We start from the raw sequence: 57,427 nt of genomic DNA on the forward strand, positions 1-57,427 counted from the left end.
TACAAATGCTGCTAGTAACACACTAAATAATTTTTTCATTATTCTCCCCCTACAATAGTTTTATTTTTAGGAAACTAACATTTTAATATTATATACTAGTAATCTAAAACTCTACCAACGAATGTTAAAAATCCAACAAAAGTAGCGTGTTTTCCCATAACATAACTTACTTCTCTACCACTCCAAGCAATTATCTAAAGATGGTTCACTATGTACTATTGATTGTGGAAGGCAGGTTGTGGAGAAGAAAAAGCAAAAAAAGAATCAGGAGAAAAGGAAAAACCAGTTACTAAGATATCAAAAGAGGATGCCACAAAATAAGAAACGTCAGTACAAGTTACTAAAGAAGATGGTAAATTAACTGAAGAAAAATTTAAACAAATTAAAGAAGGGCATGACGTTTGAAGAAGTATTTAATATTGTCGGGTCAAAAGGAACAAATTGTGATTCGAATCATACTGTTATAGATGAATTTGAAACAGCTGGAGCTTTCTCAACTGCTAATATGACATTTCAAGGTAATAAAAACTCAAATAGGTTTAAGTTCACAGCTTTAGGTTTCAATGCATCGTTAATGTTCAAGGTGGTAAATTAATAAATATCACGAAACGTTGATTTAACAACAATTGTGGCTTTTAAGGTAGTTCCTATCTTTCATTTGGGAACGTTATTAGGTTTATTTATGATACGTTATAAACCCTTATTGTTAAATCCCAGTTTGTGAAATTGCACTTTACTAAAAAGCCTGAGTTATATGCTTATTGATTTGAAATTCAAGCTCTCTAATGTTTATATTTGTTTCGGCATCGAGAATTTTTATTTCTATTGTAGTCTTGTTCCATTCTTTTAAATAAGTATGCTTTACACACTTTTGAAAACCTCTAACTACAGAAAACTTCTCCAAATATTGAGGGTTTTCATGAGATAAATTATAAATGCTATCATCAATTTTCCATTGACCAAATTGAATATTTATATTTCGGTTAAGTCTATTTTGTGTATCAAAACTAAAAAACATTTCTTCTGTTGCTTCGTCAAAGTAAATATCCATTATTTTTAAATAAAAATGGGTATCATTTATCAGCAATATTTGTATGCCAACATGATCCTTTTCTTCTCCAACCCATTCCTGCCACTGCTCTTTAGTCCACGAGTCCATTTTAGTTGTATCATATGTTTTCATTGGTAAAACAACATTAATAATTTCATTTGTCATTTCCTACACTCCTCTTAATTAACTTAAAATGGTTACCCCTTTCAACAATCCTGCGCCATTAGATGAAGGAAAAATGTCCCCAAAGCGTATTTTGGAAGACTTTTCACTCAACGTTGTAATCCGCATTTTTCTATTGCTATCCCATACCCATCAAGTTAAGATAGCACCCCAAAACGAAAATTTCTTCGTTTTGGGGAACTACCAATTTCTTAAGTTGATGGGCATATATAGTGACCCCATATAAAGAAATTTTAAACATCTTAATCTGCCTTTCCTTTATATAAATATGGGAATAATGAAATTACCCCAAGGATAGCTAAACAAGCTCCAATCCATAGCGGAGATACAAAACCATATCCTTTACTGATCCCAAGACCACCTAGTGACGAACCAATAACAATACCTAGCGTAATAAAAGAACTATGAACGGTATTTATCATTATTCCATTACTAGCTGTTTTCATCACCCTCGCAACCATAGCTGGATTCAATGCTACACCAGTTAAACCAATAAAAATCGTAGAAATAACTGCAATGTATTTATTCTCTGCACTTAAAGCAAATAAAGACAACGCCATGATTAATATAATTAATCCACCCATAAGTATTTTCATTGTAAATTTATCAGCGAACTTGCCAATTATTATATTCCCAATTACCGTCGCACTACCATAGAGAGCAAGTAAATATGGAATACTTGCACTTGAAAAGCCTGTGACATTTGTAAAGATAGGAGTGAAATAACTAAATGCTGCAAACGTACCACCAATAATGAACATACTTGTTACGTACGCTGCCCAAAGATGAATATTCTTAAATCGCAGAAGTTCGTCCTTCCAATTTAATTGCTCTTTATTTGAAGATGATGGTAACAACCGTTGAATCATAATCCCTGATACTAGCACAAGAACAGAAACAGCCCCAAAACTAATACGCCAGCCAAAATATTGAGAAATAACGGTTGTTATAGGTAAACCTAATACAGTTGCGAACATTAAACCTGCAAGTACAATTGATGCAGCTTTTCCCCTTGAATCAGAGTGAACCAATGTCGCAGAAAAGGAAATCGCAACTCCAAAAGCCGAAGCTGAAGCAATACCAGTTATAATTCGTGAAATCATCATAATATCATAGTTCCAAGCAATAGCTCCGAGCGATTGACCAATTAAAAATACGAACATTAAAAACAATAATGCTTGTTTGCTGCGCATTCGTAAGAGGATTGCAGTTAAAATGGGGCCTCCTATTACCATTGCTCCTGCATAAGCTGAAATTAAATACCCAATAGATGATACAGAAACCTGGAATGCAAGAGCAAGTTCATTCATCATACCTGCAACCATAAATTCTGATGTAGTCATACAAAAGATTGCTAAAGCTAATAAATAAATAATCGATGGCATAAAAAACTCCTTATTCATTATTGTAATAATCGGTACAAAAATGGTGCAAAAAAAGAGCGCACTAAGCGCCAAAAATAGACTCCATTGTTCCTTTGATAACTTGTTCAGCTAACATCCGATTTTGCATCGATACATTAAGAACACGGAATCCGTAATAACTGCTTAAAAGCAGACTAGCTAATTCCTCAGCTGATTGCTTCTTTGAAATTTCACCTGTTTGCAATCCTTCCTCCATCACTGTTTCAATAGCTTGTTTAAGAAGTTCAACATGCTTCGAGAAAATTTCTTGTACCATTAAATCGTTTTTAGCACGTTCTACACTGGCATTAATCAATAAACATCCTTTTTGATCAATATTCTCAAAGTCTTCTTTCAATGCCCATTCAAAAAAATTACTTAATCGTTCTTTAACTGGAATTGGAGTCTCTAACAATTTCTTTTGTTCCCTAATCCCAATTTCATGGTAGCGTTCTAATACTTGTTTATACAGTTCATGTTTACTACCGAAAGTATTGTATAAACTTCCTTTTCCAAGTCCTGTATCACTGCATAAATCTTGTGTAGAACACCCCTCATACCCTCTTAACCAAAATGTTTTCATTGCAACATCTACAATTGAGGAATAATCAAACTCTCGGGGTCTGCCGCGTTTATTCAAGCGTATCCTCCTCTTATGTTAAAGATAACATTAGTAGAATACTCTTTTTGTACCGTATAGTCAATAATTTTGTTTTATTGTTACTGTACAATAAAATTTGATTATTTTAGATTACGAATAATTAAAAATAGCTCCCTTATTCTGCCATACCTGAACGTATTGGTAATTCATTTACACTCATTTTTCATGGAAAAAAGATTTTTTATAGGTTGGTTTGAAATCTTTTAAATCATATGTAATCTGTTTTGCTTCTAACGTAATGATGTAACTACCACAGTATTCACAATTATTTTGTTAGGTTAAATACTTCAGCACAGTTGGGACAATTCAAAGTTTTAACCTCGCTTCCACTACTCCTAATATTTACCACCACTTAGTATGCGTTGAATTGTTAAATACATTAATAAAATATAAAAAATCCCAGGCTCAAAAAAGTTGAGTAACTGGGATTTTTTAAGAGAATCAACATTTATAAATTAACACTTCAACCTATACAACTTCTTAACAAATGTACCATACTGATTTCGATTACTTTTTATCATTTCTTCGCTATTGAATCGTAATATGTAACCCAGTTTAAACGATCAGTGGTCATTGTACCAATCTGCAAATCCAGATGGTTTCGGGAATAATGACGTTATTAATCGCCTGTACAATAAAATTCTCTATTTCATATTTCAAGGCAGGCGAACCTGGTTCCTCAAAAAACGGTAAGTAAAATGATAATGCCTATTTATTGCCACCCATCAAGGTGTGGTCTTTTATGGTTTATTCAGCTAAGACCAAGACATCGATAAAGATCGTATCTGCATGTCAACAAGAGGGCTTAATATAATGCCTAATCAATCACTTATCTCCAACTGCTTTTAATAAATTCACTGGAAGCAAAACACTCTAACGTTACGCTCTTGATAGTGTATCTTTATTTTTAATTTTTTTTCTTAGACCGTCCTAAGATAAATATCGCAATTCCTTTCTACAACTATGCATATTATAGTCATAGAAAGGAGGGAAAAATTATGTCTCAATATTGTGGTAGTGGTAGCGGTAGTGGTTATGGTTCCTCATTTGCTCTAATTGTTGTTCTATTCATTCTTCTAATTATTGTTGGCGTTAGTTTCATCAGTTATTAATATTGAATACCACCGCTTCTATGCTCATAACTATTAGAAACTTATACTATGCACCTTCAAATCTTTAGTAAGGGTCACTATCCTCCGTGTGACCCTTTTTATATTGCCTTTCTCAAAGTCTTTAGATTGTTCATTAGTTCGCTGTAGCATGTGACGACGCTGCGGCTTTTTTTATCTATTGTTCAGGCTATGAACTATACAAACTTTGCTATCACGTCATATTAATAGTAATGTAAGCTAATTTAGTCTTACACCTCCGAATTTCGTTACTGAGGGTCACTCTATCCCAAGTGACCCTTTTAATATTTTTCCTTTTTCAATTTTGCACTGAACCTCTCAAGGCATAATAAAAGCCACAACTCATTTAGAGTGTGACTTAATACATGGATTAATCAAATTCTACAATATTTTGCACTACTGATACTTTATAAACATCTTTCGTATTTATTAAAATTGTTTTAAAATTTTCTGTTTCAGTAAATGAATACCATGACTTCTCATTCAAGCCATTAGAAATTTCTTCTGCGAATGTTTCTTGTCCAATATTAGTCTTAATTTTATATTCTTCTTCGCGACTTTCGTCAAAATAAAACTTTACTTTATATTCATAATCCATTAACCAACACCCCCCATCTACCTATATCATGGGACAAATGGGATTGAAGTAATCAATAAAAATAGGAAGCATTATAAAAAGCCACACCTAGTTAAGCATGACCTTCATTTCTCTTAATGACCTGTTTAGTCTTCCAATGTACAACAAAGCTTATAATCGACACTACGATAGGTACTACATATAATATTGAGGTTAAATAATGTACTTATTTTATTCCTTTACTTAGGATAAGCTTTATAAAAAAGATAGTTGATACTAACATAGATATTACTAACCACATTTGAGTATTTTCCTTTATTTTCCATATTTATTTATTTCACCGCCTTCAATATCAAAAGCACACCTAGTTAGTTGTGACCTTAATTAGTTTTATTAACATTATAAAAAGAGACTACCAATATAGTAGTCTTCATTATTTGTTTGGGACATACACGTACAAGCGAAAGTGCTCATTACTGTAAGACGTTCCATACGCTTTTGAATAAAACTTGATAATATCTAATTATTATGTTTTTTAGAGAACTTTGCTAGTGTTAGGAAGTTCACTATATTGAATACTAGGAATTTCTATCTTCTACACAAACACAAAAAAAACAAAATATACGAATGCTGTAGGAACTGCGTAAGAAGATACCCCCCTTAAACTCCATTTGTCTTCATCAGTTGACCAAAGAAAAATCAACAATGTTATCATCGTAATCCCGAAAGCATTCATAATAATATCTAATAATCCAATAACCCCCAACCCCTTTTCTACCCTTTCCATTTACATTAATATATTCTCCATATATTAAGCCCATGCTAACCGCTTGGCTGTTTCATCCATTAATGCATTGCGTTTACATAGCACCTTATTACAATCGATCTATAATGTTTTCCCATTCAAAACAGTTCCTTTCAGCATCCCCATACCGCATGTCCACAATAGTTTTTAAATCTTGGTCTAACGATGAATAGATTTCTTCAACCGTTTTAACAATATTTTTTCGCTTTTGATAAAGCTTGTCTTCAGAAAGTATACTGCTTTATTGGAAATATTATTAGAGTTCCCTTGGCTTCATGTTGAGCCAACGCTTTATTAGGATGTTTAAAGCTTCATTCCTTTACATGGATAAGAATGCTTGTCCAAAATAAGACATGACTGCGCTATTTGGCGCAATCTTTTTTATAAACTGTAATGCCTCCTACCGTTAGATCCTTTAAAGTCACCTTTCTTCCGTATTCCCTTGATAGAATACTTTCAACGATTGGTAATAGTTTTCGAACCTTTTCTTCTGTCATTTTTACTGCTTTCATCACTCACACTCCTTTTTTATCAGAATATGTCGATTGGGCTTGTCACTTTCATACGTGAAATATTAATCTAGTTCATTTCTGACATCGTTCATTAATTGTGCGCAATCTTCACACCAAAGAGTACTGGCTTCGTACAGATAAGGGTGAAATGTTTGTTCAACCCGAAGCTTTTTCACTGGATGAATACGCAAAAAAAGCAACCTCACAGAATTGGAGATTGCCATCATGAAGGGCTTTATGGATCATGATTTAGATGTATTAGAAACATTACTTAACCATATGAAGGTATTATTAAAAACTGCTCCGAAATAGCGGCAACCGTTGAAATAAAATGGATGCTGAATTCGACAGCTATCACCAAAAATTTGAGGCTGAGCAAAAAGCAGGCACATTATCGGCTTCCTAAGGGAAGAAATAGTAAAGCAAAAATTATTGGAATGATATGCAATTTTAGCGCTATATATAAATTAAAGAGCAAGGCTCCTTTGTCTCGCTCTTTTCTTATTATTAGGAGTGAATACCTGATGAAATGCGTCATCTATGTTCGAGTGAGTACAGATGAACAGGCCAAGTATGGGTTTTCAATAGGTGCCCAGATTGAGAAATTAGAAGCCTATTGTGTTTCACAAGGATGGGAAATTGTTGAGAGACCCTATATCGATGATGGTTATTCTGCTAAAGATTTAAACAGACCTCATTTCCAAAATATGCTCAATCGAATTAAGCAAGGGGGCATTGATGTCCTACTAGTATATAAACTGGATCGATTAACTCGATCTGTGCCTGACCTGCATACTATCTTAGCAGAATTGGATCAATACGAATGTAAATTTAAATCTGCAACAGAAGTCTATGATACTACGAATGCTATGGGGCGTTTGTTTATCACACTAGTGGCAGCTATTGCGCAATGGGAGCGCGAAAATACAGCTGAACGAGTGCGTTTTGGATTAGAAAAGAAAGTGAAATTAGGACGCTGGAAAGGTGGCACCCCTCCCTATGGCTATAAGGTCATTGATGGTGAATTAGTGGTAGATGTAGAAGAGGCTCAAATTGTAAAAGAAATATTTAAGTTAGCTAAATCAGCAGGCTTTTACACACTAGCTCGTCAACTAACTAGTAAAGGAATACCTACAAGAAGAGGTGGAGGATGGCATGTAGACAGTGTGCGAGATATTGCCAATAATCCTACATACGCTGGCTTTTTAATGTTCAGCTCTAATCCCAAAGACATCAAAAAGCCTCCTCGCGAACGGGAGCTATTCGAGGGAAATCACGAACGCATTATAGACCGTGATGAATTCTGGGAGCTACAGGATTTATTGGATAAACGCAGGACCTTTGGTGGAAAACGTGAAACAAGTAATTACTATTTCTCTTCGATTTTAAAATGTGCCAGATGTGGTCATTCAATGTCAGGGCATAAAGTGGGCAAGAAAAAAAACTACCGCTGTTCAGGAAAGAAAGCAGGAAAAACCTGTACTAGTCATATGATTTTAGAAAGCAATTTAGTACAAACGGTATTTGCCCAGTGGGATGACTTAGTGGGTGGTCATTTTAAAAGTAATGAAGGCGAAGCCAATTTTCCTAAAGCACAGCTCTCCTCATTACAGCATGAATTGGCCTCCATACAAAGGCTTTTACTTAAGAAAAAAACCATGTTCGAAAATGATATTATTGATATTGATGAATTAATACTTGAAACCGAAAAGCTACGTGGCAAAGAAAAAGAAATTCAACGTGAGTTAAAGAATATTCAGCAGCAGGATACCCGGCATCATGAGGAAATCAGATCCATTATTCGCAACATCAATACTCTTTGGTTAAATGCTGATGATTACGAACGGAAGCAATTAATGACGACCATATTTGAGCAAATTGTAATTGATACAAAGAACGATTATACAAGCAGTAAGCAAGCCAGAGAAATCATAATTGTTACAGCCAAATAATATGTCTTTTATTGGTGGAGGCACTTTAATTCCTTGGGCGTTAATTCCTGCTGCTGCTATATGTAATGTAAGTCCATTTGAACTCGCAAGACGTAATTTATTGCCCGTAGTGATTGGCCTTTTTATTACGACGATTGTGGCGGTGTTTTTGATTTAACCATATTGAAGGGTGTAAATAACATTATGAGATGACTTTTATAAATTGGAAGTCATCTCTTATATTGAATACTAATCTTCAATATAATACTTCCCCACCCCCTCCTGAAACAACTGCTTAAGCTGCTGTTCACCAATCCCTAAGACACAAGCCTCAATTATAATTTGTTCCAATTTCATAGCAATTTGCGAAAGGTTGGCATTCTGGGTTTCAGTAGCATTTTCATTAATAAGAAATGCTTTTGAACGTGGTTTTATTGTGATAACGCCCTTTTTTTGCAGTTCCTTGTAGCTTTTATGAACGGTGTGAAGATTGAGGCTTGTTTGCCCAGCTAGATCACGAATCGAGGGTAGCTGGTCACCATGTTGCAAATTTCCTGTCGCTATTGCTAATAGAAGTTGTTGTGTTAGCTGCTGATAAAACGGGATATTACTGGTTATATCTATTTTTACATTCAATTGGTTACGTATCCCTTCCTATTTTTATAAAATAATGTGATTGTACTTATAGTTACAATGATTAAAATAATGACTGCTGAAATCCATGGAGAAACATGGAACGTAAGCAGGCTGAAATGGAGAAGTGCAATAATTATTAATAAAGGTAATCCATAAAGTAAGCTAATTAATACTGTAGGGTTGGACTTAATGGCCTCTGATGGATTTGTCCAGTCAAGTAATGGATGCCTTTTATCGTAAAGCGGAGATAATACATTATAAGAAAAAACTAATAGTAACGTTATCAATAAATACAGCATCATTATGACGTCATTTTTTTCAAATAGCATATAAATGATATAGCTTATGATGACTGATAGTGCACTGATGCTTGAAGAAATCACTACTTTTGCCAAATATATTTTGTGTGGCTCTAAGGGCAATGTTTTACTTGAAACATAGTATTTCCCCTCTCTAGAATAGGGTGTACCACTAATATTGTTCATACAGCTCATAAACAAAATCATGTAGACAAAAAGGGAAGATTTATTATCAACAATCCAGTCAGCCTTTAGCATATTCATCTGAATCACCATTAGGTAAATGACTGTGCCGATTGGTGCCATAATGACACCTAGAATCGCTTGCAATTTAAAATAAGATTCTGATTGGATAATCCAGTATTCTCGTTGTAAGTAATTGCTCCAACTAGTATTTTCCCTCCAAACTTTGGCTGTTTTTTCTATTCTGTTTACAACTGAGCCATGTTCATAATACTTAGACGCTATGATTGTTATAGTTATGTTAAACAATACAAAGCACAGTAAGAATACTATCGAGAAATAAAGAACACTTTGAGCAGCCGTCAGTGGCAATATTCCCTCAAGCCATGGCTGCTGCATTGCGAAGCCAAAACCTATGTCGAGAATATCTGATATGGAGGCACTTAGGGATGCGATGGTTGATGTATCTATTTTCGCTAAAACAAGCTTAATAGTCTCGACATTATTTATCCAAAAATAAACTATTGGGCAAATGCCAATTCCTAAAATTAGCGTCATTCTAACCATTAAATACATGACTATATTCATAAAAATTGTACGAAAATGATTCAAAATAGATAAAACACATAGTAGGAATAAAGTGATCAAGATGTTTATCATCAGTAAAAATACAATAGATTTTGTAGCAAATCCTATATTAAACTCTATTAATAGCATAAAAAATGTTGGTATGGAGAGTATTCCTACGACCGATATTGGTAAAGCTACAGCACTTACTATTTTCGCCATTACAATCCGCTTCGCTGAAATCGGCAAATGAGCAAAGATAGAAAAATCACTTTGACTAAATACTACTGAAATCGCAAAATAGGAAATCAGTATATACGTGATACTATTCGATAGTATAAAGCTGTAAAATAAAAATACCTCTGGGGTAGCCATGAAATAGATCATAAAGGTAAATACACAATACTGTAAGGCTATATAAATAAAGGCTAGTATTAAAAGCACTTGCACAATTGGATGCTTTGGTTTTGTATAAACGGATGTTAAGAAAAATTTAAATAATAGCAAATTATCCTTCATTAGCTTGTTTCTCCATAAAAATAGTTTCTAGGCTTCCATTGACAAGCAAATTTTCTAAAGATTCATGCAAAACGATCTTGCCATCTTTTAAAAAACAAATAGATCGGCAAATTTTCTCAGCAACATCCAGCAAATGAGTGGAAAATAGAACCGTTCCACCATTCTCAACATATTCCTTTAGACAATTTTTAAAAGCAACGACAGCAAGTGGATCCAATCCATTTAGCGGCTCATCCATAATAAGAATTGGTGGACTAATCGTAAAGGCAGTTATTAATGCCATCTTATGGAGCATTCCATAAGAAAACGTTCCCATTGGCTTATTTATACTTTTTTCCATACCAAAGATATGGATGAAGCTTTGTAGTTTTGCATCATCCGTCTTTTCATATAGGCTCAAAACAAAGTGTATCCAATCATAGGCAGCTATATTTGGAAAAACATGAATAGTGTCAGGGATAAAATAAAATTGCTTTTTATAGGCAAGTGACTGCGACTTTAGAACATTATTAATCATCACTTTTCCACAATCCTGCTCTACTAAGCCAGTAATACAATTTAATGTTGTTGTTTTACCTGCTCCATTTCCACCTACAAACCCCAATATCTCTCCCTTTTCTATCTTTAATGCTACGCCGTTTAGTACTTCATGCTGCCCATACGATTTCTGTAAATTTTCTATTAACAACAAGCTTTCATCACATCCCTTTTAAAATTTTTTCTTCGCAATGAAACCGTGCATGGTAGTAATCATTAATAGCACCAATAGTAGTGTTACGATGATATGAATGCCGTACCTTGCTTCCAAATTACCCGTCATCAGTATATTTGCCGCAGACAAACTATTACTAGCAGGGTTTACAGCATCTATGAAAGGATGTAATCCCGCGATAAAGCGGCAAACTAATAGGATAACGATACTTATTAGGGCAATAAATGCAGGACTATTAAAAAATGTACTTATCATCGCAACAAACGTTATGATGAATAACAGCCAAACACAATAAAATACAAAAGCCCACATAGCTTGTGTCATAGGAACAGTAGTAAATAAATACGCTGAATAGCCATAGGACACTGCATAGCCAAGAGCTATACATATAACAGCTAAAATATAATGGATGATGATTTTACTATTTAAATAAGAAGATATTGATACTGGTCTTGTTAGGATAAAGCCCATCATGCCATTTGCTTTCTCTCCTTGGATAATACTCATAGTGGCAACGACTAGAATAATAATGCCTAGCTGATCAAACTGTGAATTTAATGTTGAGGCAAGTACCTCCTGTCCTTCAGGCTTTGCCATCGTAGGATCAATTATTATACCTTCAATACCACCCGCTGATTGTAAAATAACAGGTAAATAATACATCATAATCGGCTGAGTTAGCCCTAGTAAAATAAATACGATTGGGAGCCACAATATTTTAAACTCCCTTGCCATTTGCTGTACTTCTTTTTTGCTTAATGCAATAAAAGCACTCATTACTTACACCACCAATTCTAAAAATATTTCTTCTAGATTGCTTTGAATACCCATTTCAAATTTAGTAAACATCACTTTTGAATCCAGTCCGTGTTGTATTAGTCGTCTAGCATCTTCCTCCAAATTTTCAACATGGATGTTGAAGCCATTTCCACAGCTTTCGATTCTCTTCACATACGGTAAATGTTCAATCATTGTGAACCACTTACAATCTTGTTCACGTAACGTCACAAAGACAGCTGATTCTTGATGGTATTCAAGCAGCTCTAATTTTGTCGCATCTTCTATTTTGTGACCATTTTTAATGACAACAAAGCGCTCACAAATTTCCTCCGCATCGCTCAAAATATGCGTTGATAGCAGAATCGTTGTTTCTTTTTTTATTTCTTTTAATAGATTTAACACTTCTCTTCTGCCTATTGGATCTAGCGCGGATACTGGTTCATCCATAATCATGAGGGCTGGCTTATGCAATAGAGCCTGTGCAATGCCCAGACGCTGCTTCATTCCACCTGAAAATGTCCCTACATGTATATGTGCTTCTTTTCCTAAGCCCACTTTTTCTAATAGCAATGGTATCTCTTGCTGTAATTCATTTTTTGATAGACCAGAAAGTGTCCCCATAAAGGACAATGTTTCATATGCTGTCATCCACGAAAAATAATTAGGATACTGAGGTAAATAACCGATTTTATTTTTCATCGATGCAATTTTTTGACCATCCAGTAAAACTTCTCCTTCCTCTGCATATAAAATATCAGCAATGATTTGGATTAACGTAGATTTCCCCGCACCATTTGGCCCAATTAACCCAACACACTCATTCGCTTCAATGACCATTGAAAAATCTTTCACAGCTGTTTTTTGTTTAAACTTTTTCGTAATATTTTTAATCTCTAAGCGCATGTTTATTGACATCCTTTCTACCAATAATGAAGTATAGAACAGAACCAATGGAGTTAAAGAACAAAATAATAATTGTCCACATCAGTATGTTTTCCCGCGTATCTCGGTGCCGATATAAATCAAATAAAGCAACAATAATTAGAACTAATCCTACGAATATCAATGGCAGAATGATTGGAAGTATGCTTGCCCAATCCAGTTGGCCTAAATCATCAAAACCATAGTGTAATTTCATTCTTAAAACCTCCATTCATTATCATTATCGATAATGATAACATAAGATGTAAAAAATTTCATTACCTTTTTACTGTACATCTTTTTTAAAAAACTATAGTATATTTTTTGAGAATGTTCTCATATTGATAACATTTGATTGCTTCCCTTGATTCCATCTGATAGGAGGATTGTTTTATGCGGAATAAAGCAGAAGTTTTAATGCACCCTGTGAGAATGAAAATTTTACAAGCTCTCATGCACGATAAAGAAGAAGGCTTAAGCACATTGGAGATGATTTCAATCATAAAGGATGTACCTCAAGCTACTTTGTATCGTCACATCCAAATTTTAGTGGATGAAAATATCATAAAAATTGTGAAAGAGCGAAAAGTACGTTCTGTTACAGAAAAATTCTATGCAGTAAATGAAGGAGCAGCAAAACTTAGTAAGGAGGATTGGACACAACTAACAATCAAACAAAAATTAAATTACGTTTCCTACTATCAATTAGCTTTGCTATCCCAATATCAAAACTATTTACATTCACTTGATGAAGAAGAAAGACTTGCAGATTTAGCAACGTTTTCATTTATTGATTTAACATTAACAACTGATCAATTCAAGAACTTTGAAAATGAATTAAACAATTTAATAAATAAATACTATAATATGACCGACTCAAGTAAAGAGACTGAGACAAAAACTATAGCTATAAATATTATTCCAAAACCTTAGGTATGATTTTTACGCAAAGAAATGGAGAAGATTTATGAAAAGAAGAAAGTCAGTAGAAAACACACGAAAATTTATCATGATTATAATTGGTGCCATCATCGCAGCATATGGACTAGAAGCGGTATTAATTCCGAACGATGTCATTGATGGTGGCGTGACTGGTATTAGTATTATGGGCGCACACCTCTTTGGTATTCCATTAGGCGTACTGCTCTTTGTATTAAACATTCCTTTTATTTGGATTGGCTACAAACAAGTAGGTAAAACTTTTGCATTGATGAGTAGTGCTGGGATTGCAGCTCTATCTATTTCAACAGTGCTTATGCATGATGTTAAAACCATTTTAGGTCCAAATGATCCGTTATTAATTGTTTTATCTGGTGGTATGCTACTAGGTGTTGGAATTGGGATTGTCTTACGTAACGGTGGTGCTTTAGATGGCTCTGAGGTTTTAGCCGTGCTACTATCACGTAAGATTCCGTTTTCAGTCGGGGATATTATATTATTTATTAATGCCTTTATTTTCTTAGGGGCAAGCTTTATTTTTGGCTTAGAGAGCGCATTATACTCTGCTTTAACATACTATATTGCCAAAAATGTTATTGATATCATTCAAGTTGGTTTAGAAAAATCCAAAGATGTTCGAGTAGTCAGTGCCAAATCAGAAGAGATTGGGGATGCGATTCAAGCTCGTTTAGGACGTGGTGTTACATATACGAAAGGTCGCGGCGGATTTTCCAATGAACCCACGGATATTTTAAACTGTGTTATTAACCGCATGGAAGAAAATAAACTTGTGTCGATTATCAAAGATATTGATGAGGGTGCCTTCGTAGTTATTTCTGATGTGTCAGAGGTCCGAGGCGGGAACTTTAAAAAGCGGGATATCCACTAAATCAAGACCCCCTTTCGCATTATTGCGAAAGAGGGTTTTTTATTGACTTAAAAAACTTCAATATCTTGCTATTACGTTAGAAAGGACTTATGTTTTTGTTCACATGCAGTTATACTTTGTTGTACAAAAGCATGAAGCATTTGGATTGTTTATATAGAAAAGGGTGAAAACACAATGAAGGATAAAAAAAGCATGGAAGTACCGCAGGATAGAACTAGCAATAAACACCATGTAGAAATAATGACAGACGAAAGATGGCAAGCAATTATTCATAATGACGCAACATACAATCAAAAATTTTTCTATGCTGTCGAAACGACAAAAATTTTTTGTAAGCCTTCATGTAAATCTCGTGTACCTAAAAAAGAAAATGTACGAATTTTTCGAACAGCAGAGCAAGCCCTCAATGAAAACTTTCGTCCTTGTAAACGCTGTAAGCCTACAAATGAAAACCTGCCTGATTGTGAATGGGTTGCTCATGTGACTGAATATATTGACAAAAATTTCGCCGAAAAGTTAAATCTTGAGTTATTAGGGATGATTGCTCATGGAAGCCCCTTTCATTTACATCGAACATTTAAAAAGATTAAAGGAATTACTCCTGCTGCATACATCCTACATGTCCGATTAGACGCTGCTAAAAACTACTTGATTGGAACAAATAAATCTATTGCAGATATTTCGATATGTGTAGGTATCCCTAATTCAACTTACTTTATTACCCTATTTAAAAATAAATTTGGTTACACACCAGTACAATATCGAAAACTCTATCAATCGTGCGAGAAAAAGGAGAAATGAAAAATGAACAGCATTTATTGGTCTTTACTTCAACATAAGGATTGGCATCTCTATATCGCAGCAACGTCCAAGCATCTTTTATACGTTGGATCACAAAATCAACCGTTTACAGCAGTAAGTGAATGGGTTAAGAAAAAATACCCTAAAGCTACGCTAGTTGAAAATTCAGCCCTACTCGCTTTTTATTGTGATGAAATCATTGAATATCTTGAAGGTAAACGGACAGCATTTACTTTTTCTATTGATTACAAGGGGACACCGTTTCAGCTTTTAGTATGGAGAGCATTACATGAAATTCCCTATGGACAAACAAAGACCTACTCAGATATTGCCCACTATATTAATAAGCCAGCAGCTGTTCGTGCCGTTGGTGCAGCTATTGGTGCAAATCCAATTTTACTAGCTGTTCCTTGCCATCGCATAGTAGGAAAAAATGGCACATTAACAGGCTATCGTGGAGGGCTTGAAATGAAGAAAAAGCTATTGGAGCTGGAGAAATTGAATGCCCAATTGTAAATGTTGATTTTACGTAAAGGAGAGTTAATCGAATGAAACAAAATGTAAGCTATAAAGACTCAAAGACCATTCTTAATAAAGGTACAGGTTTTCTTTCAGGCTATACACATTCCTTAAATCCATATACAGGCTGTTCCTTTGGCTGCTCTTATTGCTATGTACGCCAGATGCCCGTCTCGCTTTTTCACCATGAAAAATGGGGTGATTGGTTAGATATCAAGAAAAATGCTGCATCATTACTTGCTAAAGAGCTTCATAAAGCAAAAACAAAAGGAAAAGTCACAATTTTTATGTCATCTAGTACAGATCCCTATCAACCCATCGAGTATAGAGAAAAAATAACTAGATCATTATTAGAAGTCATGGTTGAAGATCCTCCTGATTTTTTACTTGTCCAAACGCGGAGCCCTCTTATTTGTAGAGATATTGATTTATTACAGCGGTTACACAATCACGTCAGGGTTAGTATGACAATTGAAACTGATTTAGAGACTATTCGAAAACAGTTTACCCCACAGGCACCACCAATCCAAGCAAGATTACAAGCAGTAGAAAAGCTAGTAGCTGCCGGCATACCCACTCAAGTAGCAATTGCCCCTGTATTACCGAGCAGCGAATGCTTTCCATACAAATTACAGCATATTGTCAATAGAATTTGTATAGATGATTATTTTATGGGTGATGGTAATGCCGGGAAAAGAACTGAAAAAATAGGCATAAAGGAAAAGTATAGTGAGCTAGGCTTGGAAGAATGGTACACACCGCAAGCCTATCAAAAAGTATATATGCGCTTTTTAGAGGTTTTTCCTAAAAATCAGATTTATATTAGTCAATCTGGATTTGAACCATAACAAAAATGCCATTGTAGAGGCTATCCCTACAATGGCTTTACTTAATTTACATAGACTATATTTTCCGCTTCATTTGTCGGATTAAATTTTTAGCCTCTTTGTCCACTCTGTTAGATTCTGTAATTTTTTGTAATGCTTTGTGATAAGTAAAATCATCCAATGAATTGTTTCTTAAATAGTTCATTGTTACAAGAGGATCTTTAACATAGCAAATTGAAATAGCCCATGCGACAGCCATTTTAACATAATACCCTTCATGCTTTATAGCATTGATTATGTTTAAAACGCTTTGTATATATTGATGATCGATAAAATAATTTAATAGCATGACTACTCCAAAACGTACCTCATATTCTTTATTGGAAGAAAAATAAGGCTGTAAAAATACCCATACTTGCTCTTGATTTTCCTTTGTAAATTTTAAGCCTGTACAAAAACTATCACATACTGACCAATTATCAATTTTCGGAACAAATGAAGCCACATGGGAAAGACGCTCCTCACTATTTGTCTTTACATAACCAATGATCATTCCTTGTAGCATCACTTCTTCAAAAAATTCATCACTCGCGGCTGTTAAATAGTTTTGCCAATCTTCCTTGGCAATGTTTTTAGCTATTTTTCGAAGCTCAGGTAACCGAACACCTAAAATATTTTGGCAATTTGGGATAAGTGAGGACGAAAACTTTTGATAATCCTGGTCAGCTAAATTTATAAGTTGTTCTCTTATTTGTTGATGCATCCATATTCTCCAATCATTTATTTTTTTATCATACTATAAAAGATGAGTATTTTATAAAAAGGTAAATGAAATAGCAAGATTTCAAAGTGTTTCCAGAGAACTAATTTTTTCATATTTTAATCCGCTAATAAGGCATAAGGCCCCAACTACGATAACGGCTGTAGCGCCAAACAATGCATATTGGTAGCTGTTCGTATAATTGGCTAATGCTCCTGCTAGTGAAGGACCGAGCATTTGTCCCAGGGCATACCCAGCAGTTAAATATCCTAATATTTGATGGCTATTTACCGGTGATATTTGTCTCGCTAATGTTGTTGCAACTGTGGTAATGCCCATAAAGGTTGCCCCAAAAATAAAGGCACTTATATAAAGTGTTATTGTATTTGTTGCAAAGGCTGGTAATACAATGCCAAGCCCTTGAAATAGCATGGAAATCAATAATATTCTAACATAACCATAGCGCTGTGCCAGTTTTGACCAAACAATGCACGAGGGAATTGCTGCAACTCCAACAACAAACCATACAAATGCAGCATCGCCATGAAAGCTTGTAGACTCTTCTGCAATGGATACGATAAATGTCCCTGTAACAATATAACCTAGCCCCTCTAAGCTATAGGCAATAATCAGCCATTTTATCCATATTGCAGGAGGTGCTTTCGGTGAAGCTTTGGCTGTACTCTCCTTTTGTTGTGCACTAGATGTAACAGGTTGTATAAAAATTATAATGAACATAAACAATATGATACAAAATAGTGCTAAGGCAATCCATGTACCATTCCAATTAAAAATAGCATGAATGGGAGATACAATAATCGCACTTAAGGCAATACCCATCCCTACACCACTATAAAAAAGCCCAGATAAATGTGCTTTGCCCATCCTTGCTAATTGATCAAGCACGAGGCTAGCAGCAACTACAAAGATAAACGCGCTCATTACGCCTGAAATAAAACGGAGTACATACCAGACCATAATGGTATCTGTAAAGCCCATGAAAGCTGTTGTCAAAATACTCATGACAAGTGCTATTTGTAAAAAAGGAATACGCTTATCTGCTAGTTGTAAACGACCAGCTACCAATGCCCCTACTAAGTAACCTAGATAATTACTAGTGGCTAAGAAACCTGCTGTCGCTCGACTAAAGGCAAAGGTTTCTTGCATATATGGCAATATCACCGTATAAGAGAATCGTCCAATCCCCATAGCAATCACTAATGCGAATATGCCTCCAATTAAATATTGAAATGTTTGCTTATTCATAATTCCTCTCCCCTCATCCTCACTATAACGAAAATAAAGGTATCACAAATAGAATGAATTTATTATAATAGATATCAAATAAATTGATGGCTGGTGGAATATATGAATATGAATGATCTCTCTATTTTTCGGACAGTCGTGCAAACTGGTAGCTTTTCGAAAGCTGCTGAAGCACTTAATTACACGCAATCCAATATCTCTATGAAAATACAAAATCTTGAGACCATGTATCAGACAATATTTTTTTATCGTGGACACCGAGGTATACGCTTAACACCCAAGGGAGAACAATTTTATGAGATGGTATTAAAAATGCTACATCTCTATGAGAAATCCTTTGAAATCCTACAAAACCCACATGAGCAAAGGGGTCTACTACGTATAGGTTCTATGGAAACAACTGCAGCACTTCACTTACCCGGACTTTTAACCTCCTTTCATAAAGCCCATGAACAGGTAGATATTACAATACTAACAAATCCAACGCAGCAAAATATAGAACGATTAGAAAACTATGAATTAGATGGAGCCTTTGTAACAGGGCCAATTTATAAGGAAAATATTCTTGCAAAGGAATTTGTATGCGAGGAGCTAGTAGTCGTTTCATCCAGCAAGTATAGGCAGATTGAAAGCTTACGAGATTTAGAGGAAAGTACCTTGATTACTTTTCGCAATGGTTGCTCCTATCGAGCCATTTTAGAGCACTGGTTGCACGAGGATGGAGTGCGTCCACAAAATCGTATGGAGTTTGGCACACTTGATGGAATTATTGGCTGTGTTGCTGCGGGGCTAGGTGTAACCATATTACCAAGGGCAATTGCTCAAAAATATATGAAAACACAATCATTATCCCTGCACATACTAACAACAAAGCAAGCTCAAGTGCCCACTTGGTTTATCTATCGCAATGACGAAGTCCAATCACCTGTTCTAAAAGATTTCCTTGAAGCAATCGATGCATATGACTACCCATCGATGTAAAATCTCATTTCAAAAAGGAGCTGTTCGACATAGGAACAGCTCTTTTAGATTGCTTTTAAACCATTTTCTATTAAGTACAAGTAGCCTTCTATCCAGCATGAATACTAGTCAAACATGCATATTTTCTCCTCAATGAAGCAACACCATCCTCAAAGCGAAGATTTCCTATTGTATTCGACAAAATTTAAGCTCTCGCATGAATATGATTTCTTTTTGCCTATCCAAATCGTTATCTTTTGACGATTTACCTCATTTCCATTACGCTTTTATTAATACGCCATATAAAGGAGTAGTACATGGATATATTAATCGCAAGTAATCGCCAGCTACCGATTCGTTACTATGTCGATAAAGCCATTTGGATTCGTCGAGGCGGCTGCTCGATACATCCTCAAATGACACTACCGTTTTTTGTGGAAATCGAAATTAAAAATAGCCTTAACTTACAAATTATCATTGACTATATTTTTGAGTTTCAGCGGCAGTATAAACAGACTGAGCTTCAAATTTTGATAAAAGATGCACATATCTTAACAAAAATAAATGAATTGCTACATTACAATTTACCACATCATCACACAATCACTATTCAGCAGCTATATAACAGGTAACGTGATGATAAAATGCAACATCTTATCCGAATATTTTGCATGTATGTTGCCACCATGCAGCTCGACAATACTTTTAGCAATGGCAAGGCCAAGTCCTGAGCCTTCTGCGACATTTGTTCTTGATTGATCTTTTTTATAAAATCGCTCAAATAAGTTCACCAGCTCTTCTGATGTAAATTCATCACTCTCATTCGCGATAGCAATTATTACATGCCCTTCTTTTTGCTCAAGAGAAACCAAAATTTGACCGTTACCTGAGCTATATTTAATGGCATTCATAAGTAAATTATCAAAAACTCTGACCATTTTTTCAGTATCAATGGAAGCAAAGATTCGTTCCTCCGAAAAATGTTTGGCGAATGAACGATTGTTTTCCTCAGCTTGTGGAATCAGCTCTTCTATTAATTGATCGAGAAGCTCATTGATGCAAACCACTTGTTTCCCCATAACGATATTTTCATTCGTTAGCTTCGTATATTCAAATAAATCATCAATCAAATTTTTTAACTGCTCGGATTTTGAAAATGCGATTTTTAAATATTCATCATATTGCTCCTTTGTCTCATATCTCCCCTCTCTTAACAATCGTAAGTAGCCCATTATCGAGGTTAGCGGTGTCCGTAAGTCGTGTGATACATTTGTAATTAATTCATTTTTTTGTTGTTCAATCTTTCGTTCCATTTCGATATTGGTCATGATTGCTTCAGCCATATGATTGACGTTCTCTGTTAATAATGCAATTTCATCGATGCCTTTTTTCTTTACTCGATAGCCAAGGTTTCCTTTTGCGATTTCCATGACCCCCTTTGCCAGTGCCTCAATCTGTTTCATTTTTCGCTTTGTTAAATAAAAGAAAGATAAAGTAAAAACAGCAATGGTAATAAAGTAAGAAATCGGGTCCCCTTCCGTTGTACTTGTATACAATACCCCTTGTGGAATACCACTAACAAATAAATATAAATTTTTATCCTCAATCGTTATTGGGTAAAAGGTAATATATTCTTGTCGTGATTGCTCAATTGTATGTGCATTGAGTGGCTGAACAATAGTAAATTCCATGACGCGCCCTATCTTATTATGTAAATTAATTTGTTCCTCCTCAGCTTGCTTTGTCTTATACAGCACCTTTCCGCTCTCATCTGTCACTAATACTTTTAATGCACTCTGCTTCATTTCAAGCATGAGATTTTCATCCTCAATCAATTGTCTTAAGGCTTCAATACTATTGTCGTTGATGGCTCTGTCTACTACGTGCTGTACCTGATAACGAATTTGCTGCATACCTGGGCTATAGTCAATAGTAGTTCTCTCATTCATATTTCCAAGCAGAGGAAGTGAAGCTCTTGCAACAATTAGCCCTAGAAAGGCACAGAAAATAAAAGTGGTTAATAACTGAATTCTAAGGCTTTGACGCACCTTTGTGATGGCTTTTATAATGAGCATTTTGATTTTTGAAAATAGGTAAAAAGCAAGCTTACTGATCTTTTTCAATTTTATAACCTACTCCCCATACAGTTTTAATATATTGAGGATTTCTGGGATTGGTCTCAATCCTTTCTCGTATTTTTCGGATATGCACCATTACTGTATTTTCAGATTGGATTGCCTCTTCCTTCCAAACCTTTTCATAAATTTGCTCAGCACTCATCACCATACCTTGATTTCTCGCAAGTAATTCAAGAATGGAAAACTCCCTTGGGGTAAGCTTTACTTTTTCATTATTGACAATCACCTCATGAGTAGCAGTATTTATGCGCATATCTCCAATCTCTATCTCATTTTCGTTCATTGTATCGTGTCGATTCATTTTTATGTATCTACGAAGCTGGGATTTAATGCGTGCCATAAGCTCTAAGGGGTTGAAGGGCTTTGTTACATAATCATCTGCCCCTAATGTTAACCCAACGATTTTATCCATATCCTGTGACTTCGCTGATAGCATAATAATGGGCATCTCTGCTATTTCTCTAACTTTCATACACATCTCAATTCCATCTATCTTAGGCATCATGATATCTAAAACTATGAGATGTACCTTATGCTTTCTTAACAGACTTAAACCTTGCTCTCCATCACCAGCCTCTAGTACATGATAGCCTTCATTTTTTAAGTAAATAGCGATTAGATTTCTAATTTCTTTCTCATCATCTACAATCAGTATTGTTTCTTTCGTCATCCAATCCCACCAATTTCAATCATTATAATTCCTAATTTTAACTATCTTTTAAATTTTCGTATATACCAATAATACAAACAACCTACAATACCAACAGATATACCAAAATAAATACCGTAACGTGTTGCTAGATCAGATATATACTCAATGTGCTTGCCAAAGAATAACCCAAGTGTAAAATACAGCAATGTCCAAATAAAACCTGTTGTGTAGGAATACATCGCATATTTTAGAAAGGGCATCTTATTCATGCCAACTAAGTAAGGAATAATATGTCTAACGATTGGTATAAAATAGCTGATAACTAAAGCAAAATGTCCGTATTTCTCTATTAGCTCCTTGGACTTGACTAAATACTTAGCCTTTTTCTTTTTCAGCAATTTATCTACTATTTTATGGCCAAATCCTTTTCCTAGGAAATACCCTAAAGACAATCCAGATACTACACCTAGATACGTTAGGATAAAGGCTTTCAAGACCGACATTTTTTCCATGGAACCTAAAAATCCACCACTCATTACAATCATCTCATCTGGAAGCGGCATCCCCACTATGCCTAGCCAGAGACTGAAAAACAATGCCCAATAACCGTATTGCTCAATAAAGGATAATAGCTCATTCAATCCCATCTAACTAACCCTCTTCGTTCCCTGTCTACAGTTTAGTACATAGGCTGGTGGAAGATTAATCCACACTTTTTCATGCGTAATAGTATCAAAAAATTGATGGATAAATGATTTCTTAACTAGTGAATATTGGAATGTAATAAATTCTCCTTCCTCTAAACACTCTTTCACATTTTGTAGTATTCGTGAAGCAACGACTGGATTTAAGGATGTAAAAGGCAAACCCGATACAATATAATCGATTGTTTCGATATTTAAGTTCTTCATATACAACCCTAAATTCTCAGCAGAGCCGTAGATTATGATAACATTTGGCTCATGCTCATATTGTTGACGTAGCTTATTATAAAAAACGGTATTATTTTCAATAAGTATTAGCTTAGTAGTATGCGCTTTTCTTTTCATTAATTCTTTCGTAAAGGAGCCTGTGCCAGGACCAAGCTCAACAATACATTGTGCCTTTTTAAAACAAATAGCTTCGACTATTTTTTTAGCTAATTTTTTAGAACTAGGTGAAACAGCACCGATATTTTTTGGATGTTTTATAAATTCAGTAAGAAACGTTATAAATTGCATTCATGTTCTCCCCAATCTGATGAAATGTGAATGTCTTAACTATAACGAGCATTTCTTAAAGATTTAAGAGGAGATTTCTTAAATTTTTCTTAAGAGTTTACATTATTTAGTTGTATTTATAATAAGTTAACTGTGATTTGTTTTCGCGCCATCTATGTATGTAATATTTTAAGTTAATTTTTATTTATTTGTTTTCACCGTACTCTCATGTGGATATGAAGCATTTTTTTCTGGGGTACTTAGGGTACAAAAAAATATACGGACAGGTATATATTGAATCTGAGACCTTTATTTTTATCTAAATAATAAAATCACTCATTTTTATTTGAGTGATTTCATGTTGTTGTAATACTATTATGTCAATGAAATCAANNTTAAAAAGTATAGCCCTTTTTCAAAACGAGGGATTAATTTCCGTTCCGACTAGCTTTGCTCTGCGCGAAAGCGAAGCGTCAGCGACAAAGTGAGTAGCCTGGAACAGAAATAACCTTCATTTTTACATTTGTTCACTTTTAAAATTCACTTATTGAAAACTTCTCTTTTATCCTTCAATACAGTTATTAATAAATACAGGGTAAATAAAAAAATATACAAAATTGTTATATCCAGAAAGTATGTATCTTGAATCTTAAGGTGAAAAGTATTCACAGAATTTAGTAAACCACCTATTACTAGGAATCCCCAAAAAGTCCTTTGTCGTTTTGATTTATTTCTTTCACTTAAATAACTTGCTGATAGCCATATAAAGAAAGGTAGATAGCATACAATTACAAAAGTTAAAATAATCCATCCACTAACCGTCATAGTGACACCTCCTCAAATCTTCATTACTTTATACGAATAGTCTTTTCAATAGTTCCATTTTATTATCCTAAAAAAATGAAATAACCATTCGGCTACTTCATCATTTGTTTCAATGTATTGTTTCTAACCCTAATTATTGTTGTACTGGATAGTTTCATATGCTTACCAATTGCCCTCATGCTATTCCCATTTAAAAGTCTGTTTAGTACTTCAATTTCTCTATCTCCATTTACTAACAGAATACGCTTTTGCACTTCAGCAACCTTTATTTCATACTTACAAATAGTCTCCGATGAATACTTTTGCTTTTGTTGCTTTTACATTCGCAGCAGCTGATGGAAATTCTCCTCTTATTTTCGGGGCTTTCATATAACTTTGATAAACAAGGAATCTTGTCATATTAGATTCACCCTATTTCGCGTTAACTTTCGTTTGAATCTCATGATTAATCTTCCATAGCTTCAATCACAAATTCTCTTAAACTTAAATAATCGTTTTTTAAATCTGATACTAATGCATCCATTTCATCATCACTTAAATCCTCTAAGGCATTTTCTGCTACAAAAGAGTACTATTCTACACTATTGTTTCGCAATTCAGTTACAAGCTCATCAATTTCTTTTTCACTCATTCCAACAACTCCTTCCTGAATAAATTCTTTTAGATTAATCATTAAAGGTGTACAAAATTGAAATAAGATACTATTTAAAGGATTTTGCATTATGAACCCAGAAGTAAGTATCTATATTAAAGGAGGAGAAAAAAATGGTTATAGCTTTACATCACGTTCAAATAACAATTCCAAAAGGTGAAGAAGAAAAAGGGAGACATTTTTACTGTCAAGTATTGGGACTAAAAGAAATTGAAAAGCCAGATTCGCTGAAAGGACGAGGTGGATTTTGGTTACAAGTCGGCAATAAAGAGGTCCATATAGGTACAGAGGATGGCTTTGATAGATTAACGACAAAGTCTCATATTGCCTATCAAGTTGAAAATATCGAACATTGGAAGAAGGTATTAGCCGAACAACATGTTGAAATTTTCGATTCAGTTCCTATTCCTCATTTTGAACGCTTTGAATTTAGAGACCCATTCGGTAATAGAGTGGAAATGATTCAAGAAATTTAAAATGATCTATTATTGTCCGAAATGTTAGTAAAGTCTCTAATGTTCTTAATCCTGTGAAAGAAACAAATAGAATTTATCTAGCTCAACAGTTGAACAGAATTTACCATCTATTCAACTGTTTTTCCTTCCTACACAATATAAACTGCACATTTTCTTTCATTTTGTTCAGTAAATCCTTTTTCTTCTTTATAAGACTCCAAAAGTTCAATTAATGCTGGAACGGCTTCTTCATTCAAAGAATACCTATCATTCATATAAAAGCTTCCTGTATTTGCACTCGCGTAATACCATATATCAATGATTTCTTTCGAGTTATCATCGTATATCACTTCAAGCTTATATAAAGGGCCTTCATCTGTATGAGGTTGTGATGATATAGTGGCATCTTGCATTGCATCTTCAAAAAGTTTTATTTCAGCAGCATTTTCAACTTCTTGTTTATCTAACTTAGCATTTGTACCTTGTCCAATCACAATTATTTTTTGAATTTCACCTGCAAAATCAAAAGTTTTCTTCTCTTCATTATTACAACCGACAAGAAACAACAAAACGAATATTATAAACATTTTTTCCATTAGATCCCAGACCTCTCACTATTTGTTTAATAGATTAGACTTAAAATCTATTAAAAAGTTACAAACTGCCGAAATTTTCATTTACTGTACATTTTCTTTCGAATGACCAATATCAATTTAATTAATTCTTAATTGCACCTAATCATCAGAATTTTTAGCAATTCTCGATTACTTCTAACTCCCATTCATTAATAGCTTGATTCATTAACTCGTTAGTAAATAGAAATTCTCCATTTTCTGCACAATAAAGAACGTCCATTTTTATTGTATACAGTATTTTTCACCTTTTAAGAAAACCCTATCTTCTGCTTTAAAATTTTCTTTCAGAATTACATGGTAAATTATTTTACAATCCATTTTCGTCATCTTTCCTTCTACACATTTTCCTCATATTGTGCAGTTGTAGCTTTGTAAGAAAGATTGTGCATCTATGATAAAGCCTTGAGATGATTTTATCTTAGATGTTTCTGTTAAAATAGATTTAAAGATTGTGAAGAAATCTACAGTAGTTTAGTTAAGCAAGACATATAAAAAAGATAGAAAATTAAAGGAGCGTGGTTCAAATTATAACTTCATTATCCGCAGTGCTTATAATTTTTTTATAATGGCTCTTGTTCTTACTTTTAAACGTCCTTGGTCACTTAATTTTGTGATATGGGGCATGTACTTAGCGATATTTTTTACGCCTATATTCACTCTTGCTGGTTCAATGATTTATGCAGACATAACAAAAGACGGATTTGCAGGAATAGGATTTTTGACTTTATTCGTGCCCCTTGAAATAATTGCAATCCTTATATTTATTGTTGGCTGTATAGTAAGTAAAAAAAAGAAGCAAAGTGAGAATTCATCTAATGTTCCGATATAAATTGAATTACTTAATTAAACGGTCGATTTAGTTGAATAAGGCTCACTTAATTGATCAAACTTCCTTTTAATCAATCTTTTTTAAAATGGAGTTTTTCCATTTATTTATCATCCTCGTTGAATATTTTCTTTCAACTAGGCACTTTTCTTTGAGTTATTTCTTCTTCAACCCACTGCCCCAACATGTAGTGCAAGTCGTTCAGTATCTTTATATATTTAATCTCGCTGGCTCACTAATAATCAAACCCATGCCATCACATTTTTCGCATTTTTTAAACCCTAACTTGAATAAAGATAATCATATTGTGAAGCATTTATCTCGCCTCTCCTACCCATTTTCCAACTAACCACTTTCCATAAGTTAGGTATTCTAGGTTATTTTTGAGGTAATTATAGTCAAGTTTTATTCTATATTTCCACATACTAAAACCTATCTTTTTCTTAAGAGTTAAAGGGGAAGCTTTCACATAATTGATGCTATTGATTTTTTCTACATAAAATAGGCATACAAATGCTTCCAGCAGAATAGAAACCTATATAGAGGTCATTTTTTTCGAAAATTAAAGTGGGGTGTAAAGGATGCTGAAACTACATGATACAAAAGAAATGGTACTCGGAATTGTACAACATGACCCATTATTTGTTGTCTTACAACAAGAACCGCATTTAGAAGAAACTCTTTATAATGATGCTTATTTAGCACATATTAAAGAATCAAGTTATTATTCTATTTCAGAAGTAGCTGGTTGGTTTGACATCACTGATGCGATGCTTCGGTACTATATTAAGCCATTTGAACAGTACATTTTTAATGATGCTACAATTAGCCCAAACACCAATATTCGTTTAAATCTTTCTGCCATTTTAAGACTTCGGATGATTTTATTATTAAAGGACAAGCACCGTGTCAAAGGTCTAAAGCATTTACTAGGGATGGATGATAATGGTCAACTTCCCAACCATCAAATAACTGCAACAACGATGACGAATGATGATTTAGCCAATAAAGTTGATGTTCTCGGTAATGTTCTACAGCAGATAATCCAAACAGGACTCTTTACCATGCAGCCAAATGAAGAGCAGGGGGCCTTACAGGTAGCCATTAATCAAGAATTTCTTACACAAAAAGTTCAATTACTATCCGCTGAGTCAAGTTCTTTTGAAGTCATACAAAAAGAAACAGCTGAGCTGAAACAAGAAAACGAAAATTTACAAAAACAAATTCAAGAGCTGCAGGAAGGAAACGTGAAGACCATCGTCCAAAAAATACGGGAGCGTCATATTGAGAATGAAATTGTTTCCAAATTGCGCACAGAGGCCATACAGCAATTCTCTCAGGAAAGAAAAGTAGGCTTTTTCGCAAAAATGTTTCGTTCCTCTCAAATTGAGCTAGAAAAAGAGCAATTTACATTGAGCTATATTTCAAAGAATTTAGAAGAACGCTTAGAAGCAACATTGAATAATTATTATGGAAAGTAGATTAGACGTTTGCAAAAAAGTTTTAACTCCTCAGGGTAATCCTACGAAGGTTTTGTCCACATGGAAATAATAATTTCTGCCTTCGTCCCCCACCCTGTGGAGTTCCACAAGTTTGTTCTTCATTTTTTAACAATCCTCTTTTGTTCTTCCCAATCTATATCTCTAGAAAAATTATCCACCAATTTTATTGACCAATCCGGTCAATGCGTATATAATCGGCTTAAAATACACAATAAGGAGAAAAAAATTGTTTCAAGCATTTCAAAATTTAGATGATGAAAAACGTTATAAAATTATAAATGCTGCACTACGAGAATTCTCAATTCATAACTACGAAACCGCTTCAACTAATAAAATAGTGAAGGATGCAAAAATATCAAAAGGAATTTTATTTCACTATTTTGGTAGTAAAAAAAATTTATATCTTTACTTATATGACTATGTAACAACAATTTTCACTGATGCTATTAATAACAGCTTAGATTTGGAAGAACCAGATATATTTAAACGCTATAAACAAATCATGATGATGAAATTGGCATTAATTCAGCAATACCATACACTTTTTGATTTCTTAAAAAAGACATATGCTGAAACAAGCTTAGAAGTAAGAAATGAGCTTGATCAATATAATAGTAAGCTCCAAGATTCTTCCTATACTCGTGTGTTCGCTGGAATTGACTATAATTTATTCCATGAAAATATAGATAGGACTAAGGCATTAGATACAATTAAATGGGTTACGGATGGAATCAGTGATCGATATGAAAAGCAATTAAAAAGCAACTTGGATAACACTGAAGCCTTTCATCAACTACTAGAGCAATGCATGGAAGAGGCAACTCATTATTTTGAATTTTTAAAACAATTATTATATCGAAACACAAAGGGGTGAATAGGATGACATTAATTGAGATTAATCAGTTAACTAAAAAGTTTGGGGATTTTTATAGCATTCAAAATGTGAACTTACAGATTGAAAAGGGTGAGGTATTTGGATTTTTAGGTCCAAATGGTGCAGGTAAATCTACAACAATTAGACATTTAATGGGATTTTTACAGCCAACTAAAGGCATTTGTACAATAAAAGGGTTAGATTGCCGAAAAGCTACAGCTGAAATACAAAAATTTGTAGGGTATTTACCAGGTGAAATAGCATTTATTGATAAAATGACAGGACAGCAATTTATTCAATTTATTGCCAAAATGCGAGGATTACATGATCTAACAAGAGCCCATGAGCTGATGCAATACTTTGAATTAAATGCTACAGGTCTAATAAAGAAAATGTCGAAGGGCATGAAGCAAAAAGTTGGTTTAGTCTGTGCTTTTATGCATAGCCCTGAAATAGTCATTTTAGATGAGCCGACAAGTGGATTAGACCCTCTTATGCAAACAAAATTTATTGAATTGATAATAGGAGAAAAGGAAAAAGGAACGACTATCTTCATGTCCTCTCATATGATTGAGGAAATTGAGAAGACCTGTGACAGAGTAGCCATTATTAATGCTGGTAAGATTGTTGCCATAGAAGCCATTGCTGATCTAAAAAAACGCAAATCAAAAAAATTCTTAATTGAATTTCAAAATGAGCAGGAGCTTTCCCGCTTCTTAGAGGAACCATTTACGACTGAGCAAATCAGTCCAACACAGGTGATCATCAAGGTTCAGGGGAATGTCCAAACATTACTTTCAACATTATCACACTATCAAATGATGGATCTCGATGTTATTTCACAATCACTCGAAGATATTTTTATGCATTACTACGATGTAGGGGGACAGGAATCATGAACTTTCCTTTGCTAAAACATGAGATACTAGCCACTGCTAAATTATTTTGTATTATACTCGCAGTATTAATGCTCTATATTATCAGTATTGTTTATATGTATAATCCAGAAATGAGCAACACCCTAAAACAGCTTACGGCTACTATGCCAGAAATGATGGCCGCATTTGGAATGGGTTCTATTGGTGATACGTTAATTGAATTTTTATCCACCTATCTCTATGGATTTTTATTATTAATTCTCCCCTTAGTGTTCATTATCATGTTAGCGAATAAACTTATAATGGGCTATATAGATAATGGTTCAATGGCCTATCTCATTGCAACGCCGAATAGACGCTTAAAAATTGTATTTACACAAGCATCTTTCTTAATTGTTAGCATCTTTATACTGCTCGCTGTGACAACTTTAGTTGCCATAATCTTTTCAGAATTTCTATTTCCTAGTGAATTAGACATCCCTGCTTTTCTTACATTAAATCTAGGTCTATTTTTCTTACACTTTGCCATCAGTGGCTACTGTTTTCTCGTTTCCTGTAGCTGTAAGGATTTAAAAACCTCCTATGCTTATAGTACGGGCTTACCAATTATTTTTTATTTAATAGAGGCGCTAAGCAATATGGGAGGTTCGTTAGAAAAACTTCAGTACTTTACAATCTATTCATTATTTGCTCCAGAAAAATTAATGGCTCAGGATAGCTCGACTATCTGGATGCTTGGAACATTATTTTTAATTGGGCTACTATGCTATACACTAGCTGTTCGCATTTTTGTGAATCGTGATTTGTACTTATAAAATACATGCCAATCTATAAAGCTTGGTTTGAGGTTTAAACCAAGCTTTCCTACATATATGCTACATGGTTGGTGGTAAATAAATATTTAGAAATGTTAGCACGGTTAAATTACCAATATCTACAATAAAATGTGAAAAAATAACCCACCTTAAGCTCTTTGTTTTAAAATATGTAATAGCCCAAACAATACCAGCTAGGCTTAGATAAATATATAAATGATAGGATTTACTGGCAATTGAAAATACACCCCACATAAACGGATGGCTTAACACAAAAAATAAAGTGGAATATACTATACTAAACCATTTTGACCAATCTTTTTTTAGTCCATCTAGTAATACTCCGCGCCAATAAAGTTCCTCAAACCAAGGATTAATGAAAGCAAATAGTAACCATAGTATTAGTAATAAAGCGGAATCAAATAATTTGTAGTTCATTAGTAGAATACTTAACGGAAACATCCCTACTAATAAAGAAATAGTAATCCATAATTTTGATGTATTTGACTTCCTCAGCCAGCTTTTAATTGACCTATCTCCTTTAAATAGGATAATACAGCTACCCATCGAACTCCAATAAACTACTGCCAAAGGAATCCAAGCCCACCCATCTATGTACTGACTAAAAAAAGTTGCGGTTAAAAATCCTATGCCAATAATTATGAATGGTGATAGTAAAAGTGATATATTCTTTTGGCTACTCATTATGATAACTACTTCCTTTTTCATTTATAAAAATTTTCAACAATAAATTGGCGTCAGGGATGGGGCAATCAGGCCATTGAATTTTATTAATAGCTAAGCCTTGTATAAAGGCGTAATAGGTAACAGCCAAAGTTACTGGATTTGCCGAAATAATTTCTCCCTTTTCTTGCCCTGCTGCAATAATTGGCAATGTACACATAACTGGTGATAACGATTGATCTCCTGTTAGTAGCTCTTTAACTTCAGCTGGAATAGCATCTGAGGTACTTGCCTGGATCATGATTAAAAAAAGTAATGTATGCTCTGAATTTACAAAACTATTTAATATCTGCTCGGTCATCCATCTTAATTTCTCCAGTGGTGTTCCCTTAATTGCATTTGCCTGTTGAATAATCTCAATGGAACTATTCGCCGCTTTTTTTACAAGCAATGAAAAAATCTCTTCTTTCGAATTAAAATAATGATAGACAAGACCATGACTTAATCCTGCCTCTTTAGCAATATCACTTATTTTTGTTGCGACCATACCCCTCCTTGCAAAAACGATCAAGGCAGCTTTTAATATTTGTTCTTTTCGCGCATCTCTTAATTCTTGATTAAGCTCTGATTTCCTTGGCATTTCTAAACACCCCTTTTTGATTGACTAGTCAGTCAATATTATTCTATTGTACATTTTCACATTTGTCAATTCAACAAAAAATAGGAAATTCTGTATTATAAATCATTTACGTTAACTTGTAATGCAGCTAAGTTCCCGAAAAAGCGTATTAAGCGAAAATGGATGATGGCCATTTCTTCAACATCCTCATTGCCACTATCGAGCCACTCCTGAATTACTCCTAATATCGCAGAACTTAAAAAAGCCTGTAAATATTGTCGAAATTCTGGATCTACCGTTTCCTCTTGAATAAGAGATAGGCTATTTAAAAGTTGATTACTAAAAACCTTTTTCATTTTATTTATAAAAATTGGACTCCCCTGTTCCCCTAAAAAAACGCGAAAAACCCTTGCATGCCTTTTAATGCATTGAAATATCTCAACAAATGGTTGATAAAGCTGTCCTTTTTTTACGGTGTGGAAGGCTTCTACAGGCTGAACATTTTTAACATAGCCCTCTAATTCATTTAATAGCTCCTGCTGTAAATCCTCCATTACTTCAAACTTATCCGTATAATGTAAATAAAAAGTGCCTCTATTGATGTTTGCCGCTAAAGCTAGATTTTTTACGGTTACTCGTTCAAAGCCTACTTCCTCTATTTGTTGGATTAAAGTCTTTTTGATTGCCTGCTTTGTTTCAAAATTCATCTTTTCATGTATAGACATCGTTAACCTCCTGCTGTTTGATTCTTTACTTCAATCCTTTATATGCTAGCGAAAAATTCCCCTAGTATCAATATAGTCTCATTTTATCTTTTGTACATTTCCCATAAAATCACTTAACACATTTTCTTTATCTGTTGATTGTAATTCCCTATACACTATTTTAAAATTTCATGTATCAACACTGTGTTCAGTAAAGGAGATGGAGATATGGGAAATAATGCGATATTATTAAATTCCATTGAAAAAAGATTTCATCAAAAACAAGTGATTGCACCCCTTTCCTTAGAAATTCCAAAGGGCCAGCTTATCGGATTACTTGGTCCGTCAGGCTGTGGGAAAACAACGTTAATCAAATTGATTATGGGCATGATAAAACCTGATAACGGTAGTATTCAAGTATTAAACTTTAATGTTCCGCATAAGCAGTTGCTGATGGATATCGGTTATATGGCTCAGTCTGATGCTCTTTATTTGGATTTAACAGGGAAAGAAAATCTTCATTTTTTTGCAAAGCTTTTTCGATTATCCAAAAAAGAACGTGCTGAACGAGTAGCCTATGCGGCGGATCTCGTTCGTTTAACAGATGATTTACATAGTAAGGTCATGAATTACTCTGGGGGTATGAAAAGAAGATTATCTCTTGCCATTGCCCTACTCCAAAATCCACAGCTTTTAATTCTTGATGAACCGACAGTTGGCATTGATCCTGTCTTAAAAAAGGAAATATGGCAAGAGCTTATTCGGTTAAAAGACGAGGAACAGAAAACAATTCTTGTCACAACACATGCCATGGACGAGGCAGAACGATGCGATCAATTAGCGATGCTAAGAAGTGGGCAGATTATTGCTTATGGTACTCCGCATGAATTGAAAGACCGTTATCAAGCACAAGATTTTGATGAGGTATTTGTAAAGGCTGGGGGTGACGTGCGATGAGGATTGGTGCGATCGTTACAAGAATTATGCAGCAGATGAAACGCGATAAACGGACACTTGCTTTATTATTTATTGCACCTTTAATTATTCTTTCCTTAATGTATTTTATTTTTAATAGTAATGAGCCTGAGATGACGCTGGTTGTATCGAATGGCCCAGCACCATTCATCGAAAAGCTTAAAACTGTAGATGTTAAAGTAGTGGAAAACAATGATTATTCCTCAGCTCTGTTAAAGAAAGAACAATATGATGGATGGTTAGCATTTAAGCAAAATAATATAAAGCTCACATTATTAAATGATGACCCTTCTAGTACTAAAGCTGTTATTATGAAGCTTTCACAAGCCTTACAGCCTGAACAAGCTTCTAGGATTAATCTAAAGACTGAGTATGTATATGGGGATGAAAATACTGCTATCTTTGATATTTTTAGTCCAATGCTTACTGGCTTCTTTGTTTTCTTTTTTGTCTTTTTAATTACAGGGATAGCGTTATTAAAGGAACGCACTTCTGGGACACTGGAACGTTTGCTAGCAACACCGATTAAACGTTCAGAAATTGTCGCAGGCTATATGATTGGCTATGGTTTTTTTGCCTTCCTTCAAACCATTATTATCGTTGTGTTTGGCATTTATATATTAGATATTGTTCATGTTGGCTCCATTTGGCTTGTTTTGCTAATCAATATTGTTGTAGCACTTGTTTCATTATCGTTAGGGGCGTTGCTATCAAGCTTTGCAACGTCTGAATTTCAAATGATGCAGTTTATTCCGCTTGTCATTGTTCCTCAAATATTTTTTTCAGGCATTTTTCCATTGGATAATATGGTTGAATGGCTGCAAAACATCGGGCGTATTATGCCACTTTACTACGCGGCTGATGCATTAAATGGTGTCATGTATAAGGGCTATGCTTTTCCTGACATTGCTATGGATTTAGTGATACTTGCTTGCTTCGCCCTTGTATTCATTATTCTAAATATTATTAGCCTAAAAAAATATCGATCCTTATAATGCATTTAGAAGAGTTCTACCATATCCCGGGTAGAGCTCTTTTTTATAGAATGACCAAAAATAGAAAATTACCCCACTATTTTCATAGTAAAAGAGCAGATATTCATCTATACTAGTTTTACAATTAGTGTCATCATACATAGGTGTTTCTAAATATCAATAAAAGTAAAGGGGTATAAAATGAAGATTATGATGGAAATACAGAAAATCTCTAAACAATACAAAGGCAAAAAGATTTTAGAGAATGCTTGCTTATCAATTTATGCCCACCAAATCATAGCTCTTGTAGGAAAGAACGGATCTGGAAAGAGCACTCTTTTAAAGATCATTGCTGGATTAATAGATGCAGACAGTGGTGCAGTTATTAAACACCAGCAATCTTTAAAGATTGGGTATGTGCCAGAGGTGACACCTTCACATATTTTATTTACGCCAGAAGAATATCTTTTTCATATGGGCCGTATTCGAGGAATGGAGCCAAAAAAATTACAGCAAAAAATTGATGATTTACTAGAAATGTTTCATTTACAGGAATCAAGGAATAGTCGAATCATTCATTTTTCAAAAGGTATGAAGCAAAAGGTAATGATTATGCAGGCAATGCTTGAACATACAGATTTACTAATTTTGGATGAGCCATTATCTGGTCTTGATCCAAAGGCACAGAGTGATCTAGAAGAAACCCTTTCTATTTTAAAAGACAACGGTTTGAGCATCGTCCTCACCTGCCATGAAACGAAATTGCTTCAGCATCTTGTTGACACCGTTTTTGTTATTCAGAATAATAAAATTATCCAGACAGATTCATTCTCTTCCAATCATACACAGCGCAATAGATTAATTTTTGAGATTGCCGATCCAGCACTATTGGAAAACCTTTTACCTTTCCTTGATATTCAACAGCAAAATCAGGTAAATTCTAACCATTTTGAGATTGTTACTATCATCAAATTAGAGGATACCAACCAAATTTTAGAGGACCTTCTACGCAAACATGCCTCCATTAAACAATTAATGCCAATCAACTATCAGGAGGAACATCTCTATCGCCAATTTTAACGAGGAGGAATAGATAATAGAATGCTCAGTTTATTACGCTATCAATTTATCAATTATTTAAGGACTTTTCAATATGTCCCACCTTTTTCAATTTTTGTGTTATGTCTTGTCGTCAATTATACCTTTGTTCCGAATCCTATATTAGATAGCTATTCATTCACAGCCATTATACTCTTTTTTCTAATGGGATGGTTTACGGTCACACTGTTTCACGCGGAGGACGAGGAGCAAAAAGTAATCACAACGCTACATGCTAAAAGTCGAACACAATACAATTTAGCCATTTTTAGTATTTGTGGACTGCTTGCATTAGGCTTCAGCTTGATATCAGTACTTTACCCTATTTTAATTGGTGCCTTTGGAGAAACACCAAGATCAATACATCTTTTACTAGGCTTCCTCTCTCACTTTAGTTTAGCTTTACTAGCCATTGCACTTTCAGCTATCTTTACAAGAGAGCTTATAAAAAATAAGCACAATACTTGGTGGGGTGTGCTAGGCATCTTACTTATCTCTATTGTAGGTGCTACCTTACACGACACAATTTCGCAAGTGAAAGGTCTTACTTGGCTGCTTCCACCTGTCCGTCTTTCGTTAGAAATGATGGATTCAGAAGATTCCATAAAAGCCATACCAAGCATTTTTTATTGGCAGTTTGCTTGGATCTTTATTTATGCGTGCCTAGTCATTCTGTTATTCTTCCTCCTAGCTAATCGAAAACCACTGAGGAGATAAATGTCTATGTTAAAAAAAGCAAAAGTCCTAATTATAGAGGATGAAGGTGATATTGCTACTATCATTAGGGACTATTTAAGTGTCAATCATTTTGAGCCTTATATTGTTCAAACTGGACAAGAGGCTATTCAAACTATAAAAAATTGCCCTCCTGATTTTATTATACTTGACCTATCTCTCCCTGATTATGATGGCATCGAATTATGTCGTCAAATTCGTGAAAATTGTAATGTTGCCCTATTAATTTTAAGTGCTCGTAGCAGTGATACTGATAAGGTTCTAGGTCTGGGATTCGGTGCAGATGATTATATGACGAAGCCCTTCTCGTTAAGTGAGCTAGTAGCAAGGATAAAAGCGCATTTACGGAAACAAGATCGATGGCTGCTAGATAATACAGAAAAGGTGGATCTGATTCAAATCGATCAGATGATTATCAATAAAAACGAGTATACCTTTTCCCTTAATCAAAAGCATATTCCTCTATCGGCAAAAGAATTTGAAATCCTTTATTTTCTAATGAAAAATAGTAATCAGGTGTTCTCCAAAGCGCAGCTGCTTGATGCTGTTTGGGGCTATGACACATACGGTGATGAAAATACAATAACCGTTTATATTAGACGTCTACGTGAAAAAATTGAAGTCAATCCATCTTGTCCAGTCTACCTTCAAACTGTTTGGGGTGTTGGTTATAAATTTAGTACTCAAAATCATTCGTAGGAGAACCTAATGTATTTAAAAATTTGGATGAAGAAATGGCTATGGTCTATACTAATTTGTGTTTTTCTATTATTTACTTGTTTCCTTCTATTACTGCTTACTACTGTTAAACAAAATAAGGCACCTTCAAATGAATACGTTATCAATCAAATTCGCCTACAGGTAAATAATGTTTTATTGTACATAGAAGACCATTTTACAAGTCTTGAACAAAATTTAAATTTACGCAATTCCCTTCAAGAAATGAGCAATAGCCAAGATATAGAAATCACAGTCGTTCAATTAGATGGGAGGATTATTTTTAATTCCATAGAAGAAGACCCTTCACAGTTTATCAGCTTAAAAGACGATTTACATTATGATTTATTTACATCACAACAACTCGCTGGAAAAATTAAAATTGCTTTTCCCATAATTAATGACAAGCAAGAACAAATTGGTAACGCTGTTTTCACCATTGATCAAAATATTCTCTTACCTGTAAAGCGCTCTAATCATTTTATGATAATCGTTATAAGTGGTTTCTTATGCTTGTTTATTATTGGGCTTGCCTTGTACATGATACGGAAGGCTAATAAGGAAATCTTACTGCCTTTACATAATTTGAAGAAAAGTACAGAGGAAATTGTAAAAGGTAATTATGAACAGGAAACGGTGTATCCGAGAATAGATGAAATTGGAGATTTGTATGCGGTATTTGATCAAATGCGCTTAGAAATAAAAAATCTTACGCTCCAACGAGATGAACAGGAGCAAAACCAAAAAAAGCTTATATCTAGTATTTCACATGAAGTAAGAACACCTCTAACAACAATAAAAGCTTATTTGGATGCTATTTCGGAGGGAATTTGTCCTGACATGGATTCGCTTATGTCATATATTCAAATCATGCAAACAAATACTGAAAAAATGTCTAGACTCATTGATGATTTATTTATTCACACGTTGAAGGAGCTTGGACATATCCCAGTTAACTTAACAGAGCGATATAGCAAAGATGTTTTTACGAATATTTTGCATCCCATTCATCATTACGTCCAAACGACTGGCATTCATTTTATCGAGCCTGAGTATATTCCTAATGTCCTTATTCGAGCAGACGAGCATCGACTAGAGCAGGTGCTTTCAAACCTTATTACGAATGCACTAAAGCATACCTCTAAAGGCGATTCCATAACCGTTTCCATCAATATTAAAAACCAATTACTATACATTAATGTCATAGATAATGGTAATGGAATGCTACCTGAGGATATGCCTTTTATTTTTGAACGCTACTTCAGAGGTATTCAAGCAACTGGTGAGACTGTTGTGAAAAATGAAGGAGCTGGACTCGGATTGTCTATTTGTAAGCATATTATGGACGCGCATAATGGTTCTATTTCATTTAAAAGCAAACAAAATAGAGGAACAACATTTACATTAACCCTGCCTATTATTTAAATTTCCAAGAGGGTAATTTCGAAAAATTAAGAATATAAATAATGAAAGTCAGAAAAAAATTGGAGAGTGAAGACATGATTCATGACATAAAGGAATATGTAAAATATTTAGATGGTATTCATAAACGAACGATGCAATATATGAAAGCAATACCTGATGAACTTTTAGAGTGGAAGCCCTCTGAAGATAAATTTTCTATAGGTGATTTATTGCGGCATATCGCATCAGCTCGTTTAATGTTTCTTGGAATATTTGAACATGGCTCGTGGACGTACACAGGACATGATACTAGTAATGGGGCTTCCTTAGAGGAAATTTCTAATTATTTAGAGTCATGTCAAACTAAATTAACAGAGGGGCTATTGAAAATTGGTAACGATGTGTTGTCCAAAAAGGTTTTAACACTTCATGGTCATGAGGTAAGTGCTTGGAGAATACTTATGTCGATTCCCGAACATGAAATCCATCATCGTGGACAAATCTCAGCATATTTACAAATGAACAACATTGAACCGCCTCAAATTTTTGGATTAAAAATTGAGCAAGTGAAAACATTATAATTTTATGAAAGAGCTTTGGACATCATCTTCTATCCAAAGCTTATTTTTGTCTTTATAATCATGCCTCTACATAATTCATGTTGTTGAAAAACTATAATGTCAATGAAATTAAAGTGACCTTTTAAATAAAGTATGACTTTTGCAAAAATAGGGGTTGATTTCCGTTCCGACTGGTCGCTTTGCTTTCGCTACAGATAAACAATGCGTCTGGAATCGGCTTTGTGCTTTCATAAAATACGATTTTCAAATCTTCTAGTTCTTGTAATAATTTATTAATAATTTAATAAGGACCTTATAATAAATCCCCCTTACACTAAAAGAAATAAAATCAAATGGAGGAGGTATTCTCTTGGAAAAAGAGGTACTTATTCGTGCTCACAATCTATGTAAGACATATTCCACAGGGAGTGAGCAATTTCACGCAATAAAAAATATTAATATCGAAATATACAAAGGAGATTTTACGGTCATTATGGGAAACTCCGGTTCGGGTAAATCGACACTGCTCTATCTTTTAAGTGGTCTTGATTCTATTACGACTGGTGAAGTTTATTTTCATGGAGAAAGGCTGGATACATTTACCGAACAGCAGATAGCTACATTTCGCTCTAAAAAGATAGGATATGTCTATCAAAGTAGTAATCTCGTCCCGGATATGACATTGCTAGAAAATATCACCCTCCCAGGATATATTGCAAAATACCCTAAAAAAGATGTGATAAAAAAAGCGGAGATGCTATTACATAAAATGGGACTTGAGGAGCAATGGAATCGTTTACCTTCGCAAACCTCTGGTGGACAGCAACAAAGAGCTGCTATTGCAAGAGCATTAGTCAATGACCCAGAGATTCTATTTGCAGATGAACCAACTGGTAGTTTAAATTACGATCATGGTGTAGCTATCTTAGATATTTTAACGGATTTAAACAAAAAAGGTCAGTCTGTCGTGATGATAACGCATGATATTAAAGCGGCTTGTCGTGCAAATCGTCTTATTATCATTCAGGATGGAAAAATTGGAGGTATTTTAGACTTCGATCAATACGATGATGCTAGCATACAAGAGCGTGAACATATTATCTTTTCTTATGTCACGGGAAAGGAGTAAAACATGCACGCAATACTTACTCTTTGCTTTGCGCATATTAAGAAAAGGAAAATCCAAAATGTACTATTAGCAATTATAATTATGCTATCCACCCTTTTATTAGCTACCTCTGTAACGATTTTGATGAATACAAACAATATTTTTGAAAAAACACATCATGATTCAAATGGGGCGCACCAAATTTTAACGATGGGCAAGGATATTCATAATCCAAAAACTGTCAACAATTGGTGGCAAGGGCAACAAGGGGTTTCTGCCTCGAATCTCATTCCTTATAGAAATTTATCTGGCTTCACAGCGAATGGTGTAGAAACGCCAAATCTCTACTTATTCATGATGAATACACCCAAAACGCCCTTTGTTGTTGATCGATTACTATTTTCGGAGGGAGAAAATCAGGACTATCCTACTGAAGGAACGATTTGGATTCCCACATCGATGGCTACTACATCGAATATTTCACTTGGAGATACTATTGAATTTAACACCGGCGAAAGAGCTTTTTCATTAAGCGTTTCTGGTATAGTTGTAGATTTGCCATATGGTGGACCCTTTACAGGGAATGCTCGTATTTGGATGAACGACGCTGACTATCATAAACAATTTGATACGATGATAGGGTCTGAACAATATATGATGGGTCTTCGCTTTGATGATTATCAGCAAAGTGCAAACTATTGGATAGAATTCGAAAAATTTTTAAAAGGCCCCTACCTTGAATCAAAAAAGACATACGAGAGTATCGCTGCGTTTTATTTAATTATTAATAAAATTATCGGCTTTATTATGATCGCCTTTGGTGTAGCAATGTTATTCATTTCATTGTTTATTGTTGGTTTTAGTATTTCAGATGCCATTTTAACGAACTATAAAACGATTGGTGTTATTAATTCTCTTGGACTCACTTCTCGGAAAATTAGTGCGACCTATGTTTTACAATTCGGTTTATTATCAGTGTTCTCAATTATTCTTGGTCTTATTGCCAGTACAATCCTTTCCAGAATGATCATAGAAAGCTCTTTATCTTATTTAAAGGCCGGAAAGCATTTAACGATTATTCAAGATTTTAGAATCACTATGCTACTTGCTGTCATAATCCTTGTCATTGTTATCCTTACTGCGTTCATTTACTCAAATAAAGCACGTCACGTTAAACCAGTACAGGCAATTAAGTACGGCATGTCAGAATATGCAAACAATAAATTGAATCGGCATTTAAACAACTCTAATCGTCTTTCTAATTTAGTTCATTTACCGATTCAACTTCAAATTAGCATTAAAAACATCACTAAAAATATGAAAAGTTCCATTCTTATTATTGTTCTTACAGCTATTACTTCTGCAATTTTAGTGTTTAGTGCAGTCATTTATAATAGCTTTATTTCCAACATCAAGCAAAACACACCAGCATTGGGCTACGATTCATCACATGTTGTCGTAGAGGTTTCAAATGATGCAACATTTTCAAAACAACAGTTTGAACAATTTTTACGCTCAGACGACCGTATTAAAAATCACGCTTGGCTCGATCAATTTACAGGGGTTCTCCCTAATGGAACAAATCAGCCGTTAAATATTAATGTTGATACTATTGAAGGTAGTTTTGAAGATGTTGGATACGGGACAATTTCTGGCCGTAATCCTGTAAATAAAAATGAAATAGCGATTGGCATTAATGTAGCGAAGGCTTTACACAAAAATCTAGGGGATACTGTGGAAGTCTATATCGAAGGCAAACAGCATCATTTGATTGTAACTGGTATTTATCAATCGATCGCCAATATGTCTAATACAGCGAGAATTACCGCTGATGTGATCAAAGTTTATAATGCTACCTATTCTGCTTCAGAACAAAGTATGATCAATTTGGTAGATGAGACATTATCAGCTCAAATCGTTGATGATTTAAACAATAAATTTAAAAGCTCTGTTTCAGTTGTCACACAACAAACATTATTAGATGCTGTCTATAAAGAAGTGATCGCTGTTTTAATCATCCCATTATCTATTATAGGAATCTTATTTATTGCTGTAACATTCATCATTATTTTTAGTGTTTCTAGAATAAACGTAAGAAAAGAAAGCGGAACTTATGGAATTTTTAAATCTATTGGTATGACCTCAAATACTATTCGATGGTCGATTACATCTGGAATTCTATTACTTTCATCACTAGGGGCTATGTTTGGAATTTTTATCGGTGTAAAAGTAATTCCCGTAGCTTTACAAAGTATTGTTTTAGAATATGGCTTACTAGAATTACCTCTTGTGATAAATTGGCCAATAACCATCGGATTATCCTTCTTAAGTGTTGTGGCAGCCTGTCTTGGTTGCTGGGTATCTACGAAAATCATCGCCAAAACCTCACCGCGAATTCTACTCGTTGACTAAAAAACTGCCCTTACTCTATAAAAGAGCGAGGGCAGTTTCATCCTTTCATATCTTACCTATTCTTTCAATTCAATAACGATCGGTTCAAGATTTATTTCTTTAAAGTCCTCTACTTCTACAGCTCTATTCCTCACAACAGTTTCTCCAAAAGCATTCTTTTCCTCTATTGGTTCATCATCATTTACAGAGGACTTCATGAGCCGGACATGTGGCATAATCTTCAGTGTGGCTGCCCTTTCGTCAACTTTTCCAAACGTCTTACCTGTACGAATATCATTTGGATAACCACGACCCCCATGATTCAAGCCATCATAGTTATTCCCCAAATCATCTGTCATTGTAAAGTCTAGGTCGATATTATCCCAATAATCTAAAATATGTTGATCTAATTGTTGCCTTACATATACAATGGTTGACATCGGTGTATGGGTGATTTGTCTAATTGTCACGTTGATACCATCAAGAGACGAAGATTTATTCACTATTTGCGTATACTTTGAGGTTGCCTCTACAGAGAAGGCAAAACGCCAGTGACCATTAATAATTGTATTTGATTTTTCCATCAATATTTTATCAATATTCCATACTAAGTATGCTGTATCCCCAACATTTGTTCCGAAATTCCCAACTGTTAACAAACCAACATAGTTGTAATCGTCTACTCTTTTTATTTCCGAGCCCCAAGCCATGCCATCTGCATCCTTTAAAGATGAAGAAGTATCGTGAATTCTTAGTTGGTCACCTAATTTCTTTGTACTCTTGAGAGAATAGGTTATAAAAATTGTTTCACCATCGTAAAGGGCATCATTAATGGTAATCTCCACACCCTTGCTCACCTCAGATAAATCTATAGCTGTTGAAAATTCTTTATAATTTTCATAAAGAGATGCTCTATCCCCATCTATAAATTTAAAGATATCTCTCACAATAGGAATGCTTCCTGCTTGAGCTGGAAAAGTATATCCTAATATCGTCCCAGATAGTCCTATAAAGAGAAACGCTACAGCAATTTGCCGCCATCGTTTTACTCTTTTTTTCTTTTTCTTTAGGCTTTGCTTCAATCGTTTTTTTACCAGCGCTTTTTCAAAATCACTAACATCAAGTTCGATAAATTCCTTCTTATCTAACTGCACGTCATTGAAAAATTTATAAATTCCCTTCATGTCGGATTACCCCCAAGCTTTAATTCAATTGCTTGCTGCTGTAATTTCTTCTTGCCTCGATATATGCGATTATCAACAGCTGCACCTGTCAAACCAACTTGCATTGCAATATCCTTTGTGTTCATACCAATGAAAAATTTCATGATAAATATTTTTCGATCTATAGCATCGAGTGTGTTAATTAATTTTACTAATTCTTCTTGATTTTCAAGCTGAATGATCACTTCCTCAACTGAAGGGTCGATTAGTAAGTCTGGGTGCTCAGAGGATACTTCTCTATTCTTTACTGCTCTTCGGTAATAATCGAATGCTTTAAACTTAGCGATGACACATAGCCATTTTCGAAAATCATCAGTACCTCCTTTAAACTGTTCAATATTGTCCCAAATACTTAAAAAGACATCATTGATACATTCATCAACTATGTAATCCTGTTGCAATGGTGCAAGCACCTTATAAATAACACCTTTCACAAGCGATAAGTACTGATCCACGACATATTCTAGGGCATCCTCTTTCTGTCGTTTTAATCGCTTGATGAAATTTTTCTCATTCGATTTCATGGCACCAATTCCTCTCAACTTCTTGTATAGGCCTCTTCATCCTATACAACGAACATATCAAGCATTTTCTCTCAAAAAAAAAGAATTCCTTTATACGCAAGGAATTCACTTTATTATTCTGTAAAAAATTCTTCTTCTGAAAAAACCACTATATGATTTCTTCTTAATAATGCGGTTGTAACACCTACACCAATTCTCTTTGTAGCATTGAAATGACCATTATAAATCATGGCACTGCCACAGGATGGACTATACTCTTTTAAGATAACCTTCGTCACACCAAGTTCAAGCGCTTTATGTAAAGTTGCATAGGCACCCTTTAGATACAGCTCCGTTACATCACGGCCCGATTTTTCCACTACAATCGCTTTTCCATCAAGAACGTCTTCCCCATCTCCGCCAACTATTTCAGCGGGCTCACGAGGAGTAGTAAAGCCACCCATCAATTCAGGGCACACAGTTATAGCCTTATTTTCTAATACAAGCTGTTGTATTCTTTCATCTAAACAATCTGTCCCATTATAGCGTACCTTTAATCCTGCTAAGCAAGCACTTATTACTGTCACAACGTTTCCTCATTTCCACAGTATCAACACAGCATCTTTTAAATGTCACGTTAAATTTTTGAATCTTTGTTACAATATTTTTATCCCTATACGGACTGGTAAGACACATTTATTATAACTTCCAATTGACACAACTGCTATAGTAGACTTAAGACCTCTATGGCACATTTTGATTTAAAGGAGGAAAGAACTTGGTTGAATATACAATTTGTTTTCTTAAGCAGGGAGACAAAATATTATTACTGAATAGAGATAAGCCACAATGGATGGGCGCTTGGAATGGTGTCGGTGGAAAAATTGAGCAAGGTGAAACGCCAATGGTCAGTGCATTACGTGAAATTAAGGAAGAAACCGGCATTGCCTTGCAAGACATTACATACAAAGGAAAAATAACATGGACTGATGGAAATATTAACTTTGGTTGCATGTATGCATTCATTGCAGAACTACCAGAATCCTACCCATATGTGACACCTATTAAGGTCGCAGAAGGTATTCTTGATTGGAAAGACCTATCTTGGATTTTGCACCCTCAAAATGTAGGAATAGCAGATTTAAAATATTATTTACCGAAGATGCTTGATGAATCAATCAACTACGAATATATTTTTACCTATAAAGATAGTACATTCATTGATATGACCAGTACCCCGTTAATTCAAGCATTTACTGTCTAAATACGAAAAGATCTCGTAAACGTGATAGTAGCGTTTACGAGACTTGGATAATTATTTTCTTGGCTGCGCAAATCCCATTCTGCACATAGACCAATTTAATGTTGTTTTTTGAATATCATCATAAATATCCCAAAGGCTATCGACTACCCGTACTTCTACATGACGCTTAAATAATTCCTCAAATAAATTTTCCATTTCTTTGAAAGTAAATATAGCGTGTTTTGTAAAAAAGGTGAATCATTTGCTATTTAGAATAAACGATTTCTGTAGACCTTCTAATAATGAAATTCCTATATTTTCATCATCATTTCTACCTAATCTATAATTCGCCAACACTACGGAGGCAACTTTCTTCTCTTTATCAATCGCTAAAAATGAGCTAAAGCAACCTGTTCCACCACCATGCACAATAACATTATTGTTTTTCTTCAAAAGGGACCATCCAAGACCCATATCGTACTTCTTTGATCCACTTCCATGTTTTTTATGACAAAGAGACAAATAAGGTCGATTTTCATCCATATTTATTTTGGCATATTTAAGTAAATCATCAGCAGTTGAACTTATTGCACCCGCAGGTGATATAAGGTTTTCTTTGTTCCATTTCCAGTTTCCGCAATCATTATTTTTTCTACCATAACCATGTAAATTATTTTTTGATGTGCCTAGATAAGTATCAAGTAGCCCAAGTTCATTGTGAAGAAAATCATTCATTGTTTCCCAATATCCTTCGCCTGATACAATCCCCAGCCCATATCCAATAAGTGATATTCCAAAATTTGAATATTTCCATGAATAATCCATTTCTTTTAATTTATTATTCTCAATTAGCATTTTCATTTTGTTAAAATCCATATTTAACGGATTATTCTTATTCAAATCACCACCACCAAAAATCAAGCCTAAAATTAGGTTAAAATATTGCTGTTTATTTAATGGCAGTCTTGCTGAATAGCCAGAAGAGTGAGTAGCAAGGCGGAGCAGTGTAGGATAATAATCTTCTCCCTTAACACCTTCAATATACTTTTCTATTGAATCATTTATTGACATCTTTTTTTCAAATACATATTTTGATAGCAAAGATGTAGTAAAAGTCTTTGTTATAGAACCAATTTCATATTGATATTTTTCTGGTGAATGAAGTTCTCCGTTTTCATTAAAAATTTTAATTACAGAATGATTGTCTCTTAAATAGCCAACAGTTAATTTTAAATGTTCTTTTCCTCTGCTGGTCCTTTTAATTAATCGTAATGTTTCATTACTGATTTCAAACATTATTGACCTCCCTTTTCAAAAATTGATATATTTTTCAAAGATAAATCAGTTTCTACGATTATTTTTCACATTTTATTTCCCTTATTAATTGCTTGAATTCTTCGTTTCTCAAACTCCTTCAAGACTCTCACTTGTAATTCCATGTTATCTTCATCCATTTGTAAATTACCATCTTCTTCGAATCCATCGTGTTCTTCACCGTCAAAACTATAAAGTTTCTTTAAAAGATCCCACATTGTTTCTAATTCATCAGTTGATAACTTTTTAAAAAGATCTTCCAAAAAAAAGATTCCTTTTTCTGCAACGGCAAGCAAAACTTCTTTTCCTGTTTTTGTTATTATTACGTTAATCGCACGTTTATCTTTCCTACTAGGAACAACGTTAACATATCCCTTGTTTTCCATAATGGTGATTAATTGTTTTACGCTCTGTTTTGTGGTACCTAATTTTCTAGCTATATTATTCAAAGTTGTTTCATCTTCTGGTAAATGTGCAATTGCCACCATTGCCATATACTGTCTAGAAGTTAAAAGTTCAAGGAACTTGTCACCTTTTATCTGAATCTTATTTGCTAAAGAAAATAAGGTACCGTAAGCTTGCTGCATTAAAAATAGTTCTCTGTAAATATCCATAGTCGACCTCCATTTAGACAGTACATTGTCTAAAATAAGTGTAGCATATTTTAAATTTTGGTCAATATACTGTCTAATTAAAATTAAATAATTTTCTTATTCTTTGCTACACACTAACCTGATCTGATAGTTGAACAGGAAAAATCCTGCATACCAACACAGGATTTTAATTAGAATTATTATGAATGAACAAACCTTGTTTAAATAAACGTACTTAATTTTAAAGGATCAATATTATTATAAAACCACTGCTGGCTCTGTCATTATAATTCTTCACATGCGATTTCCTTATTATTTCCATATGAAATCGTAACTTGACGCTCCTTATGCTAATGTCAAAATTCAAGCCTGAAATCCACTTGGAATTTCAGGCTTTTTTTAGGAATTCGATTGTGTTTTAATGGTCAATACATTTTCTAATGTAGCCTGCTGCTTCATTGTTAACCATCGTCCACATAGCATGACGAGCAAGGCAAGAAATACTATACCACCAGCAAATACAAGTGCTGCCTTATAGCTACTATAAACTTCCACTAGCTGTCCTGCGATAATTGGTCCAATAATTTGTCCAAATGCATAAAACGTTGTTAATAAAGATACAACGGGGCCACTTTGAGTGGGGAAAAGCTGACGTGCATAGGAAGTTGTCAGCGTCACAATCCCTACAAATGTTAAGCCAAATAAAAATGAAGACAATAAAACGCTCCATACAGTTTGTGAAAATACTGGTAGCAGGATGCCTAACACTTGTAATATGTATGCCACAAACAGGATTTTTATTGCAGAAAATTTTTCTAACAACACAGTCCAAACTGGTGCTGAGGGTATGGCTGCTACCCCAACGATAACCCAGCTATAGGAAGAATACGCTTGGAGTGAAGGAATATTATGAATAATATCGACTAAAAATGTCCCTGTGATGATATAGCCTAAGCCCTCTAGGCCATATGACACGATTAACCACGGCATAAAGCCCTTTGTCATTTTTGTATCGGAGGATTTTTCAGCCTTCTTACTATCTTGTACATCTAATCCTCTCCAAAGAATATACGTAATGCCTAAAAACAACGCTGATAAAATTCCTAAGCCTATCCATGTACCTTGCCATGCAAAATATCCCTCAAGAACTGGTACGAATAAGCCGGAGATTGCAATTCCTAAGCCTATCCCACTGAATAAATAGCCTGACCACCGTGAAAGTGAGCGCTTTGCTAAGTAATCCATAATAATGCTCGATGTTAAAACAAAAATAAGACCGCCTGTAATGCCTGCAATCAAACGAAGCACAAGCCAAACACTATATATTCCGATAATGCCCATTAGAACAACGGAAAGGACATTTAAGACAACATTTAACAATAAAAAGTTCTTCCTATTACGATGGATAAATCCCGCCCATAATGCACCAATGAAATAGCCAATATAATTACTTGATGCTAAAAATCCTGCTACTTCAAAAGAAAATCCGACATCATGCCGCATAAATGGCAAAATTGGTGTAAAGGCAAATCGGCTAATGCCCATTGCCACTACGAGCAATAGGACCCCTCCAAATAAAATTCCGATGTGCTGTCGGTTCATCTCGTCCCCTCCCCTAAAACTTTATAGTAATTAAAAGGATACAGAGTGCAAATTAATAAATCTAATATATAATTTATATAAAAGGATAAATAATTTTTATATAAGGAGAAATTTCATGAATTTACATGCTCTTAGACTCTTCACAAAAGTAGCCGAGCTTAAAAGTGTATCGAAGGCAGCACAAGCATTAATGATTAGTCAGCCTGCTGTTACTATACAAATTCGGAATTTAGAAAAAGATTTAGAATTAACCTTGTTGGAATCTAAGGGAAGAGGAATCACGTTAACACAAAATGGGGAATTTTTATTTAAACAGGCACAGCGACTATTTGATTTAGAATTGGATATTGAAAATAAGTTAGAGCAATTAAAAAATACTGGGAATGAAGAATTACAAATTGCTTCTACCCATGTGCCATCCCATTTTTTATTACCAAAATGGTTAGCTAACTATAAGCAAGCCTTCCCGAATTCTTATATCCATATAAAAACCGCGAACTCCCAGCAGGTTATTGTAGAATTGCTTCACTATAAAGCGGATTTAGCCTTTATCGTAAAAGAGGATGGTCATCATCCAGATATTAATTATCAATTTCTGATCAATTTGGATTATTGGTTTATCGTGCCTTATGGACACCCAATGGCAGATCAAACTGTGACATTAGCAGAATTAATGCAGCAGCCCTTTGTTTCTAGAGAGGATGGTAGTTCAACAAAGGAATTTTTAAATGCACTATGTAAGGTTCATAAAATTCCGCCACCAAGAGTAGGTCTGCAACTCGATGGCATTAATGAATCGATCCATGCCATTGCAGCTGGCTACGGTACAATGCTAGCACCGTCCATAGCTGCTTCAAGCTTTATTCAAAGGCAACAAGTAGCCAGAGTCTTTATAAAAGATATTGATATTCAAAGACCCATCTATCTTTGTACACGAAAAAACGAACAAAATATCTCTGCGGCCTTTCATTCGTTTATGGATATTATTAATGACTCTATTAATCGTATTTGAGATTTTATTCTCAAATACGATTCATTTATTAAGATGAAGCTGTTTCTGAAACAAAAATACAATAAATCGGATAATTAATACATAGATAAATGCTTCTATAAAACTTATTGCTAAGACAAGGACGTAACGACCAAAATCTTCAAGCTCTTTAAAATAATATTTTTGTATTTGCCAGTCAAAAAATAATGCCTGATAACTTATTCCTAAAAAAATCGGAATGAACAAAAGCCAATAAAATAGTGATAATTTAAAATTATGCCCTTTCACCAACATAAAAATCCTCCTCCTTGACATTCATTAAGCCTTGTTTTCCTATTTAACTAAAAGCAAATCTTACATCATTGATTGTATACCATTGAATTAGGACTAGTTCTCTAATTTTACCCAAATGCCTGTAAAAGCTGTAAAAAAATAGCTGTAGTCATTCAAGTAACAATATTTAATATTCGTTTTTTTATAGACTAAACAGTTTAAATAACCTATAATAGTCCAAGTAATTATCAATAAACGAACATTAAGGTGGTTTTCATGTCAAATTATACGCAAATTTTCAAAGGGACAGCTTTTTCAAGTAAGTCTTCTAGTGAAGTACAAATTTTAAAAGATTATCTATTCTTTATAAACGCAGAAGGTATGATTGAAAAAACTGTCGCTCCCGATCATGTGGACTATCAAAATCTCCTTACTACATATCAAGGCAAAGAAAATTTCCATTCCTTAGGGAAAGGTCAATACTTCTTACCTGGCTTTGTCGATTTGCATGTACATGCCCCACAATGGGCTCAGGCTGGTACTGCATTAGATATTCCTCTTTATGATTGGCTAAACACATACACCTTTCCTATCGAATCCAAATTTTCTGATTTAACATTTGCACAAGAGGTCTATGAAGATTTAGTTAGCACGTTACTTGCAAATGGTACAACTACCTCTCTCTATTTTGCTACTGTTCATAAGGAAGCAAGCTTACTATTAGCAAAAATCTGTGCGAAAAAAGGACAACGAGGCTTAGTTGGTAAAGTTGTTATGGACAATCCTGAGCAAAATCCAGACTACTACCGTGATTTAGATACCCAAACAGCATTAAAGGATACAGAAGAGTTTATTTTAGCTGTGAAAGATCTAGCAAAAACGACAAAACAGGGTGTTTATCCAGTCGTTACACCACGTTTTATTCCAAGTTGTACGGACGATGCCTTAAAGGGCTTGGGTGAATTAGCTGCTAAATATGATACGCATATTCAATCACACTGTAGTGAAAGCGACTGGGAGCATGGCTATGTGAAGGAAAGATTTAAGAAAAATGACGCCTTTGCCTTACATGATTTTGGTTTATTAGGCGATAAATCTGTGATGGCACATTGTAATTTTTTAAGCAATGATGACGCACAGCTATTTGCTGAAACTGGCACTGCAATTGGTCATTGTCCTATCTCCAATGCTTATTTTGCAAATAGTGTTATTCCTATTGCACGCTTCCACTCAATGGGCGTGGATATAGGGGTAGGCTCAGATCTTTCAGGCGGTTTTTCTCCAAGTTTGTTTGATAATGCAAGACAGGCTGTTATGTCATCTAGAATGCTAGAAGACGGCGTTGATACTTCACTTCCTGCCGAAAAACGAGGCGTAGCAAATTCACGTATTACGATAAATGAAGCATTTTATTTAGCAACGGCTGGTGGTGGCGAAAGCTTAAGCTTACCAGTTGGTCGACTACAGGAGAACTATGCATGGGATGTACAAATCATTGATACAAAAATATCTTCTGCCAAACTCCCTATTTTTAGAAATAACGAAGATTTACAGGATATCTTCCAAAAAATCATGTATCTTGTACGTCCCGAAAATATCCGTGAGGTGTGGGTACAAGGAAATAAAGTTCATACAAGACCATAATTTCTGACTCTGTCATTTAACCGTATAAATTAACATATAGAGGTGTACATCTTAGTGGAAACGCAACATAATCAATTAAACGAAAATAGAAAAACACAATTAACTGTTTTACCTGATGAAAAATTGTCATACGGTCAGTCAGCCTTACTAGGTTTACAGCATGTCATGGCTATGGATGTCTATGTAGTTCCCTTTCTAATTGCGATGTTAATTGGGTTACAGTCAGGACAAGCAAGTGCATTGATCCAATCAACCTTTATCGCAGCAGGAATTGCTACGATTATCCAAACTCATTTTTGTATGAAGCTACCTATTGCGCAAGGTCCATCCTATGTTCCCCTTGGAGCCATCGTTGGGATTTATGCAGCAAGTGGCAGCGGACAACTTGGCTGGAATACTGTGCTAGGGGCTAGCTTAATCGGTGCACTTTTGGTTATTATTTTAGGCTATACTGGGATTTTCAATAAAATCGTCAAAACCTTTATCCCTCCAATTGTTGGAGGAACGATTATCTTTGTTGTTGGTCTTTCTTTAATGCCTGTTGGCTTAAGTGATAATATCTTTAATGGTGCAGGTGCGTCGATTAACCAAAACATCAATTTAGCGCTTATCTCAGCTGCTGTCTTAATCATTTGTGTAATGTTAGGCTCAATTTTCAATAAAAAAGGGCGAATCTTTCGTATCGCCTCAGTTATCATTGCTTTAATTGTGGGTTGTATTGCAGCCAATGTAATGGGTGTCTTAGATTTATCAGCCGTATCACAAGCTAAATGGTTTAGTTTGCCACAAATTCCATTTGCAGATTTCGGCTTCACCTTTAATTTTTCAGCCATTATAACAATGGTGATTATTTATATCGTCTTACTGGCAGAGACAACAGGTACTTGGTTTGCCGTGAGTAATGTTATCGATAAACCATTGACAGATAAACAAATTAATCGAGGAGTTATTGGGGAAGGAATTGGATGTTTCGTGGCTTCATTGCTTGGTTCAACTCCTGTTACTGGATACTCAACAAATGCAGGTGTTATTTCCATCACAGGTATAGCAAGTCGTCGAGTATTTATTGCTGCTGGTGCTTGGTTTATCTTATTTGGTTTTTCTGGTAAATTAGCTGCTCTAATTTCTGCAATTCCTTCAGCAGTAATTGGCGGTATCTTTGTAATCGTCTGTGGTATTATCGCAATTAGTGGTTTACAGGTAATGAAAAATGAAAGTATTGGTGAAAAGGAAATGTATGTAATTGCTATTCCTGTCATTTTAACATTAGCATTAACGTTACTACCTGACGATTTCCTTTATTCTTTACCAACAACTGTACAATATCTACTTGGTTCCCCGATTGCAACAGCAGCTATCGTAGCCATTCTATTAAATAAATTATTACCTACAGTGAAATAATAAACGAAGCACAATTCTTCTTGAAGAGTTGTGCTTTTTTTCTATAAAATTTTCAAAAATTTCTGTCTTCCTATCTATTATTTTGTTATACTAGAGCAAAAAAGTAGGGATTATATGATATATGATGTGATAATCATTGGGGCTGGCTCGATGGGTATGGCAACGGGCTATTATTTAGCAAAGGCAGGAAAAAATGTTCTGATGATTGATGCCCTTAATCCTCCACATGAAGAAGGCAGCCATCATGGAGAAACAAGAATTATTCGCTTTGCCTATGGTGAGGGGGCTAGTTATGTACCTTTTGTCAAAAGAGCAGGTGAATTATGGAGGGAATTAGAAGCTTTATCAAATGAATCCCTATTTCTACAAACAGGGGTTGTGAATGTCGGAGAGCCAAGTCATTCTTTTATTAAAAATGTAAAAGCTAGTGCCGAGCTTTATGACTTAGCACTAGAACAATATTCTGCTGATAAAGCTATGAAAAAATGGCCGGGATTATTTGTCCCCGAAAACTTTGTTGCATGCTATGAGCCAACTGCTGGTGTTCTTCGTGTAGAGGCCTGCATTCATGCCTATAAAAAATTAGCAATGGAGGCAGGAGCAGCATTACATACGAATGAAAAAGTACAGTCTATTCAAGCGGGAAGCATTGTAAAGGTACAAACCGAAAATAATATTTACGAGTCGAAGCAGTTGATTGTCACTGCTGGTGCTTGGATCACAGAGCTATTACAAACAATGGGCATTCCTATCCCTGTTACACCTACTAGAAAAACCTTTGCTTGGTTTGAAGCAGATGAACAGCTCTATGGTGAAAATGTATTTCCAGCCTATTGTTTTGAATTGGAAGATTCCACATACTATGGATTTCCAAGCATTGATGGTGTTGGACTAAAGCTTGGTCGCCATGATGGTGGCGAGGCAATCAATCCAAATGATCCACTTCGTCCGTTTGACGAACAGGATTCCATTGACTTACTTAACTTTATTCAGCAATTTATGCCACAGCACGGGGCGTTAAATTATGGAAAAACGTGCAAGTATTCAATGACACCAGATGAAGACTTTATTATCGACTTTTTACCTGAGCATCAAAACATTATCGTAGCAGCAGGCTTTTCTGGGCATGGCTTTAAATTCAGCAGTGCAGTTGGTGAAGTACTCACAGAGTTAATACTAAATGGACAAAGCAAGCAGGATTTATCCCTTTTTAAAATAGATCGTTTTAATAAATAAACTTATTTATTAAATGCACTAGAGAGTAGCCTAAACTACTCTCTATAGTTGTTTACCAAAAGGCTAAAGAGCGTTTCTTCATTGACTCTCTGTATTGCTCTGTTGAAATTGGTAATGCTTTATTTGTTTGATAATCCATCACAACGCCATATCTTCGGATAACATCCATTTGATTAATTTCTCCATTATTATACATCTGCTCCACTAGAAGAGGATTTGTCTCTAGCCATCTATGACGATTTTGGCGAATATAGTCGCGTTCTTTTAATGTGGCAGCTATATCTACTTCAAACACATCGATATCACGATCAATTTCATGGATCACAACACCGTAATCAAGCTTCGCACGCTCAATTGAAACATATTCATCAATAACATCCTCTAATACAGCATTTATATCTCGTGCTAACGGGTCCCCTAAGCCTCCTCCACCAGCCGAAGGACGAGTAAAGGAGTCTCCTTTTTTCAGTTCGATATTGGAGAAAATTGTACCTAAAAATAATTCATCCTTTTTACCTGGGTTTAAAATAGCTCCCTGTGCGATAGAGGGTAAGCCACCCATAATTCCCCATGTAATAGAGCGTGAGCGATCACAACAATAGGACATCACGGTTTGGTTAACATTTGTTAAAATGCCTCCCTTCTCGACACCACAACCACCACGGTACTTACCTGGGCCTGCAGAATCTATTATAATTTCATGCTTTGTTGTAATAACTGGTGACAATCGCTCTTGCCCCTCACATGGCTGTACACTTAGCCCTACTCCAAACACTGGTGAGGTTGTATTGGCACCATCACGATCAATACGCCCCCCATGCCCGCCAGCCATCCAGTCATACCACATAAAATATTCACTACTATCCTGACGCTGATCATACCCACCTATTAATAAATACTCTAAATTAAATGAACATGCGATAGCGCGTTCAGGCATAATATTTGACCATAATTCGAAGCAAGCATTCATAATTTTCTCAAACGCTCCAGAACAATAGCCAGAGACGGCAACTGGGCTAGGAGCATTAACGACAGAGTTTTCAGGAAGATAAATTTTCACAACTCGATAGAATCCTGAATTTAGGGGGATATCCGGGAAGAATGTTTTAGTGCCTGCATAAGTACCAGAAAGGGCTGAGCCAAATCCCGCATTTAAAAAGCAGCTTATATAAGGATGAGAATTACTTAAATCATACGTTATTTCACTCTCAGTAATGGTCATTTTTACATGGATTGGGATAAGGCCATCTCCTACTTGTGGGTCCATGTCAATATAGTCCACCGTTTCCCATTGGCCTTTGGGTAAAGCTTTTATTTTCGCCTTCATTAATCGTTCAACATAATTTTGCACCTCTTCAAAGGCCACTAGTACTGTATCTATGCCGTACTTTTCAATCATTTCCTTGAGCTGCTTCTCCCCAACTTTTGCTGCTTCCACCTGAGAACGTAAATCGCCTATTCGCTCCTCTGGTATCCGCATATTCATGACAATGATTTTTACAACATCTGCTAAATATTGACCTTTACTATATATGCGTACAGGTGGAATCCGCAATCCTTCTCCGTAATGCTCCCTTGCAGTAATATCAAAGGAACCTGGATTAGAGCCACCGACATCTGCCCAGTGTCCATTCGTTTGCATTAGGGCAATTAATTTTCCATCATGAAATACTGGTAAAATGACACGAACATCGCTAAAATGTGTGCCACCACGATAAGGATCATTCACTAGAAATACATCGCCAGGATGAATATCATCAGCGAAATCCTCTAAGATAGCTTTTGCGGTTAAATGTAATGTCCCTACATGTACTGAAATATCTTGGGTTCCCTGCATTACTGTATTTCCCTGTGCATCACATAATGCACAGCTGAAGTCTCGATTATAGATAACAAACGAATAGCATGTACGCAGCATTTGTTCAGCCATTTGATCAACTAAGTTCACAAAGCCGTTTTTCAACACTTCAAATGTTACTGGGTCTAAATTTTGGACCCTATGAGGTGTCTCTAAATTCGTTGTACTCATCACTCAATTCCTCCTTATGGAATATTAGTTCACCGTAATAATGATATTTCTATATGCATCAACCTCTGCTGTAAAACCAGGTGGAATAACAGTCGTTGTGTCGAGTTGATCGATGATGGCTGGC

At 34.8% G+C, this 57,427-nt stretch carries 63 protein-coding genes (1 of these 63 cut by a window edge); 29 read left to right on the forward strand and 34 right to left on the reverse strand.

Annotated elements, in window-relative coordinates; genetic code table 11:
- Positions 1 to 736 precede the first annotated feature (736 nt).
- From B2R82_RS06980 to B2R82_RS06990, 3 genes are all read right to left on the reverse strand, one after another.
- Complete coding sequence (locus B2R82_RS06980; protein ID WP_286924177.1) at positions 737 to 1,216, reverse strand: hypothetical protein; 480 nt, start codon at positions 1,214 to 1,216, stop codon at positions 737 to 739.
- Between the two features lie 260 nt (positions 1,217 to 1,476).
- Positions 1,477 to 2,619: an MFS transporter gene (locus B2R82_RS06985; protein ID WP_286924178.1), complete on the reverse strand. Its 1,143-nt coding sequence runs from the start codon at positions 2,617 to 2,619 to the stop codon at positions 1,477 to 1,479.
- Between the two features lie 61 nt (positions 2,620 to 2,680).
- Positions 2,681 to 3,277, reverse strand: a complete 597-nt coding sequence (locus B2R82_RS06990; protein WP_286924179.1) for a TetR/AcrR family transcriptional regulator — start codon at positions 3,275 to 3,277, stop codon at positions 2,681 to 2,683.
- Between the two features lie 1,019 nt (positions 3,278 to 4,296).
- Between B2R82_RS06990 and B2R82_RS06995 the strand changes: the two genes are divergently transcribed.
- Positions 4,297 to 4,410, forward strand: coding sequence for a YjcZ family sporulation protein (locus B2R82_RS06995; RefSeq protein ID WP_286924180.1), 114 nt, complete (start codon positions 4,297 to 4,299; stop codon positions 4,408 to 4,410).
- Between the two features lie 388 nt (positions 4,411 to 4,798).
- Here B2R82_RS06995 and B2R82_RS07000 read toward each other — a convergent pair whose 3' ends face one another.
- Both B2R82_RS07000 and B2R82_RS07005 read right to left on the reverse strand, forming a co-directional pair.
- On the reverse strand, positions 4,799 to 5,026 hold the full coding sequence (locus tag B2R82_RS07000; protein ID WP_286924181.1) for a hypothetical protein: 228 nt from the start codon (positions 5,024 to 5,026) through the stop codon (positions 4,799 to 4,801).
- Positions 5,027 to 6,172: 1,146 nt separating this feature from the next.
- Positions 6,173 to 6,322: a hypothetical protein gene (locus B2R82_RS07005; RefSeq protein ID WP_286924182.1), complete on the reverse strand. Its 150-nt coding sequence runs from the start codon at positions 6,320 to 6,322 to the stop codon at positions 6,173 to 6,175.
- 524 nt (positions 6,323 to 6,846) lie between these two features.
- On the opposite strand from B2R82_RS07005, the gene B2R82_RS07010 reads away from it, so the two are divergent.
- Positions 6,847 to 8,274: a recombinase family protein gene (locus B2R82_RS07010; RefSeq protein WP_286924183.1), complete on the forward strand. Its 1,428-nt coding sequence runs from the start codon at positions 6,847 to 6,849 to the stop codon at positions 8,272 to 8,274.
- A 1-nt stretch (position 8,275) separates the two neighbouring features.
- Positions 8,276 to 8,431, forward strand: a complete 156-nt coding sequence (locus B2R82_RS07015) for a hypothetical protein (protein ID WP_286924241.1) — start codon at positions 8,276 to 8,278, stop codon at positions 8,429 to 8,431.
- 71 nt (positions 8,432 to 8,502) lie between these two features.
- Here the strand turns inward: B2R82_RS07015 and B2R82_RS07020 are convergent, their stop codons facing one another.
- From B2R82_RS07020 to B2R82_RS07045, 6 genes are read right to left on the reverse strand one after another with little or no spacing between them, the layout of a single operon-like run.
- Entirely contained in the window at positions 8,503 to 8,889 is a 387-nt protein-coding gene (locus B2R82_RS07020) for a GntR family transcriptional regulator (RefSeq protein ID WP_286924184.1), read from the reverse strand.
- On the reverse strand, positions 8,886 to 10,457 hold the full coding sequence (locus B2R82_RS07025; protein WP_286924185.1) for a hypothetical protein: 1,572 nt from the start codon (positions 10,455 to 10,457) through the stop codon (positions 8,886 to 8,888). Before B2R82_RS07025 ends, B2R82_RS07020 begins: the two co-directional genes overlap by 4 nt.
- The gene (locus B2R82_RS07030) at positions 10,447 to 11,148 is read right to left on the reverse strand and encodes an ABC transporter ATP-binding protein (RefSeq protein WP_286924186.1); all 702 of its coding nucleotides are present in this window, start codon (positions 11,146 to 11,148) and stop codon (positions 10,447 to 10,449) included. Before B2R82_RS07030 ends, B2R82_RS07025 begins: the two co-directional genes overlap by 11 nt.
- Positions 11,149 to 11,166: 18 nt before the next feature.
- A complete protein-coding gene (locus B2R82_RS07035; RefSeq protein WP_286924187.1) occupies positions 11,167 to 11,946 on the reverse strand; it encodes an ABC transporter permease in 780 nt (259 codons plus the stop codon).
- A 3-nt stretch (positions 11,947 to 11,949) separates the two neighbouring features.
- The gene (locus tag B2R82_RS07040) at positions 11,950 to 12,852 is read right to left on the reverse strand and encodes an ABC transporter ATP-binding protein (RefSeq protein WP_286924188.1); all 903 of its coding nucleotides are present in this window, start codon (positions 12,850 to 12,852) and stop codon (positions 11,950 to 11,952) included.
- Entirely contained in the window at positions 12,836 to 13,087 is a 252-nt protein-coding gene (locus tag B2R82_RS07045; RefSeq protein WP_286924189.1) for a PLD nuclease N-terminal domain-containing protein, read from the reverse strand. Before B2R82_RS07045 ends, B2R82_RS07040 begins: the two co-directional genes overlap by 17 nt.
- Before the next feature lie 176 nt (positions 13,088 to 13,263).
- Between B2R82_RS07045 and B2R82_RS07050 the strand changes: the two genes are divergently transcribed.
- The 5 genes from B2R82_RS07050 (at position 13,264) to B2R82_RS07070 (ending at position 16,866) form a co-directional block, all read left to right on the forward strand.
- The gene (locus tag B2R82_RS07050; protein ID WP_286924190.1) at positions 13,264 to 13,803 is read left to right on the forward strand and encodes a transcriptional regulator; all 540 of its coding nucleotides are present in this window, start codon (positions 13,264 to 13,266) and stop codon (positions 13,801 to 13,803) included.
- Positions 13,804 to 13,837: 34 nt separating this feature from the next.
- On the forward strand, positions 13,838 to 14,698 hold the full coding sequence (locus B2R82_RS07055) for a YitT family protein (RefSeq protein WP_054771156.1): 861 nt from the start codon (positions 13,838 to 13,840) through the stop codon (positions 14,696 to 14,698).
- A 174-nt stretch (positions 14,699 to 14,872) separates the two neighbouring features.
- On the forward strand, positions 14,873 to 15,499 hold the full coding sequence (locus tag B2R82_RS07060; RefSeq protein ID WP_376781245.1) for a bifunctional transcriptional activator/DNA repair enzyme AdaA: 627 nt from the start codon (positions 14,873 to 14,875) through the stop codon (positions 15,497 to 15,499).
- A gap of 3 nt (positions 15,500 to 15,502) precedes the next feature.
- Positions 15,503 to 16,015, forward strand: a complete 513-nt coding sequence (locus B2R82_RS07065; RefSeq protein ID WP_286924191.1) for a methylated-DNA--[protein]-cysteine S-methyltransferase — start codon at positions 15,503 to 15,505, stop codon at positions 16,013 to 16,015.
- Positions 16,016 to 16,047: 32 nt separating this feature from the next.
- The gene (locus tag B2R82_RS07070; RefSeq protein ID WP_286924192.1) at positions 16,048 to 16,866 is read left to right on the forward strand and encodes an SPL family radical SAM protein; all 819 of its coding nucleotides are present in this window, start codon (positions 16,048 to 16,050) and stop codon (positions 16,864 to 16,866) included.
- Positions 16,867 to 16,921: 55 nt separating this feature from the next.
- Here B2R82_RS07070 and B2R82_RS07075 read toward each other — a convergent pair whose 3' ends face one another.
- Positions 16,922 to 17,608 (reverse strand): DNA alkylation repair protein, encoded by a 687-nt coding sequence (locus tag B2R82_RS07075; RefSeq protein ID WP_286924193.1) that lies wholly within the window; start codon positions 17,606 to 17,608, stop codon positions 16,922 to 16,924.
- An 81-nt stretch (positions 17,609 to 17,689) separates the two neighbouring features.
- Complete coding sequence (locus tag B2R82_RS07080) at positions 17,690 to 18,871, reverse strand: YbfB/YjiJ family MFS transporter (RefSeq protein WP_286924194.1); 1,182 nt, start codon at positions 18,869 to 18,871, stop codon at positions 17,690 to 17,692.
- Positions 18,872 to 18,973: 102 nt separating this feature from the next.
- Here B2R82_RS07080 and B2R82_RS07085 point away from each other — a divergent pair, with 102 nt between their 5' ends.
- Both B2R82_RS07085 and B2R82_RS07090 read left to right on the forward strand, forming a co-directional pair.
- The gene (locus tag B2R82_RS07085) at positions 18,974 to 19,852 is read left to right on the forward strand and encodes a LysR family transcriptional regulator (protein ID WP_286924195.1); all 879 of its coding nucleotides are present in this window, start codon (positions 18,974 to 18,976) and stop codon (positions 19,850 to 19,852) included.
- A 296-nt stretch (positions 19,853 to 20,148) separates the two neighbouring features.
- Positions 20,149 to 20,463 carry a hypothetical protein gene (locus tag B2R82_RS07090; protein WP_286924196.1) on the forward strand — a complete coding sequence of 105 codons (315 nt, stop codon included), beginning with the start codon at positions 20,149 to 20,151 and terminating at the stop codon, positions 20,461 to 20,463.
- On the opposite strand, the gene B2R82_RS07095 is transcribed toward B2R82_RS07090, so the two are convergent.
- The 7 genes from B2R82_RS07095 to B2R82_RS07125 form a co-directional block, all read right to left on the reverse strand.
- Complete coding sequence (locus B2R82_RS07095; protein WP_376781246.1) at positions 20,449 to 21,954, reverse strand: HAMP domain-containing sensor histidine kinase; 1,506 nt, start codon at positions 21,952 to 21,954, stop codon at positions 20,449 to 20,451. The genes B2R82_RS07090 and B2R82_RS07095 overlap by 15 nt on opposite strands.
- The gene (locus B2R82_RS07100; RefSeq protein WP_286924198.1) at positions 21,938 to 22,639 is read right to left on the reverse strand and encodes a response regulator transcription factor; all 702 of its coding nucleotides are present in this window, start codon (positions 22,637 to 22,639) and stop codon (positions 21,938 to 21,940) included. Before B2R82_RS07100 ends, B2R82_RS07095 begins: the two co-directional genes overlap by 17 nt.
- Before the next feature lie 41 nt (positions 22,640 to 22,680).
- Positions 22,681 to 23,268 carry a DedA family protein gene (locus tag B2R82_RS07105; protein ID WP_286924199.1) on the reverse strand — a complete coding sequence of 196 codons (588 nt, stop codon included), beginning with the start codon at positions 23,266 to 23,268 and terminating at the stop codon, positions 22,681 to 22,683.
- Positions 23,269 to 23,841, reverse strand: a complete 573-nt coding sequence (locus tag B2R82_RS07110; protein ID WP_286924200.1) for a class I SAM-dependent methyltransferase — start codon at positions 23,839 to 23,841, stop codon at positions 23,269 to 23,271. It abuts the gene before it with no gap.
- A 519-nt stretch (positions 23,842 to 24,360) separates the two neighbouring features.
- Complete coding sequence (locus B2R82_RS07115) at positions 24,361 to 24,645, reverse strand: hypothetical protein (RefSeq protein WP_286924201.1); 285 nt, start codon at positions 24,643 to 24,645, stop codon at positions 24,361 to 24,363.
- Positions 24,646 to 24,737: 92 nt separating this feature from the next.
- Positions 24,738 to 24,899 (reverse strand): LuxR C-terminal-related transcriptional regulator, encoded by a 162-nt coding sequence (locus B2R82_RS07120; RefSeq protein WP_286924202.1) that lies wholly within the window; start codon positions 24,897 to 24,899, stop codon positions 24,738 to 24,740.
- A 22-nt stretch (positions 24,900 to 24,921) separates the two neighbouring features.
- Entirely contained in the window at positions 24,922 to 25,044 is a 123-nt protein-coding gene (locus B2R82_RS07125; protein ID WP_286924203.1) for a hypothetical protein, read from the reverse strand.
- Between the two features lie 366 nt (positions 25,045 to 25,410).
- Here B2R82_RS07125 and B2R82_RS07130 point away from each other — a divergent pair, with 366 nt between their 5' ends.
- The gene (locus tag B2R82_RS07130; protein WP_286924204.1) at positions 25,411 to 25,773 is read left to right on the forward strand and encodes a VOC family protein; all 363 of its coding nucleotides are present in this window, start codon (positions 25,411 to 25,413) and stop codon (positions 25,771 to 25,773) included.
- Positions 25,774 to 25,901: 128 nt separating this feature from the next.
- Here B2R82_RS07130 and B2R82_RS07135 read toward each other — a convergent pair whose 3' ends face one another.
- Complete coding sequence (locus B2R82_RS07135) at positions 25,902 to 26,348, reverse strand: hypothetical protein (RefSeq protein WP_286924205.1); 447 nt, start codon at positions 26,346 to 26,348, stop codon at positions 25,902 to 25,904.
- 1,446 nt (positions 26,349 to 27,794) lie between these two features.
- Between B2R82_RS07135 and B2R82_RS07140 the strand changes: the two genes are divergently transcribed.
- From B2R82_RS07140 to B2R82_RS07155, 4 genes are all read left to right on the forward strand, one after another.
- A complete protein-coding gene (locus B2R82_RS07140; protein WP_286924206.1) occupies positions 27,795 to 28,694 on the forward strand; it encodes a hypothetical protein in 900 nt (299 codons plus the stop codon).
- A 247-nt stretch (positions 28,695 to 28,941) separates the two neighbouring features.
- Positions 28,942 to 29,589 carry a TetR/AcrR family transcriptional regulator gene (locus tag B2R82_RS07145; RefSeq protein ID WP_286924207.1) on the forward strand — a complete coding sequence of 216 codons (648 nt, stop codon included), beginning with the start codon at positions 28,942 to 28,944 and terminating at the stop codon, positions 29,587 to 29,589.
- Between the two features lie 5 nt (positions 29,590 to 29,594).
- A complete protein-coding gene (locus B2R82_RS07150) occupies positions 29,595 to 30,488 on the forward strand; it encodes an ABC transporter ATP-binding protein (protein WP_286924208.1) in 894 nt (297 codons plus the stop codon).
- Complete coding sequence (locus B2R82_RS07155) at positions 30,485 to 31,282, forward strand: ABC transporter permease subunit (protein WP_286924209.1); 798 nt, start codon at positions 30,485 to 30,487, stop codon at positions 31,280 to 31,282. Before B2R82_RS07150 ends, B2R82_RS07155 begins: the two co-directional genes overlap by 4 nt.
- A 60-nt stretch (positions 31,283 to 31,342) precedes the next feature.
- Here B2R82_RS07155 and B2R82_RS07160 read toward each other — a convergent pair whose 3' ends face one another.
- From B2R82_RS07160 to B2R82_RS07170, 3 genes are all read right to left on the reverse strand, one after another.
- Positions 31,343 to 31,987 carry a CPBP family intramembrane glutamic endopeptidase gene (locus tag B2R82_RS07160; RefSeq protein WP_286924210.1) on the reverse strand — a complete coding sequence of 215 codons (645 nt, stop codon included), beginning with the start codon at positions 31,985 to 31,987 and terminating at the stop codon, positions 31,343 to 31,345.
- A complete protein-coding gene (locus B2R82_RS07165) occupies positions 31,980 to 32,606 on the reverse strand; it encodes a TetR/AcrR family transcriptional regulator (RefSeq protein ID WP_286924211.1) in 627 nt (208 codons plus the stop codon). The genes B2R82_RS07160 and B2R82_RS07165 overlap by 8 nt, the downstream gene beginning before the upstream one ends.
- A gap of 95 nt (positions 32,607 to 32,701) precedes the next feature.
- Positions 32,702 to 33,310, reverse strand: a complete 609-nt coding sequence (locus tag B2R82_RS07170) for a TetR/AcrR family transcriptional regulator (RefSeq protein ID WP_286924212.1) — start codon at positions 33,308 to 33,310, stop codon at positions 32,702 to 32,704.
- 207 nt (positions 33,311 to 33,517) lie between these two features.
- On the opposite strand from B2R82_RS07170, the gene B2R82_RS07175 reads away from it, so the two are divergent.
- The 9 genes from B2R82_RS07175 to B2R82_RS07215 all read left to right on the forward strand — a co-directional run bounded on the left by B2R82_RS07175 (position 33,518) and on the right by B2R82_RS07215 (position 43,272).
- Complete coding sequence (locus B2R82_RS07175) at positions 33,518 to 34,246, forward strand: ABC transporter ATP-binding protein (RefSeq protein WP_286924213.1); 729 nt, start codon at positions 33,518 to 33,520, stop codon at positions 34,244 to 34,246.
- The gene (locus B2R82_RS07180) at positions 34,243 to 35,259 is read left to right on the forward strand and encodes an ABC transporter permease (RefSeq protein ID WP_286924214.1); all 1,017 of its coding nucleotides are present in this window, start codon (positions 34,243 to 34,245) and stop codon (positions 35,257 to 35,259) included. Before B2R82_RS07175 ends, B2R82_RS07180 begins: the two co-directional genes overlap by 4 nt.
- 180 nt (positions 35,260 to 35,439) lie before the next feature.
- Complete coding sequence (locus tag B2R82_RS07185; RefSeq protein ID WP_286924215.1) at positions 35,440 to 36,318, forward strand: ABC transporter ATP-binding protein; 879 nt, start codon at positions 35,440 to 35,442, stop codon at positions 36,316 to 36,318.
- A gap of 21 nt (positions 36,319 to 36,339) precedes the next feature.
- Positions 36,340 to 37,053 carry an ABC transporter permease gene (locus B2R82_RS07190; RefSeq protein WP_286924216.1) on the forward strand — a complete coding sequence of 238 codons (714 nt, stop codon included), beginning with the start codon at positions 36,340 to 36,342 and terminating at the stop codon, positions 37,051 to 37,053.
- Between the two features lie 6 nt (positions 37,054 to 37,059).
- Complete coding sequence (locus tag B2R82_RS07195) at positions 37,060 to 37,770, forward strand: response regulator transcription factor (protein ID WP_286924217.1); 711 nt, start codon at positions 37,060 to 37,062, stop codon at positions 37,768 to 37,770.
- A gap of 9 nt (positions 37,771 to 37,779) precedes the next feature.
- Positions 37,780 to 39,213: a sensor histidine kinase gene (locus tag B2R82_RS07200; RefSeq protein WP_286924218.1), complete on the forward strand. Its 1,434-nt coding sequence runs from the start codon at positions 37,780 to 37,782 to the stop codon at positions 39,211 to 39,213.
- A 41-nt stretch (positions 39,214 to 39,254) separates the two neighbouring features.
- On the forward strand, positions 39,255 to 39,773 hold the full coding sequence (locus tag B2R82_RS07205; protein WP_286924219.1) for a DinB family protein: 519 nt from the start codon (positions 39,255 to 39,257) through the stop codon (positions 39,771 to 39,773).
- Between the two features lie 349 nt (positions 39,774 to 40,122).
- Complete coding sequence (locus tag B2R82_RS07210) at positions 40,123 to 40,881, forward strand: ABC transporter ATP-binding protein (RefSeq protein WP_286924220.1); 759 nt, start codon at positions 40,123 to 40,125, stop codon at positions 40,879 to 40,881.
- Between the two features lie 3 nt (positions 40,882 to 40,884).
- Complete coding sequence (locus tag B2R82_RS07215) at positions 40,885 to 43,272, forward strand: ABC transporter permease (protein WP_286924221.1); 2,388 nt, start codon at positions 40,885 to 40,887, stop codon at positions 43,270 to 43,272.
- Positions 43,273 to 43,328: 56 nt separating this feature from the next.
- On the opposite strand, the gene B2R82_RS07220 is transcribed toward B2R82_RS07215, so the two are convergent.
- The 3 genes from B2R82_RS07220 to B2R82_RS07230 form a co-directional block, all read right to left on the reverse strand.
- Positions 43,329 to 44,435 carry a DUF4179 domain-containing protein gene (locus B2R82_RS07220; protein ID WP_286924222.1) on the reverse strand — a complete coding sequence of 369 codons (1,107 nt, stop codon included), beginning with the start codon at positions 44,433 to 44,435 and terminating at the stop codon, positions 43,329 to 43,331.
- Positions 44,432 to 44,998, reverse strand: coding sequence for a sigma-70 family RNA polymerase sigma factor (locus B2R82_RS07225; RefSeq protein ID WP_286924223.1), 567 nt, complete (start codon positions 44,996 to 44,998; stop codon positions 44,432 to 44,434). The genes B2R82_RS07220 and B2R82_RS07225 overlap by 4 nt, the downstream gene beginning before the upstream one ends.
- 113 nt (positions 44,999 to 45,111) lie before the next feature.
- The gene (locus B2R82_RS07230; RefSeq protein ID WP_286924224.1) at positions 45,112 to 45,564 is read right to left on the reverse strand and encodes a DUF523 domain-containing protein; all 453 of its coding nucleotides are present in this window, start codon (positions 45,562 to 45,564) and stop codon (positions 45,112 to 45,114) included.
- Positions 45,565 to 45,755: 191 nt separating this feature from the next.
- On the opposite strand from B2R82_RS07230, the gene B2R82_RS07235 reads away from it, so the two are divergent.
- Entirely contained in the window at positions 45,756 to 46,241 is a 486-nt protein-coding gene (locus B2R82_RS07235; RefSeq protein WP_286924225.1) for an NUDIX hydrolase, read from the forward strand.
- A 51-nt stretch (positions 46,242 to 46,292) separates the two neighbouring features.
- Here the strand turns inward: B2R82_RS07235 and B2R82_RS07240 are convergent, their stop codons facing one another.
- The 4 genes from B2R82_RS07240 to B2R82_RS07255 form a co-directional block, all read right to left on the reverse strand.
- A complete protein-coding gene (locus B2R82_RS07240; RefSeq protein WP_286924226.1) occupies positions 46,293 to 46,436 on the reverse strand; it encodes a DUF6886 family protein in 144 nt (47 codons plus the stop codon).
- 42 nt (positions 46,437 to 46,478) lie between these two features.
- Entirely contained in the window at positions 46,479 to 47,516 is a 1,038-nt protein-coding gene (locus B2R82_RS07245; protein WP_286924227.1) for a serine hydrolase domain-containing protein, read from the reverse strand.
- Positions 47,517 to 47,581: 65 nt separating this feature from the next.
- Entirely contained in the window at positions 47,582 to 48,148 is a 567-nt protein-coding gene (locus tag B2R82_RS07250; RefSeq protein ID WP_286924228.1) for a MarR family winged helix-turn-helix transcriptional regulator, read from the reverse strand.
- 378 nt (positions 48,149 to 48,526) lie between these two features.
- On the reverse strand, positions 48,527 to 49,729 hold the full coding sequence (locus B2R82_RS07255) for a YbfB/YjiJ family MFS transporter (RefSeq protein ID WP_286924229.1): 1,203 nt from the start codon (positions 49,727 to 49,729) through the stop codon (positions 48,527 to 48,529).
- 115 nt (positions 49,730 to 49,844) lie between these two features.
- Here B2R82_RS07255 and B2R82_RS07260 point away from each other — a divergent pair, with 115 nt between their 5' ends.
- On the forward strand, positions 49,845 to 50,741 hold the full coding sequence (locus B2R82_RS07260; RefSeq protein ID WP_286924230.1) for a LysR family transcriptional regulator: 897 nt from the start codon (positions 49,845 to 49,847) through the stop codon (positions 50,739 to 50,741).
- A 21-nt stretch (positions 50,742 to 50,762) separates the two neighbouring features.
- Here B2R82_RS07260 and B2R82_RS07265 read toward each other — a convergent pair whose 3' ends face one another.
- Complete coding sequence (locus B2R82_RS07265) at positions 50,763 to 51,014, reverse strand: hypothetical protein (RefSeq protein ID WP_286924231.1); 252 nt, start codon at positions 51,012 to 51,014, stop codon at positions 50,763 to 50,765.
- Positions 51,015 to 51,269: 255 nt separating this feature from the next.
- Here B2R82_RS07265 and guaD point away from each other — a divergent pair, with 255 nt between their 5' ends.
- The 3 genes from guaD (at position 51,270) to solA (ending at position 55,274) form a co-directional block, all read left to right on the forward strand.
- Complete coding sequence (gene guaD, locus B2R82_RS07270; RefSeq protein ID WP_286924232.1) at positions 51,270 to 52,637, forward strand: guanine deaminase; 1,368 nt, start codon at positions 51,270 to 51,272, stop codon at positions 52,635 to 52,637.
- 54 nt (positions 52,638 to 52,691) lie between these two features.
- Positions 52,692 to 54,038 carry a uracil-xanthine permease family protein gene (locus B2R82_RS07275; RefSeq protein WP_286924233.1) on the forward strand — a complete coding sequence of 449 codons (1,347 nt, stop codon included), beginning with the start codon at positions 52,692 to 52,694 and terminating at the stop codon, positions 54,036 to 54,038.
- Positions 54,039 to 54,152: 114 nt separating this feature from the next.
- Positions 54,153 to 55,274 carry an N-methyl-L-tryptophan oxidase gene (solA, locus tag B2R82_RS07280; RefSeq protein ID WP_286924234.1) on the forward strand — a complete coding sequence of 374 codons (1,122 nt, stop codon included), beginning with the start codon at positions 54,153 to 54,155 and terminating at the stop codon, positions 55,272 to 55,274.
- A gap of 52 nt (positions 55,275 to 55,326) precedes the next feature.
- Here the strand turns inward: solA and B2R82_RS07285 are convergent, their stop codons facing one another.
- Both B2R82_RS07285 and B2R82_RS07290 read right to left on the reverse strand, forming a co-directional pair.
- Complete coding sequence (locus B2R82_RS07285; protein ID WP_286924235.1) at positions 55,327 to 57,303, reverse strand: hydantoinase B/oxoprolinase family protein; 1,977 nt, start codon at positions 57,301 to 57,303, stop codon at positions 55,327 to 55,329.
- Positions 57,304 to 57,327: 24 nt separating this feature from the next.
- On the reverse strand, positions 57,328 to 57,427 hold the end of the coding sequence (locus tag B2R82_RS07290; protein ID WP_286924236.1) for a hydantoinase/oxoprolinase family protein. It continues 1,925 nt past the right edge of the window; the window shows 100 of its 2,025 coding nt (coding positions 1,926–2,025); its start codon lies off the right edge, out of view — the gene reads right to left on this strand; the stop codon is at positions 57,328 to 57,330.

Source organism: Lysinibacillus sp. UBA6686 (assembly GCF_002455205.1).
GTDB lineage: Bacteria > Bacillota > Bacilli > Bacillales_A > Planococcaceae > Lysinibacillus > Lysinibacillus pakistanensis.

What these genes read in the sequence shown, in the direction of transcription:
- B2R82_RS07040 (WP_286924188.1), bottom strand. Translation starts at nt 12,852, where the DNA reads ATGCGCTTAGAGATTAAAAATATTACGAAAAAGTTTAAACAAAAAACA.
- B2R82_RS07250 (WP_286924228.1), bottom strand. Translation starts at nt 48,148, where the DNA reads ATGGATATTTACAGAGAACTATTTTTAATGCAGCAAGCTTACGGTACC.
- B2R82_RS07255 (WP_286924229.1), bottom strand. Translation starts at nt 49,729, where the DNA reads ATGAACCGACAGCACATCGGAATTTTATTTGGAGGGGTCCTATTGCTC.
- B2R82_RS07110 (WP_286924200.1), bottom strand. Translation starts at nt 23,841, where the DNA reads ATGCAATTTATAACGTTTCTTACTGAATTTATAAAACATCCAAAAAAT.
- B2R82_RS07015 (WP_286924241.1), top strand. Translation starts at nt 8,276, where the DNA reads ATGTCTTTTATTGGTGGAGGCACTTTAATTCCTTGGGCGTTAATTCCT.
- B2R82_RS07115 (WP_286924201.1), bottom strand. Translation starts at nt 24,645, where the DNA reads ATGACGGTTAGTGGATGGATTATTTTAACTTTTGTAATTGTATGCTAT.
- B2R82_RS07285 (WP_286924235.1), bottom strand. Translation starts at nt 57,303, where the DNA reads ATGAGTACAACGAATTTAGAGACACCTCATAGGGTCCAAAATTTAGAC.
- B2R82_RS07080 (WP_286924194.1), bottom strand. Translation starts at nt 18,871, where the DNA reads ATGAATAAGCAAACATTTCAATATTTAATTGGAGGCATATTCGCATTA.
- B2R82_RS07185 (WP_286924215.1), top strand. Translation starts at nt 35,440, where the DNA reads ATGAAGATTATGATGGAAATACAGAAAATCTCTAAACAATACAAAGGC.
- B2R82_RS06995 (WP_286924180.1), top strand. Translation starts at nt 4,297, where the DNA reads ATGTCTCAATATTGTGGTAGTGGTAGCGGTAGTGGTTATGGTTCCTCA.
- B2R82_RS07150 (WP_286924208.1), top strand. Translation starts at nt 29,595, where the DNA reads ATGACATTAATTGAGATTAATCAGTTAACTAAAAAGTTTGGGGATTTT.
- B2R82_RS07090 (WP_286924196.1), top strand. Translation starts at nt 20,149, where the DNA reads ATGGATATATTAATCGCAAGTAATCGCCAGCTACCGATTCGTTACTAT.
- B2R82_RS07220 (WP_286924222.1), bottom strand. Translation starts at nt 44,435, where the DNA reads ATGAAGGGAATTTATAAATTTTTCAATGACGTGCAGTTAGATAAGAAG.
- B2R82_RS07055 (WP_054771156.1), top strand. Translation starts at nt 13,838, where the DNA reads ATGAAAAGAAGAAAGTCAGTAGAAAACACACGAAAATTTATCATGATT.
- B2R82_RS06985 (WP_286924178.1), bottom strand. Translation starts at nt 2,619, where the DNA reads ATGCCATCGATTATTTATTTATTAGCTTTAGCAATCTTTTGTATGACT.
- B2R82_RS07060 (WP_376781245.1), top strand. Translation starts at nt 14,873, where the DNA reads ATGAAGGATAAAAAAAGCATGGAAGTACCGCAGGATAGAACTAGCAAT.
- B2R82_RS07085 (WP_286924195.1), top strand. Translation starts at nt 18,974, where the DNA reads ATGAATATGAATGATCTCTCTATTTTTCGGACAGTCGTGCAAACTGGT.
- B2R82_RS07205 (WP_286924219.1), top strand. Translation starts at nt 39,255, where the DNA reads ATGAAAGTCAGAAAAAAATTGGAGAGTGAAGACATGATTCATGACATA.
- B2R82_RS07050 (WP_286924190.1), top strand. Translation starts at nt 13,264, where the DNA reads ATGCGGAATAAAGCAGAAGTTTTAATGCACCCTGTGAGAATGAAAATT.
- B2R82_RS07240 (WP_286924226.1), bottom strand. Translation starts at nt 46,436, where the DNA reads ATGGAAAATTTATTTGAGGAATTATTTAAGCGTCATGTAGAAGTACGG.
- B2R82_RS07265 (WP_286924231.1), bottom strand. Translation starts at nt 51,014, where the DNA reads ATGTTGGTGAAAGGGCATAATTTTAAATTATCACTATTTTATTGGCTT.
- B2R82_RS07140 (WP_286924206.1), top strand. Translation starts at nt 27,795, where the DNA reads ATGCTGAAACTACATGATACAAAAGAAATGGTACTCGGAATTGTACAA.
- B2R82_RS07195 (WP_286924217.1), top strand. Translation starts at nt 37,060, where the DNA reads ATGTTAAAAAAAGCAAAAGTCCTAATTATAGAGGATGAAGGTGATATT.
- B2R82_RS06980 (WP_286924177.1), bottom strand. Translation starts at nt 1,216, where the DNA reads ATGACAAATGAAATTATTAATGTTGTTTTACCAATGAAAACATATGAT.
- B2R82_RS07160 (WP_286924210.1), bottom strand. Translation starts at nt 31,987, where the DNA reads ATGAGTAGCCAAAAGAATATATCACTTTTACTATCACCATTCATAATT.
- B2R82_RS07225 (WP_286924223.1), bottom strand. Translation starts at nt 44,998, where the DNA reads ATGAAATCGAATGAGAAAAATTTCATCAAGCGATTAAAACGACAGAAA.
- B2R82_RS07010 (WP_286924183.1), top strand. Translation starts at nt 6,847, where the DNA reads ATGAAATGCGTCATCTATGTTCGAGTGAGTACAGATGAACAGGCCAAG.
- B2R82_RS07165 (WP_286924211.1), bottom strand. Translation starts at nt 32,606, where the DNA reads ATGCCAAGGAAATCAGAGCTTAATCAAGAATTAAGAGATGCGCGAAAA.
- B2R82_RS07065 (WP_286924191.1), top strand. Translation starts at nt 15,503, where the DNA reads ATGAACAGCATTTATTGGTCTTTACTTCAACATAAGGATTGGCATCTC.
- B2R82_RS07045 (WP_286924189.1), bottom strand. Translation starts at nt 13,087, where the DNA reads ATGAAATTACACTATGGTTTTGATGATTTAGGCCAACTGGATTGGGCA.
- B2R82_RS07155 (WP_286924209.1), top strand. Translation starts at nt 30,485, where the DNA reads ATGAACTTTCCTTTGCTAAAACATGAGATACTAGCCACTGCTAAATTA.
- B2R82_RS07135 (WP_286924205.1), bottom strand. Translation starts at nt 26,348, where the DNA reads ATGGAAAAAATGTTTATAATATTCGTTTTGTTGTTTCTTGTCGGTTGT.
- B2R82_RS07175 (WP_286924213.1), top strand. Translation starts at nt 33,518, where the DNA reads ATGGGAAATAATGCGATATTATTAAATTCCATTGAAAAAAGATTTCAT.
- B2R82_RS07170 (WP_286924212.1), bottom strand. Translation starts at nt 33,310, where the DNA reads ATGTCTATACATGAAAAGATGAATTTTGAAACAAAGCAGGCAATCAAA.
- B2R82_RS07260 (WP_286924230.1), top strand. Translation starts at nt 49,845, where the DNA reads ATGAATTTACATGCTCTTAGACTCTTCACAAAAGTAGCCGAGCTTAAA.
- B2R82_RS07070 (WP_286924192.1), top strand. Translation starts at nt 16,048, where the DNA reads ATGAAACAAAATGTAAGCTATAAAGACTCAAAGACCATTCTTAATAAA.
- B2R82_RS07035 (WP_286924187.1), bottom strand. Translation starts at nt 11,946, where the DNA reads ATGAGTGCTTTTATTGCATTAAGCAAAAAAGAAGTACAGCAAATGGCA.
- B2R82_RS07125 (WP_286924203.1), bottom strand. Translation starts at nt 25,044, where the DNA reads ATGACAAGATTCCTTGTTTATCAAAGTTATATGAAAGCCCCGAAAATA.
- B2R82_RS07245 (WP_286924227.1), bottom strand. Translation starts at nt 47,516, where the DNA reads ATGTTTGAAATCAGTAATGAAACATTACGATTAATTAAAAGGACCAGC.
- B2R82_RS07005 (WP_286924182.1), bottom strand. Translation starts at nt 6,322, where the DNA reads ATGAAAGCAGTAAAAATGACAGAAGAAAAGGTTCGAAAACTATTACCA.
- B2R82_RS07105 (WP_286924199.1), bottom strand. Translation starts at nt 23,268, where the DNA reads ATGGGATTGAATGAGCTATTATCCTTTATTGAGCAATACGGTTATTGG.
- guaD (WP_286924232.1), top strand. Translation starts at nt 51,270, where the DNA reads ATGTCAAATTATACGCAAATTTTCAAAGGGACAGCTTTTTCAAGTAAG.
- solA (WP_286924234.1), top strand. Translation starts at nt 54,153, where the DNA reads ATGATATATGATGTGATAATCATTGGGGCTGGCTCGATGGGTATGGCA.
- B2R82_RS07190 (WP_286924216.1), top strand. Translation starts at nt 36,340, where the DNA reads ATGCTCAGTTTATTACGCTATCAATTTATCAATTATTTAAGGACTTTT.
- B2R82_RS07025 (WP_286924185.1), bottom strand. Translation starts at nt 10,457, where the DNA reads ATGAAGGATAATTTGCTATTATTTAAATTTTTCTTAACATCCGTTTAT.
- B2R82_RS07215 (WP_286924221.1), top strand. Translation starts at nt 40,885, where the DNA reads ATGCACGCAATACTTACTCTTTGCTTTGCGCATATTAAGAAAAGGAAA.
- B2R82_RS07200 (WP_286924218.1), top strand. Translation starts at nt 37,780, where the DNA reads ATGTATTTAAAAATTTGGATGAAGAAATGGCTATGGTCTATACTAATT.
- B2R82_RS07130 (WP_286924204.1), top strand. Translation starts at nt 25,411, where the DNA reads ATGGTTATAGCTTTACATCACGTTCAAATAACAATTCCAAAAGGTGAA.
- B2R82_RS07075 (WP_286924193.1), bottom strand. Translation starts at nt 17,608, where the DNA reads ATGCATCAACAAATAAGAGAACAACTTATAAATTTAGCTGACCAGGAT.
- B2R82_RS07180 (WP_286924214.1), top strand. Translation starts at nt 34,243, where the DNA reads ATGAGGATTGGTGCGATCGTTACAAGAATTATGCAGCAGATGAAACGC.
- B2R82_RS07000 (WP_286924181.1), bottom strand. Translation starts at nt 5,026, where the DNA reads ATGGATTATGAATATAAAGTAAAGTTTTATTTTGACGAAAGTCGCGAA.
- B2R82_RS07100 (WP_286924198.1), bottom strand. Translation starts at nt 22,639, where the DNA reads ATGACGAAAGAAACAATACTGATTGTAGATGATGAGAAAGAAATTAGA.